General features: G+C 58.1%; 53 protein-coding genes and 1 pseudogene (1 of these 54 cut by a window edge). 16 read left to right on the plus strand and 38 right to left on the minus strand.

The genetic code is table 11. The features are described 5' to 3' along the window. The 9 genes from AC1DIH_RS15710 to AC1DIH_RS15750 form a co-directional block, all read right to left on the minus strand. Window positions 1-31 carry the 5' portion of a WecB/TagA/CpsF family glycosyltransferase gene (locus tag AC1DIH_RS15710; protein ID WP_477772369.1) on the minus strand. Its footprint begins 722 nt before the window's first position, so only the first 31 of its 753 coding nucleotides appear in the window; its start codon is at window positions 29-31; its stop codon lies beyond the left edge, outside the window. Continuing rightward, window positions 31-1218: a glycosyltransferase family 2 protein gene (locus AC1DIH_RS15715; RefSeq protein ID WP_477772370.1), complete on the minus strand. Its 1188-nt coding sequence runs from the start codon at window positions 1216-1218 to the stop codon at window positions 31-33. Before AC1DIH_RS15715 ends, AC1DIH_RS15710 begins: the two co-directional genes overlap by 1 nt. Next, complete coding sequence (locus AC1DIH_RS15720; protein ID WP_477772371.1) at window positions 1215-2417, minus strand: glycosyltransferase family 4 protein; 1203 nt, start codon at window positions 2415-2417, stop codon at window positions 1215-1217. The genes AC1DIH_RS15715 and AC1DIH_RS15720 overlap by 4 nt, the downstream gene beginning before the upstream one ends. A gap of 246 nt (window positions 2418-2663) precedes the next feature. After that, window positions 2664-3611 (minus strand): DUF535 family protein, encoded by a 948-nt coding sequence (locus AC1DIH_RS15725; protein ID WP_477772372.1) that lies wholly within the window; start codon window positions 3609-3611, stop codon window positions 2664-2666. A gap of 7 nt (window positions 3612-3618) precedes the next feature. After that, the gene (locus tag AC1DIH_RS15730; protein WP_477772373.1) at window positions 3619-4596 is read right to left on the minus strand and encodes a glycosyltransferase family 2 protein; all 978 of its coding nucleotides are present in this window, start codon (window positions 4594-4596) and stop codon (window positions 3619-3621) included. A 49-nt stretch (window positions 4597-4645) separates the two neighbouring features. Then, the gene (locus tag AC1DIH_RS15735) at window positions 4646-5170 is read right to left on the minus strand and encodes a serine O-acetyltransferase (protein WP_477772374.1); all 525 of its coding nucleotides are present in this window, start codon (window positions 5168-5170) and stop codon (window positions 4646-4648) included. A gap of 8 nt (window positions 5171-5178) precedes the next feature. Beyond that, on the minus strand, window positions 5179-6135 hold the full coding sequence (locus tag AC1DIH_RS15740) for a glycosyltransferase family 2 protein (RefSeq protein ID WP_477772375.1): 957 nt from the start codon (window positions 6133-6135) through the stop codon (window positions 5179-5181). A gap of 82 nt (window positions 6136-6217) precedes the next feature. Then, window positions 6218-7324, minus strand: coding sequence for a glycosyltransferase family 4 protein (locus tag AC1DIH_RS15745; RefSeq protein WP_477772376.1), 1107 nt, complete (start codon window positions 7322-7324; stop codon window positions 6218-6220). Window positions 7325-7452: 128 nt separating this feature from the next. Then, a complete protein-coding gene (locus AC1DIH_RS15750; RefSeq protein ID WP_477772377.1) occupies window positions 7453-8829 on the minus strand; it encodes an oligosaccharide flippase family protein in 1377 nt (458 codons plus the stop codon). Window positions 8830-8925: 96 nt separating this feature from the next. Here AC1DIH_RS15750 and AC1DIH_RS15755 point away from each other — a divergent pair, with 96 nt between their 5' ends. The 3 genes from AC1DIH_RS15755 to galE all read left to right on the plus strand — a co-directional run bounded on the left by AC1DIH_RS15755 (window position 8926) and on the right by galE (window position 14291). Then, window positions 8926-10542, plus strand: a complete 1617-nt coding sequence (locus AC1DIH_RS15755) for an O-antigen ligase family protein (protein WP_477772378.1) — start codon at window positions 8926-8928, stop codon at window positions 10540-10542. Between the two features lie 5 nt (window positions 10543-10547). Continuing rightward, complete coding sequence (locus AC1DIH_RS15760) at window positions 10548-13226, plus strand: glycoside hydrolase 5 family protein (RefSeq protein WP_477772379.1); 2679 nt, start codon at window positions 10548-10550, stop codon at window positions 13224-13226. 87 nt (window positions 13227-13313) lie between these two features. After that, window positions 13314-14291 carry a UDP-glucose 4-epimerase GalE gene (gene galE, locus AC1DIH_RS15765; RefSeq protein ID WP_477772380.1) on the plus strand — a complete coding sequence of 326 codons (978 nt, stop codon included), beginning with the start codon at window positions 13314-13316 and terminating at the stop codon, window positions 14289-14291. A gap of 44 nt (window positions 14292-14335) precedes the next feature. On the opposite strand, the gene AC1DIH_RS15770 is transcribed toward galE, so the two are convergent. From AC1DIH_RS15770 to AC1DIH_RS15785, 4 genes are all read right to left on the minus strand, one after another. After that, window positions 14336-15079, minus strand: coding sequence for a CpsD/CapB family tyrosine-protein kinase (locus AC1DIH_RS15770; RefSeq protein WP_477772420.1), 744 nt, complete (start codon window positions 15077-15079; stop codon window positions 14336-14338). A gap of 74 nt (window positions 15080-15153) precedes the next feature. Continuing rightward, window positions 15154-16704 (minus strand): GumC family protein, encoded by a 1551-nt coding sequence (locus AC1DIH_RS15775; RefSeq protein WP_477772381.1) that lies wholly within the window; start codon window positions 16702-16704, stop codon window positions 15154-15156. 20 nt (window positions 16705-16724) lie between these two features. After that, entirely contained in the window at window positions 16725-17843 is a 1119-nt protein-coding gene (locus AC1DIH_RS15780) for a hypothetical protein (protein WP_477772382.1), read from the minus strand. Between the two features lie 26 nt (window positions 17844-17869). Further along, a complete protein-coding gene (locus tag AC1DIH_RS15785; RefSeq protein WP_477772383.1) occupies window positions 17870-18427 on the minus strand; it encodes a polysaccharide biosynthesis/export family protein in 558 nt (185 codons plus the stop codon). 220 nt (window positions 18428-18647) lie between these two features. On the opposite strand from AC1DIH_RS15785, the pseudogene AC1DIH_RS15790 reads away from it, so the two are divergent. Then, window positions 18648-18995: pseudogene (locus AC1DIH_RS15790) on the plus strand (GNAT family N-acetyltransferase); the annotation flags it as partial. Next, a complete protein-coding gene (locus AC1DIH_RS15795; RefSeq protein ID WP_477772384.1) occupies window positions 18967-19761 on the plus strand; it encodes a carbohydrate deacetylase in 795 nt (264 codons plus the stop codon). The pseudogene AC1DIH_RS15790 and the gene AC1DIH_RS15795, both read left to right, overlap by 29 nt. 61 nt (window positions 19762-19822) lie before the next feature. Here AC1DIH_RS15795 and AC1DIH_RS15800 read toward each other — a convergent pair whose 3' ends face one another. Both AC1DIH_RS15800 and AC1DIH_RS15805 read right to left on the minus strand, forming a co-directional pair. Next, window positions 19823-19981, minus strand: a complete 159-nt coding sequence (locus AC1DIH_RS15800; protein ID WP_477772385.1) for a hypothetical protein — start codon at window positions 19979-19981, stop codon at window positions 19823-19825. A gap of 58 nt (window positions 19982-20039) precedes the next feature. Then, window positions 20040-20225: a hypothetical protein gene (locus AC1DIH_RS15805; RefSeq protein ID WP_477772421.1), complete on the minus strand. Its 186-nt coding sequence runs from the start codon at window positions 20223-20225 to the stop codon at window positions 20040-20042. A 106-nt stretch (window positions 20226-20331) separates the two neighbouring features. Between AC1DIH_RS15805 and AC1DIH_RS15810 the strand changes: the two genes are divergently transcribed. The 5 genes from AC1DIH_RS15810 to AC1DIH_RS15830 all read left to right on the plus strand — a co-directional run bounded on the left by AC1DIH_RS15810 (window position 20332) and on the right by AC1DIH_RS15830 (window position 25061). Continuing rightward, a complete protein-coding gene (locus tag AC1DIH_RS15810) occupies window positions 20332-21072 on the plus strand; it encodes a response regulator (RefSeq protein WP_477772386.1) in 741 nt (246 codons plus the stop codon). Beyond that, entirely contained in the window at window positions 21069-22394 is a 1326-nt protein-coding gene (locus tag AC1DIH_RS15815) for a sensor histidine kinase (RefSeq protein WP_477772387.1), read from the plus strand. The genes AC1DIH_RS15810 and AC1DIH_RS15815 overlap by 4 nt, the downstream gene beginning before the upstream one ends. A gap of 196 nt (window positions 22395-22590) precedes the next feature. Beyond that, complete coding sequence (locus tag AC1DIH_RS15820; protein ID WP_477772388.1) at window positions 22591-23811, plus strand: helix-turn-helix domain-containing protein; 1221 nt, start codon at window positions 22591-22593, stop codon at window positions 23809-23811. A gap of 35 nt (window positions 23812-23846) precedes the next feature. Further along, complete coding sequence (locus AC1DIH_RS15825; RefSeq protein WP_477772389.1) at window positions 23847-24476, plus strand: Vgb family protein; 630 nt, start codon at window positions 23847-23849, stop codon at window positions 24474-24476. 99 nt (window positions 24477-24575) lie between these two features. Next, window positions 24576-25061 (plus strand): adenosine-specific kinase, encoded by a 486-nt coding sequence (locus AC1DIH_RS15830; RefSeq protein ID WP_477772390.1) that lies wholly within the window; start codon window positions 24576-24578, stop codon window positions 25059-25061. A gap of 86 nt (window positions 25062-25147) precedes the next feature. Here the strand turns inward: AC1DIH_RS15830 and AC1DIH_RS15835 are convergent, their stop codons facing one another. From AC1DIH_RS15835 to AC1DIH_RS15870, 8 genes are all read right to left on the minus strand, one after another. Beyond that, a complete protein-coding gene (locus AC1DIH_RS15835) occupies window positions 25148-25768 on the minus strand; it encodes a LysE family translocator (protein WP_477772391.1) in 621 nt (206 codons plus the stop codon). A 74-nt stretch (window positions 25769-25842) separates the two neighbouring features. Then, the gene (locus AC1DIH_RS15840; RefSeq protein WP_477772392.1) at window positions 25843-26796 is read right to left on the minus strand and encodes an ornithine cyclodeaminase family protein; all 954 of its coding nucleotides are present in this window, start codon (window positions 26794-26796) and stop codon (window positions 25843-25845) included. Between the two features lie 3 nt (window positions 26797-26799). After that, the gene (locus tag AC1DIH_RS15845; RefSeq protein ID WP_427534507.1) at window positions 26800-27369 is read right to left on the minus strand and encodes a carboxymuconolactone decarboxylase family protein; all 570 of its coding nucleotides are present in this window, start codon (window positions 27367-27369) and stop codon (window positions 26800-26802) included. A gap of 74 nt (window positions 27370-27443) precedes the next feature. Continuing rightward, window positions 27444-28064 carry a bacilysin biosynthesis protein BacA gene (locus AC1DIH_RS15850; protein WP_477772393.1) on the minus strand — a complete coding sequence of 207 codons (621 nt, stop codon included), beginning with the start codon at window positions 28062-28064 and terminating at the stop codon, window positions 27444-27446. Between the two features lie 21 nt (window positions 28065-28085). Continuing rightward, complete coding sequence (locus tag AC1DIH_RS15855; RefSeq protein WP_477772394.1) at window positions 28086-29051, minus strand: branched-chain amino acid transaminase; 966 nt, start codon at window positions 29049-29051, stop codon at window positions 28086-28088. A gap of 2 nt (window positions 29052-29053) precedes the next feature. After that, window positions 29054-30280: a phenylacetate--CoA ligase family protein gene (locus AC1DIH_RS15860; RefSeq protein WP_477772395.1), complete on the minus strand. Its 1227-nt coding sequence runs from the start codon at window positions 30278-30280 to the stop codon at window positions 29054-29056. A 187-nt stretch (window positions 30281-30467) separates the two neighbouring features. Continuing rightward, window positions 30468-30890 carry a DUF2000 domain-containing protein gene (locus AC1DIH_RS15865; RefSeq protein ID WP_477772396.1) on the minus strand — a complete coding sequence of 141 codons (423 nt, stop codon included), beginning with the start codon at window positions 30888-30890 and terminating at the stop codon, window positions 30468-30470. A gap of 17 nt (window positions 30891-30907) precedes the next feature. Continuing rightward, complete coding sequence (locus AC1DIH_RS15870) at window positions 30908-31285, minus strand: Dabb family protein (RefSeq protein ID WP_477772397.1); 378 nt, start codon at window positions 31283-31285, stop codon at window positions 30908-30910. Window positions 31286-31514: 229 nt separating this feature from the next. Between AC1DIH_RS15870 and AC1DIH_RS15875 the strand changes: the two genes are divergently transcribed. After that, complete coding sequence (locus AC1DIH_RS15875) at window positions 31515-32000, plus strand: Lrp/AsnC family transcriptional regulator (protein WP_477772398.1); 486 nt, start codon at window positions 31515-31517, stop codon at window positions 31998-32000. Between the two features lie 272 nt (window positions 32001-32272). Here AC1DIH_RS15875 and AC1DIH_RS15880 read toward each other — a convergent pair whose 3' ends face one another. The 7 genes from AC1DIH_RS15880 to AC1DIH_RS15910 form a co-directional block, all read right to left on the minus strand. Then, a complete protein-coding gene (locus AC1DIH_RS15880; protein WP_477772399.1) occupies window positions 32273-33916 on the minus strand; it encodes a fatty acid--CoA ligase in 1644 nt (547 codons plus the stop codon). Between the two features lie 24 nt (window positions 33917-33940). After that, the gene (locus AC1DIH_RS15885; protein ID WP_477772400.1) at window positions 33941-35719 is read right to left on the minus strand and encodes an acyl-CoA dehydrogenase C-terminal domain-containing protein; all 1779 of its coding nucleotides are present in this window, start codon (window positions 35717-35719) and stop codon (window positions 33941-33943) included. Between the two features lie 7 nt (window positions 35720-35726). Further along, entirely contained in the window at window positions 35727-38261 is a 2535-nt protein-coding gene (locus AC1DIH_RS15890; protein ID WP_477772401.1) for an efflux RND transporter permease subunit, read from the minus strand. Window positions 38262-38292: 31 nt separating this feature from the next. Beyond that, window positions 38293-39366 (minus strand): WD40/YVTN/BNR-like repeat-containing protein, encoded by a 1074-nt coding sequence (locus tag AC1DIH_RS15895; RefSeq protein ID WP_477772402.1) that lies wholly within the window; start codon window positions 39364-39366, stop codon window positions 38293-38295. Window positions 39367-39437: 71 nt separating this feature from the next. Continuing rightward, entirely contained in the window at window positions 39438-40796 is a 1359-nt protein-coding gene (locus AC1DIH_RS15900; protein WP_477766289.1) for a DUF1329 domain-containing protein, read from the minus strand. Between the two features lie 40 nt (window positions 40797-40836). After that, a complete protein-coding gene (locus AC1DIH_RS15905) occupies window positions 40837-42852 on the minus strand; it encodes a DUF1302 domain-containing protein (RefSeq protein ID WP_477772403.1) in 2016 nt (671 codons plus the stop codon). A gap of 128 nt (window positions 42853-42980) precedes the next feature. Then, entirely contained in the window at window positions 42981-43547 is a 567-nt protein-coding gene (locus tag AC1DIH_RS15910; RefSeq protein ID WP_477772404.1) for an RBBP9/YdeN family alpha/beta hydrolase, read from the minus strand. A 353-nt stretch (window positions 43548-43900) separates the two neighbouring features. Here AC1DIH_RS15910 and AC1DIH_RS15915 point away from each other — a divergent pair, with 353 nt between their 5' ends. Then, on the plus strand, window positions 43901-44953 hold the full coding sequence (locus AC1DIH_RS15915; protein ID WP_477772405.1) for an AraC family transcriptional regulator: 1053 nt from the start codon (window positions 43901-43903) through the stop codon (window positions 44951-44953). 162 nt (window positions 44954-45115) lie between these two features. Here AC1DIH_RS15915 and AC1DIH_RS15920 read toward each other — a convergent pair whose 3' ends face one another. The 7 genes from AC1DIH_RS15920 to AC1DIH_RS15950 all read right to left on the minus strand — a co-directional run bounded on the left by AC1DIH_RS15920 (window position 45116) and on the right by AC1DIH_RS15950 (window position 51514). Beyond that, a complete protein-coding gene (locus AC1DIH_RS15920; protein WP_477772406.1) occupies window positions 45116-46126 on the minus strand; it encodes a YeiH family protein in 1011 nt (336 codons plus the stop codon). Then, window positions 46123-46449 carry a Rieske (2Fe-2S) protein gene (locus tag AC1DIH_RS15925; RefSeq protein ID WP_477772407.1) on the minus strand — a complete coding sequence of 109 codons (327 nt, stop codon included), beginning with the start codon at window positions 46447-46449 and terminating at the stop codon, window positions 46123-46125. The genes AC1DIH_RS15920 and AC1DIH_RS15925 overlap by 4 nt, the downstream gene beginning before the upstream one ends. After that, window positions 46446-47111, minus strand: a complete 666-nt coding sequence (locus AC1DIH_RS15930) for a DsbA family oxidoreductase (RefSeq protein WP_477772408.1) — start codon at window positions 47109-47111, stop codon at window positions 46446-46448. Before AC1DIH_RS15930 ends, AC1DIH_RS15925 begins: the two co-directional genes overlap by 4 nt. Beyond that, the gene (locus AC1DIH_RS15935; RefSeq protein WP_477772409.1) at window positions 47108-48439 is read right to left on the minus strand and encodes an MFS transporter; all 1332 of its coding nucleotides are present in this window, start codon (window positions 48437-48439) and stop codon (window positions 47108-47110) included. The genes AC1DIH_RS15930 and AC1DIH_RS15935 overlap by 4 nt, the downstream gene beginning before the upstream one ends. Before the next feature lie 92 nt (window positions 48440-48531). Beyond that, window positions 48532-49584 (minus strand): beta-keto acid cleavage family enzyme, encoded by a 1053-nt coding sequence (locus AC1DIH_RS15940; protein WP_477772410.1) that lies wholly within the window; start codon window positions 49582-49584, stop codon window positions 48532-48534. 86 nt (window positions 49585-49670) lie between these two features. Then, a complete protein-coding gene (locus AC1DIH_RS15945) occupies window positions 49671-50519 on the minus strand; it encodes a TauD/TfdA dioxygenase family protein (RefSeq protein ID WP_477772411.1) in 849 nt (282 codons plus the stop codon). 14 nt (window positions 50520-50533) lie between these two features. After that, window positions 50534-51514, minus strand: coding sequence for a quinone oxidoreductase family protein (locus AC1DIH_RS15950; protein ID WP_477772412.1), 981 nt, complete (start codon window positions 51512-51514; stop codon window positions 50534-50536). 246 nt (window positions 51515-51760) lie between these two features. On the opposite strand from AC1DIH_RS15950, the gene pdxR reads away from it, so the two are divergent. The 3 genes from pdxR (at window position 51761) to AC1DIH_RS15965 (ending at window position 55756) form a co-directional block, all read left to right on the plus strand. Beyond that, window positions 51761-53269 carry a MocR-like pyridoxine biosynthesis transcription factor PdxR gene (pdxR, locus tag AC1DIH_RS15955; protein ID WP_477772413.1) on the plus strand — a complete coding sequence of 503 codons (1509 nt, stop codon included), beginning with the start codon at window positions 51761-51763 and terminating at the stop codon, window positions 53267-53269. A gap of 112 nt (window positions 53270-53381) precedes the next feature. Then, window positions 53382-54452: a sugar phosphate isomerase/epimerase family protein gene (locus tag AC1DIH_RS15960; RefSeq protein ID WP_477772414.1), complete on the plus strand. Its 1071-nt coding sequence runs from the start codon at window positions 53382-53384 to the stop codon at window positions 54450-54452. A gap of 38 nt (window positions 54453-54490) precedes the next feature. Continuing rightward, window positions 54491-55756, plus strand: a complete 1266-nt coding sequence (locus tag AC1DIH_RS15965; RefSeq protein WP_477772415.1) for an MFS transporter — start codon at window positions 54491-54493, stop codon at window positions 55754-55756. 212 nt (window positions 55757-55968) lie between these two features. Here AC1DIH_RS15965 and AC1DIH_RS15970 read toward each other — a convergent pair whose 3' ends face one another. After that, entirely contained in the window at window positions 55969-56196 is a 228-nt protein-coding gene (locus AC1DIH_RS15970) for a hypothetical protein (RefSeq protein WP_103315127.1), read from the minus strand. 521 nt (window positions 56197-56717) lie between these two features. On the opposite strand from AC1DIH_RS15970, the gene AC1DIH_RS15975 reads away from it, so the two are divergent. Next, window positions 56718-57329 carry a hypothetical protein gene (locus AC1DIH_RS15975; protein WP_477772416.1) on the plus strand — a complete coding sequence of 204 codons (612 nt, stop codon included), beginning with the start codon at window positions 56718-56720 and terminating at the stop codon, window positions 57327-57329. Window positions 57330-57671: the final 342 nt, after the last annotated feature.

Raw genomic sequence — 57671 nt, forward strand, 5'->3', positions numbered from 1 at the left:
GCCAGTTGTGCTGCCAGGCAAAAGCGCACATTAATTGTCATCTCGCTTCGAACGCACCCACTCAACYTGGCGCTTAAGCAAAAAGCCTAGATACAGGGGTATTTTTTTCACCACGTAGAACGGCGCATACAACAAGGCTGAAAAAGATATGATCTCGCGACCAAATTGACTCCATGCCAGCAAGACAGTCACATTCAATAGTGCCACCCCGGCAGAAGCGATTAATGCTGGAGCCAAAGCTCCACACAGCATAAACACCAACCATGAAAGACTAAAAACAGCCCCCAACACTAACGTCAATAAGGCCAATGGAGGGACCAATAAATCCAGCGTCATCGCCAGGAGGTTCCAGTTACGCCGGCTGATCGACTCTACAAACAACTTTGGCGCATCACCAAGGATTACCCCGAGATGACCATGCTCCCAGCGCGTACGCTGGATACTTAAGCCTTCATCACTGCGCGGAAAATAACTGGTCACCAGGGCATCGGGGCAAAACAGAGGCGGCTTGCCGCTGCGGCAGAAATCGAAGCCCATCTTCAAATCTTCGACGATGTGGCTACTGGCTAAATCAATCAACGCCAGATCCCGCCAGACGAAAGCCATTCCCGCACCCATTAACTGACAGGGCAAGCCAAGCCAAGCCCAACCTTGCGGCCGCACCAGATTCTTCACACGCCAGGCAAACTCGACAAACCGCACTTTTAGCCCGGAACCTGCTGGAGCACGCATTAAATAAAGTGCCTGCGTTGGCCGCCCTGAGTCGATGCAACACATTGCCAAACGCTCAATAGAGCCCTCACCCACCTGGCAATCGGCATCGACAACGATCATGACGTCCGGCGCATCGCTCGCCAAATGACGCACCCCAAAGTCCAGCGCATACCCCTTGCCACACTGCTGATCATTGCTGCGCTCCACCACCTCGGCTCCCGCCGTGCGGGCCAACGCGGCCGTGTCGTCAGAACAGTTGTCCGCCACCACCAATAAGCGATCGCCCTCTAGCAACTGCGGTCGAATGGTATTTAACGTCGCGACGATCATCGAGGATTCGTTGTATGCCGGTACCAACACCGCCACCCGCAGCCGCGATCTTTGCGCCGACGAGCGCAACCGCACAGGCAGGCAGGCCAACAGCACCTGCAAAAACAGCACCAACACCGGCAGGACCATGAGCACCAGCAGTGTGCTGAACAGCCAATCAAGTAAGGTGATCATGCTTGCGCCCTAAACAAATTAGCCAACTTGGCCGCTTCGGTATCGATATCGTGTCGCTCCAGCACTCTCTGATAAGCCGCCTCGCCCATCCGCTGCAACACCTCGACGGGTTGCGCCAGGCAGTCCGCCAGCACCGCCACCAACTCATCCACAGCTCCAGCGGGAAACAACCAACCGTTCTCACCTTGGCGCACTAACTCGGGAATGCCCGCCACATAGGTCGTCAGTACTGGCCGGCGCAAGGCCATGGCCTCCATGATTACCACCGGCAAGCCCTCGGCGAAGCTCGGCAACACCAAGGCCCGCGCCGCAAGAATTTCCGCCCGCACCTGCTCACTGCTAATCCAGCCAGTGATTCGCACCTGCGCTTGCAAGCCATGCAGTGCAATAAGGGCTTCGATTTGCGCACGTATTTCCCCATCGCCGGCCAGTACTATCTCGAACACTACGTCTTGCGCTGCCAGGATACGGGCGGCCTCAAGCAACAACAGTTGGCCCTTCTGCTCACACAAGCGACCCACGCAGACCAACCGCGGTACGGACGGCACGGCGACTGCAGGTACATCGTGAAACGCTCGCTCCAGACCACAATGCACCACCTTTACCCTTGCCCAGTGCGCATGAGCTACCCAGCGAAACAGCTGGCTGCGCCCATAAGAGCTGATAGCCGCGACAAAAGCCGCACGCCGGACTTTCTCGCCCAAATGAATAAACTGCGGTTTGTCGAACTCTTCCGGGCCGTGCACCGTAAAACTGTACGCTGGCCCGCCGAGAGCATTGGCCAGCATCACCACCTCGGTTGAGTTAGTGCCGAAATGCGCATGCACATGCTCGGCGCCGAACGCCTGCAACCACAACAGCAGGCGGCATGCCTCGGACAAATAGACCAAATGGTACGGCCAGGGCCGATCGGCATGCCGGCCCATACGTAGCGCCAGCCACAACGCCGAAAAAAAGCGTCGCGGCTGGGCGCGCAGTACCTGCAGCACAGGCACTAACAGCTCTTTGACTCCGCCCTGCAGCACATAGGAAGTTTTACTGCGCTCGGACACGTCCTCGGCATCCACCAACTCGGCATCCCAACCACGCAGAGCAATGCGCTGCACCACAAAGCCCTGGCGCTCTAACGCCAAAATCTCGCGACGAATGAAGCTATGGCTGACCTTGGGGTATTGATTAATCAAATAAGCGATACGCATAGGAACCAGCTTAGATGTCGTTGCAGTGAACTATTACTACAGGTACTTTTACAGTAGTACAATTATCAAGGACGTCAACAAGCACCACGGCGTTTATTCCGTTCCCTGCATTTTCCCGGAGCAATACCCCACTTGGAATTTTCGCTCCGGCACCTTATATACACGTCGAAACCAATAGTTGAAACAGTGCCGCCCGCCAACTGACCAAGAGTGACTACTGCCGTTTCTTGCCGCCAGGCCCGACAGTCAAATATCGACCTGATGAGCGCTTGTGCTAGTTGCACAGCCGCCTATTAACACACTATCTATCCTTGTAAAAATATCATCTAGAAGCTCATAACGCCTGCGGTACATGGCACGTTTTTTTGAAGGAATACAATCAAGCGGTTTTTTGGACAACACCATGGGAATTTCAAAAAAGTCTTCGCGCTCGGACGGAATCGCTCCGTGTTCCAACCATATGACATCATAATCAGCTGCCAGGTCTTGAGCTTTTTCAACCCCAAAATACGGATGACGATGATGACGATATCCATCCCCTATCGCATAAATCTTATCAACACCAACACTGCTTGCAATATGCTTAATGGCTTCGATCAGAAGACTTCTTGGGCGAAGGCCTTCAAAATCTTTTGTCAATGTTCTATAAATCTCCAAAGACCTATCACTCTCTACGCCTTTGTGGATCCCTTGAACGGCACCGATAAAAATACATAACTCAACTTCCGTGCGACACAAGGTGAATGCTATTGATGCAATACGCAAATCACCCTGAAACAAATTCAGCACCAACTCCCCTTCGCGCATAAACCATACCGGGCGGTCTAGAACCAGGGAACAACCCACAGAGCACTCCGACAAGTCACTCAACATCAAGCTGTCATTTCGCCCCAGAAGTAATAGCTGCGGACAGCGTTTTGTGACAACTTCGTAATGCGAGGCCAACACACCAAGTCTGTCCTGAGATCTCCAGCAATTACTGATGTACGGCCAATGAACAACCCCCACACAATCACCGCCCAACTTCTCAACACCGGCCTTGCCCAAGGCATTCGACATGCGCCACAAAAACAACTTTAGCTCGGACCAGTTTTTTCCAACTAAAATCAGTAATACAAGCTTATTTTTCAATGCCCTGAAGGAATACCCTGCATGTAAAGAAAACACGCTTTTTAGTATCAGCCAATCATTCATAGCCGTCTCACTTGTATTCGATCAACGCCGTCTTGCCGGCACCCAATCTGTGCAACAGAAACTTGACTTGCCCGAGCATCTCGGGAAATTTGCCCAGCACCAGAAAGAAGGCCTGCAACCAGTTTTCGCGCGCTGATCTATCGCCCTGGCGAGCCAAGCGCACCACCTGCAGTGGATAGACCAGCAGCACAAGCAGCCCAAACCATCCCAGCATCAAACTCGCGATCATAGTCGCCAGCGGGACACCCAAGCCCCAGAGCCAGGCCCGGCGCGACTCACGCTGCCAATGTTGCTCCGGTGCGGCCCCATGCAAAAATGCGCCCTCGGCAAAGGCATAGCCACCGCGCAGGGTACGCCGCCACCATTGGCCGAAACGGGTCATGGCCGCATCGTGCAAGGTCATTTCGTCAGCCAGGCGCCAGACCTTCCATCCATTCGCACGCAGGCGCACACACAACTCAGGCTCTTCCCCGGCAATAAGATCCGCTCGAAAACCAGACACTGCGGCGAACGCGTCAGCCCGTATCAGCGCATCGCCACCGCACGCCTTGGCCTCACCTATCGGGGTATCCCATTCAAGATCACACAATAGGTTGTAAATCGAACGCTGTGGAAAACGTTCACGGCGCCGTCCACAGACCACCGCTACCTCAGGCTGTGCATCAAGAAAGGCCTGCGCCCGGGGCAGCCAGCCACCGACAACCTCGCAATCACCATCGACAAACTGCACATAACGCATCGCCGGCAATAGACGTTGCACGCAGGCAAATCCTTCATTGCGCGCGCGCGCAGCCGTAAAGGGAATCGACATATCCAACTCAACCACCTCGACCCCAAGCCGTCGTGCCATCTGGACTGAACCATCCGTTGATCCAGAGTCGACATAAATAACCTTCTGCGCCGCACCGCCCAGCGAAGCCAGGCAACGCTCAAGCCGCAGGCCTTCATTGCGACCGATAACAACGACACCAATACCAGTAGCCATTGAGTTCACTCAGCAATGTAAAACTGCTCGATATCGTCCACCGGAGGGCTCATAAGCATTCCCTTGCTTCTGCGCGCTGCCTTTTCCTGATAGTCGCAGGCACGCCCACTGCCACCGAGTCGTCCGGTACATCTGTCAGCACCACGGCATTGGCACCAATCACGACGTTGTTACCAATGCGGATATTGCCCAGCACCTTGGCCCCGGCACCGATATCAACGTTGTTACCCATCACCGGAGCAATCGGCTCATCCACATTCTTGAGCCCCACGACCACGCCATTGCGGATGCGGCAATCATCGCCGAACCGAGCATAACCACTGATCACGATTCCGCCGAAATGATCGATGACGAAGTTGCGCCCGATCACCACCTCACACGGCAGCTCGACACCCGTCACGATCTGCACCAATTTGAAGAGCACTTTGTATATAAAGGAGAACAACTTTCGCAAGAATGCTGGGCGCACTCCGTAGCGCCAGCGCCCAAAGCGATAAACCAGCATCACCCAGAACCCCTGAGCAGCCCAATCACCAGCGTATGCACGCAAGTCCGCACGTATATTTTCGAACATAAGTTGACCTACCGTGTTGGTCGGCTAGCAAATTGGGTATCGCGCAGCAACGCCCACGTATCACGAGCATGCTGCCAACACGCCCCTATGGCAGCCCGGCCGCGGCCTTTCAATAGAGCCTTGAGCGCCAGAATCAGATCCCCCAGGCTCACCAGCAACATATGTGAGGCCAAACCCGGTAGACCGTGGTGTTTGCGAAAGTACAAAAGCTCGCTTTCGATTTGTAACCTGGGTATCTGTCGACTGACCACATTGAGTTTGACCACCGATTTGGCACTTTCACCGCCGATATGCACCACCGTGGTATGCGGGTAATAAACCACCTTCCAACCGGCCTGTTTAACGCGTTTGCAGTGATCGATCTCTTCGTAGTAAAGAAAGTAGCGCGGGTCGAACAAGCCAACCTGATCGATGACTTCACGGCGGATCAAGTAATAACAGCCGGGCACCCAGTCGCACTCACGGACCGAGGCATGATCCCAGCCCATGTCGTCGACCCTCTTCACCACAGGGAAAAAGCGTTGAAGCCCTGTACGCGAGAGGAAGACATTCAACGGCGTCGGAAAATAGCGACAGGAGGGCTGCAAATCACCCTCTCGCCCAACCAACCGAACGCCGAGGACTCCGCAATCAGGATGAGCCTCCATGTAATCGAGGGTCTTGCTCAGGGTATCAGCAGCAACGAAGGCATCGGTATTGAGGAGCAACGCGTACTTGCCCTGCAGGGGCTCAACCAATTGATTGTTGGCACGACCAAAGCCAACATTATTTTCATTGGCCAGCAGCAATGCCTCTGGGCAAATAGTTGCCAGGCACTCCAGTGAATTATCGGCAGAGGCATTATCCACCACTAAATAGCGCGTTCGATCCGCACTGTTTGACTCGCGCAACGCATTGAACATGGGCTGCAGCAGCGTCGCTGTATTGTAGTTAACCACTAACACATCAAGAGGGGCACTACTCATTAGACTGCCTCCCCAAAAAAGTGCTGAACTCTCATCGTCGGATTACAAAACTTTTTATACATCGACATCATTCAAGCTCCGCTTAAAACAACTGCGACTCAGGTGAATACCTCATACACGCATTAACAAGCGCAGCTTCAAATAATGTTGCAGAGTTCTCCCAAGAACTTGAAGCCACCGTTTGACATGCCATTTCTGAAACCGCACGCCACCCCTGCTCGTCTAAAGTCAATAACCATTCAACACCACGAGTCAAGGCAACAGTATCATCAATATCGGCCAGTACGCCGTTTTCGAAACAAGCTATTGCCTCTAACGGCCAGCCCGTACGCGTTGAAACTACCGGAGTCCTACACGCCATCGCTTCCATCGCCGTCAGATTAAAGCCTTCTTCACTCCGGCTTGCTGCGAGCCAGACATCACATTGTGCATATAAATCACGAATACGATGTTGATCGGGAGAACGATAAAACTCAAGACTCTCTGGAAGCTTAAAAAGACCACTAGGAGGAGCACTTCCAAAGGCTATAACTCGGAGTTTTGAAAATTTTTTCTCGAGCAAAGAAACTACCTGAAGCGCAACATCAACCCCCTTAAACGGCGCTTCATGATACAAAAACCCGATTGTTGGGCAACGTTGTTTTCCCCTCGGCGCGGAAAAAAATTGCTGATGGTCGACACTATTCCCAACCAGGCTAACATCAGAGTCGCCATACTTCATGCTCATGACATCAGCCAACCACTTCGAAATGGTTATCTTATGCAAAGGCATCTTATATGTCGCCACAACCCTATCCACCGGGCAATAAGGAAACACCTCATGCGCCTGCACAAAATACACTTTTACACCCTTGGCCTGACCTAGAGAGTTCACCCACTCAGCCGTTTCCCACCACGTTGCAATTACAACATCCGCATCTGGAACATCCGAATCCACAATAGGCCTGTATTTTTCTATCACCCGGTGATCGAGACCAAGACCGTCCAGATGAGATGGACTTCTTTCGCTTATCGGCCACCCCTCACCCATGATGAAACTTTTCATCTTCTTATCCAGCGGAACAGGAGGTGCAGGCGGGGAAACGAGCGTTACATCATGCCCCCTTTCAAACAATGCCTTAGCGTAAATTGCAACGACGCGAATTCCACCCGACATGTTCACCACCGGCAACACAAAAGTCACTTTCATTAGATCACCTCCAAAACCGCTGAAAGCCTATTCAAATTCAGTGCACTTCCAGCCAAGCAATTTTCCATCAATCAACACGTCGTGACGGTCTGTCACAGCATTGGAAACAGCCAGAGACATAGATCGAATCAAAGCCATTTAGCAACGCCCAACACTAACTCGCCACACAAAGCCCCCACCGCCAGCATTGGCAGCACCACCAGTTCGCGCTTGAGATCGAACAGCCCCACCTGACGATTGACATAAACAATCAGGACAAGTGTAGGGAACGTATGCAGGGCAACGCCCCAAATCGCATACTTTACCCCGCCAATCGCCAGCAGCAGCGGCAGTAGCACCCATAACGAGACAATGCGAATAATGTTATCCATGGCTTGGTACTTTGTGAGTCCCAAAGCAAGCCAAACTTGATGCGCCACCGTGTAGCGCAATGTGAAAAAAGAAAGTGAAAGAATGGCCATCATGGTGCCGGCAGCGGCATAACGCTCATCGTATAACCCACCAACGATGAGCGGGCTGACGGTCAAGAACAGTCCACAGACAAACAGCAAAGCAAGATCGAAAATCAATCTGAAGCGGTAATACAAAACGCGCAGCCGCGCGGTGTCATTACTTCTTGAGGCTTCACTGAAGGCCGGCAGGGCCACGGCGCCGGCCAACCTGAGCACTGCAGTTTGAAGAGTGCCCAAAATCAGTACCGCAATGGAGTAAACGCCCAGTTCAGCGGCCGACATGCTGCCGCCGAACCAGAGGCGATCACCAAACATGGCCAATACTCCCACTGCCGAAGACAACAGTATCCAACGGCCGAAGACGACTAACTCATTAAGCGCAGAGCGGTCCCACTGTAGGCGGTTAGGCGGGCCCTGAAACCATAGATGACCAATAACAGTACCGACCATGGCCGAGACCAGACCTGCAATCACCAGCGACCAGACAGACCTGGTGAAGTAACCGATGCCCAGCATCACCAGCAGGCCCGCAAGCTGGGACGCAAAGTCGAGGAGCACCACTTTCTTTTGCTGGAAATCGCGAACGGCCACGTCGAGTTTCGTCGACTGGAACCCAAAGATGATCGCGGTAAAACCGGTAAAGGCCAACACCAGCGGCAACTCCGGTGCGGCATAGGTGGAATTGGCCGACCACAGATTGATGACTTGCGCAAACCAGGTGAAGCCCGCGATTAGAAGTGTCGAAGCGAAAAGGACAACGCCACGCAGGATCTGCACTGTCCAGGCGGTATTGAGAAACACTGGATCGTCGCCACGCGGGCTCTGGATAATGTTCTGGCGCAAACCGACATCGGAAAGCAAGTGCAGAACCACCGAAACGGTGGTGGCGATGATCATTACGCCGAAAATTTCCGGCATCAGCAGACGGGCCATTACCAGGTTGCCGCCCAAGCGAATGGCTTGAGAGGCAACAAGCGCACCCAGATTCCATACCCCAGCAGATATCGCTCGCCTGCGAAGGCTCAACGATTGCGATAAATCAATTGGAGGCATGACATCAACCCCGAACTCAAATGGTACGCACGTTACTATAGCTACAATTGGTCATCTCACTAGCCGTTGCTCACCAACCCATGAGTTCAAGAATCCATGCCTGAGCACTTTCGCGCGTTGATCGTCATTCTAGTTTTAGCTGGCATCGTTTTTGCGCTGGCGCGTCGACCAGCAGTAGACCTGATCCCACACCAAGACTTCACTCGTCGCCGCAATCTGTGGTTCGCATTGACGCTACTGGCCTTTGTCTCGCACAGTTTCTGGGTGTACGCGGGTATTGCCGCTATCATTTTGACCGTCGCACGACAACGCGAACGCAATCCTCTGGCACTGTTTTTCCTTCTGCTGTTTCTCATCCCGCCGGCCCCGGCACAGATTCCCGGCTTCGGCCTGATCAACTATTTTTTTGCACTTAACCATATTCGTCTGCTCGCATTGTGTCTGTTGTTGCCGGCTTTTTTCATGCTACGCGGGCAAGCAAGCACACTGAGCCTCGGACGCACCTGGCCTGACAAACTGCTCGCATTGTGTCTGTTGCTGCCGGCTTTTTTCATGCTACGCAGGCCAGCAAGCACACTGAGGTTCGGACGCAACTGGCCTGACAAACTGCTAGCGGCCTACCTCTTGCTGACGAGCCTGCTTTACCTGCGTGAGACCACGCTGACCGACACCTTGCGTCAGACGCTCTACCTGTTCATAGACGTTTTTTTGCCTTACTACGTTGCCAGCAGGGCACTGAAGGAACTCAGCGACTTCAAGGATGCCCTGTTGGGATTTGTACTCGCCGCCATGGTGCTGGCGCTTATTGGTCTCTTCGAATTTGCCCGCCATTGGCTGCTGTACAACGCGCTGATTGTTGCCCTGGACATACACTGGGAATTGTCCAGCTACTTGAGTCGTGGTGATTCATTACGCGCCAGCGCCACCACCGGCCAGGCAATCGCACTGGGTTACGTCATTAGCGTGGCCATCGGCTTTTACCTGTTCTTGCGCGAGAGCGTACGCAGCCGATTGCAGCAATGCCTCGGCGCGCTCTTGCTGGCTGGCGGTCTGTTTGCATCGCTGTCGCGTGGCCCCTGGATCGGTGCTGCCGTCATGATCACCGTGTTCATCGCCACCGGCCGTAAAGCTGTCAAACGCCTGATGCTTCTGGCAATCGCCGGAGTGCTCGCCCTTCTGCTGCTGGCCATCGTGCCTGGCGGGCAGAAATTCCTCGATCTACTACCGTTCATCGGTACGGTAGACGTAGAGAACATCACATACCGGCAGCGCTTGATTGATAACTCAGTGATCGTCATCCAGCACAACCCCTGGCTGGGCTCTTTCGATTACCGCAACACGCCTGAGATGCAGTCCATGATTCAGGGCGATGGCATCATTGATATTGTGAATACCTACATCGCCCTGGCGCTGGACATCGGCCTGATCGGATTGACGCTATTCGTGGTTTTTTTCGCCACTGTGCTGCTCAGCATCCGCAGAGCAATGCGTTCGGTCCCCAATAAAGACGACGAGGCGCGCCGACTCGGACGTGCACTGTTGGCGGTACTGGCCGGGATACTGGTGACCATCTTTACCGTTAGCAGTATCACGGTGATCCCCGTCGTGTATTGGTCGGTGGCCGGGCTGGGTGTGGCCTATGCTGAGATGGTGCGCAGGCTCAAGCGCACTGAGACTGCAAGCACTGCGAGCGCCAACCTTCAACCCTGGTAACGCTCATGACCTCTTTTGTTCACCGCGCCCATAGGCTGCTGGTGGTTTTCCTTGCTGTTTGGCCGTTTAGCACCTGGGCGTCGGACTGGGTCTCCAGCGTGGATGAGCGCAGCGGTCTGCCAATGCTGGCGCGCGGTGGCAACCCTGTAGTTTCGTCTTCATTCGCCTTCTGGGGGAGCAACTGGGAATGGACGGATCTGCCGACCGCGTTCAAGGTGAACACCCCTTATAGCTACTCCCTTGCAGGCAAGAACAAAAAACTGGATTTCGACGTGACTGCGCAGATTCAGAAAGAAGACGAGCGGAAGTTGACCTGGAACATTGCCCTGGATGCGCACAGCATGATGCCGGACGTGATGGGCGGGGGCATCGTCTTCAAGTTCGATCCTGCCCTTTACGATGGAGAAATGGGTGAGCCGGCTTTGCTACCCGACAACCGCGGCTGGTCCTGGGGGAATACACAAAGCCGACGCATCGAGATGCGTTTTGAGCCTGCACTGGCAAGTGTGTACTTTGAACCGGGTGATAAATCTCAGGTGCGTGCTTTTTTTTACAAGAACACGATCAGACCCGGCCGCCAAAATTTCAAAGCCACCTTGAGCCTATCTGGCGATGTGGCACTCGGTCCGACCACAAACGAGCGCTTCGGGCTGGCGGACACAAGGAGCTGGCCGAGTGACACGCTCGACTGGAAAACCTCGCCGGTCGATCTGTCCTTTCTCAACGCTCACGAAAAACCTGCAGGCAAGCGTGGCTTCGTCAAAGTATCCGGCGAGCAACTGTTATTCGCAGACAACACCCCAGCGCGCTTCTGGGGCACTAACCTGACGGCCTATGCGCTGTTTCGTACGCCAGACGATGCAATCAAGCTGCAGGCCAAACGTCTGTCGGCACTCGGCTTCAATCTCGTACGACTGCACCACCATGACTCCCCATGGGTCAGCCCAAACATCTTTCGCGACAGCAACCTCACGCATGACACTCAGCAACTAAGCCCGGACTCACTGAAAAAAATCGACTGGTGGATCAAGTGCCTCAAAGACGAGGGCATTTATGTATGGCTCGATATGCACGTCGAGCGAGCCTTGACTGCAAACGACAACATCTATGGCTTCGATGAAATGCCAAAGAATGGCCAGAACAACGCCGATCTGAAGGGCTATGCCTATGTAAACATCACCATTCAGCAGGCAATGAAGCGCTTTGCCCAGGCCTATTTGACCCATGTAAACACCTACACCGGACTCGCCTACAAAGACGATCCGGCGATCGCCGCCGTACTGATTACCAACGAAAACGATGTCACCCAGCACTTTGGCAACGCCCTGTTACCAGACAAACGAGTGCCAAAGCACAACCAGATCTACATGGCCGAGGCCAAGGCCTTTGCGAACCAGCACAATCTATCTGCAAGCCAGACCTGGCGCTCCTGGGAGCCAGGCCCCGGCAAGCTGTTTCTTAACGATTTGGAGCGACGTTTCGACGTAGACATGATTCAGCACCTACGTGAATCAGGAGTGAAGGTACCCATCGCCACGACCAGTAGCTGGGGCGGCGACAGCCTAAGCTCCCTACCGGCCCTTACCGCCGGCGACCTGATCGACGTCCATAGCTACGGTGGCCCCGGGCAGCTAGAGAAGAACCCGCTCACCAGTGACGGTTTACTGAACTGGATTGCCGCCGGCCAAGTCATAGGCAAACCCCTGACCGTCACCGAGTGGAACACTGAACCTTTCCCGGCACCTGACCGCCACTCGCTGCCACTCTATATGGCCGGCACCGCCAGCCACCAAGGCTGGGATGCGCTGATGCAATATGCCTACAGCCAGGAGCCGCTAACCGGCGAATGGATAACTGCCGACAACTGGCACGCCTATAACGACCCTGCAATGCTGGCCACCCTGCCCGCCGCCGCCTTGCTTTATCGCCGTGCAGACGTTCGCGAAGCGACAACGACCTATGTCTTCGCGCCGACGCCAAGCACCCTGTTCAACCAACGCATCACACCCGCCAACGCGGCTCTACTGCGCACAGCCATGGAGAAAGGCAAGCTGGAAATCGCCATGCCACAGACGCCGCAATTGCCCTGGTTGCAACAGAGTGCTATCCCGAGCAATGCACAGGTGTTTCATGACCCCAACCAGTCGCTGCTGGACGCCAATGCCAGCGAGTCGACGACAGACACTGGCGAGTTAAAGCGCAACTGGAAACAAGGCATCTACACCATCAATACGCCACGCACCCAAGCAGCAACCGGCTGGATCGGCGGCGAGTCGATCAGCCTTGGCAACATCCAGGTTCAAGTGAAGACCGCTAATGCCAGTGTGGTGGTGCAAAGCCTGGACGACGCGCCTGTCGGCCGATCGCAGGATTTACTGATTTCGCTGGGTACCCGCGCCATCCCCAAAGACGACAGCAAAACACCTTTTTATGTCGAGCCCCTCGAAGGCACCCTGACAATCCAGGCGCCGCAAGGCTTGACACTGTTCACCCACGGCATCCCTGGACAAATGAAGAAGCTACCCGCCACCTACCTTGATGGGCGCTATACGATCAAGTTTGACGGCTTGCAGGCGTCGAACTGGTTGTTTTTGAAAAAAGCCGTCACGCCAGCTACAACCTCAGGCAACGCACAGCCAGGCCCTGTCAATGCCGCATCATCCAGCGCGCCGACGAATCAATAGCTAACCTGTCTTTTAACGTAATGATCAGGCGGATCGAACTGGCGTTCCAATCTGTGCTTGCACAGCAACAGTTTCCAGGAGATCAGGATGAAATTTTTGGTTGTTGGTGGCGCAGGCTATATCGGCTCGCATATGGTCAAGCAACTACTGCGTGCAGGTCACGAACCGGTGGTGGCAGACAACTTTTCAACAGGCCATCGCGGCGCATTGATGGGCGGGAGATCGGTCGAACTGGACATCGCCGATGCGCAAGCCCTGAACGTCTTGTTTGCGGGACAGCACTTTGACGCCGTGTTCCACTTCGCCTCATTTACACAGGTGGGCGAATCCGTCACTGAACCTGCCAAGTATTACCAAAACAACCTGGCTGGAACCCTTACGCTGCTACAAGCCGTGGTTCGTGCCGGGGTTAAAAACTTCATTTTTTCTTCGAGCGCAGCCATCTATGGCGACCCGGTGTATGTACCTATCGACGAAGAGCATCCCAAGGCCGCGATCAACCCTTATGGTCGCAGCAAGTGGATGGTGGAGCAGATGCTTGAAGATTTCGACCGTGCATACGGGCTCAAATCGGTCTGCCTGCGCTACTTCAATGCCGCCGGAGCAGACCCTGAAGGACAGTTAGGTGAACGCCGTGAACCGGAAACCCACCTGCTGCCACTGATACTGCAAGCGGCCTCCGGTCGGCGCACAACCATCACCGTCTATGGCCGTGACTACGACACACCTGACGGCACTTGCATACGCGACTACATCCACGTTGTCGACCTCGTTGCAGCTCATGCACTTGCCGTGAAATATTTACTGGCAGGTGGTGCAAGCACGGCCTTCAACCTCGGAAACGGTCAAGGTTTCTCAGTACAACAAGTCATAGACACTGCACGCGCCGTGACCGGCCAGGATATCTGCGTGAGCGAAGCGCCACGCCGCGCCGGCGATCCGCCACGCCTTGTGGCCGATCCCCGCATGGCCAACACATTACTTGGCTGGCAGCCGCAATTTGCCTCACTTGAACAGATAGTGGCGCACGCCTGGAGCTGGGAGCAGAAGTACCCTTGGCACTGAAAGTTGGTGCTGGCGCATAACACCGAACACCTGAGGGTGACGCTCTAGTAATAAGAGCGGCTTGGGCGCTCGGCTTTGTTCAGTACCGTGCCAATCAGATTGGCTGTCCCAAGATGATAAAGGCTTTCCTCGATCTCTTTCTTGCTGTTCATGCCGTTGGCGACCACCAGCAATACGCAGTCGAATTTAGGCAAGACGGTAATAACATCGTCCGAACTCAACAACGGCGGCAAGTCGAAAATCACGATACGCGAGTCGTAGCGCTCGCGCAGATCAGTAATCAAATCGCTCACTGTAGGCGATGACAGCACCTCGGTGGAGAGAGGGATCGGCTTCCGCGTCGGCAGGACTACAAAGCGCGGCAAGGTCGGGTTGACCAGAACCTCTTGCAGTTCCGCTTCATTGTCCAGCAATTCATTGAGCGATTTCTCCATCGGCAGACCCAGGCAGGCACCCACCATCGGACGACGCAAGTCGAAATCCACCAGTAGCGCCGTCTTGGTGGTGTGATGGGCGATGCTCATTGCCAGATTGATAGCCAATACAGTCTTGCCTGCCTCCGGAGTTGGCGAGGTGATAGCAAGCGTGCGCCAGCCATTTTCTTCCATGACTTTCAGAACTTGCGTACGCAGCAGATCGAAAGCCCCCCCCATATTCGAATTCTTGTTGTACGCCACAATGCGATTGCGCTCGAGATGATCTGGCCGCAGCGGTACAACTTTGGTTTGCACATAACTCAGCGCATTCAGACTTGCAGACTGCCCGGTCACTGTCATGGCTTTTGGCATTGTCACGAGACTTGACGAAGGCTGTTGCTCGGAATTCTCGGTATCGGGCTTGATGATTTCCATGGCTATATTCCTTATGCAAACCGGCCCAGAGTTTTAAACATCAAAAGGTCCAGAGGCATGTAGAAGAAATGCAAGAGCACCAGAAAGAGCACGATGATCACGACTCCACTGACGATCAATCGCGTTCGCCACTGCTTACGGCGTGCCAGTTCCGCTCTGGTGTATATGTAGGGAATCGCAACCAATATGCGTCTACCCAGCACACTGGCCAAGGCTTCAGCTCCGCGCACGCGCTGGTTCAGCATCTCAAGGAGCATCACCAATGCGCCTGCGCCCACCGGAGCGAGAACAAAGCCCATGGCGACCACTTTTTTACGGTTCGGCCGTATCGGCTTTTCAGGCATCAATGGCGATTCCAGAAGAACAAAACGCTCGGCTTTGTTTTCCTGCTCCAGGCTTTCGGATATTTTCGCACTCATTTCCTTGGTGCGAATTTCCTCGTATTTTTTACGAGCGTTTTCATAGTCACGCATCAGTGTGACCAAGCCGCGCTCGACTTGCGGCGTCTCAAGAATTTGCGCCTCGTAGTCGGCTATTTTCTTGAGTATTTCCTGCTTTTGATCGGCCAGCGACTTGATACGTGTTTCTGTGGCAGCGATCCGGGCCTGAGCCTTGGCAAGGTCCAGATTGACTGGAGTCGCTGCGCCACCCGCACCTTTGGTAGCCTCAAGTGCAGCAATTTTGCGTTTGACGGCACGCACATCGGGGTGGGCTTCGGTATACAGCGACAGTAACCGGGTGTACTCCGCCTTCAGGCTTCCCAGATCTTGCTGTTTATCAACCGCCGCGCCGGGCGATACATGCTTGGTCGCTGCTGCGGAAAGCTCCAACTCATTGAAGCGCAACTCCTCACGGGCAGTTTTGTAGTCACGGTCGACCTCTTTGAGCTCGGTTTCGGCGCGTGACAACATATTCATGCGCAACTCCTGATGCTCGGGAAGCGCGTTGCTGTGCGCTTGCTTGAAGTCTGCCAAGCGGTTTTCCAGGGCTTCCAGTTCGACCCTGAGCTTGTCCGCCTCCTGCGTCAGAAACTCTGTTGTTTCACTGGCGCGCTCGGTGCGCTGCTTGATGTTTTCATCCAGAAACAGCGTCACCAGCTCGTTGGCCACTTTGTTGGCAATCTCTGGTTGCCGGTGCTCAAAGGAAAGACGGAAAGCAATCGTCACTTCTCCGCGCCCCTTAACGGTAGCGCTGACCAAGGAGACTGTAATCGCATTGCGCATTTCATCGATTTTCTCGGAAACGCTCAACTGCCTGCTTTGCGAAGCAAAAAGATTGTACTTGTCGATGATCCCTTCCAGATGCTCACGGGTCATCACGCGCTGGCGAATGACTTCGATGCGCTCATCGGCAAAGGTATTGCTGTTCGCCGCCACCAGGTCTGGCGAAATCTGCTGAGACTCGACCAGAATAGTGCCAGATGACTCGTAGATGGGCGGGATAAAGATCGCGACCACGACGCTCAGGCCAAGTATTACCGCGAAACTCAGGATCAACAGCAAGGCATGGTGCTTGATGACAGCAATGTAGTCGTTGACCGACATTTCGTATTCAGAGGTCATATTCATCACCCAGCTGAATTTCAGAAGTTGGGGTGACTATAGGTCAAGGTCAACCCGACGACGTTTGCGGTGGCATCCGGCAAGCCATTTTGCTGGCGTTCTTTGTACATGAAGGATAGGCGCGCCACCCAAAAAGGCGAGAGTTCCCGGCTAAACCAGACACCGACATTGCGCAGGGTATTAGGCGCTAGCCCTTTGGTTTTTTGCCATGAGGCATCAAAACCGGTACGGCTGGTGTCGTCGAGGGCATAACTCCATGTACCGTTCAGGTTATCAACCTCGACAAAACCGCCGTCGCCGCTGGCGACGGTACTACGACTGGCGTCGATACTTGTATCAACACACTCACCGGTATAGTGCAACGAAAAACCGCCTTGGCCACGGGGGCGGCTGTTCGAGCCAGAGACTTGATTGACACCCGCGTAAACCGCCCCCTTGAGCCGCTCGGAGATCTCAAAGTTCAAGCCGGCAGTGGGGGTGTAACTGTTTGAGGAAGACACCGCAGATCCCTGCTGCGGCTCATAACGCTTCACGCCAAAACGCGTGAATAGCTCCACACGCTCGCTCCATGCGTAGTTAAAGCCCAGGCGGTTCGAAAGCTCGTCATAGTTGGTCAGTGTATTAATGTCGTAAGTGACATGTGTGTAGTCGGTTTCGTTAACCAAGGTAGTTCGCTCACTGAGAGCGGTACTCCAGTTGCCGCCGAACGAGGTTAGCTTTTGCGTACCATCGGTGGTGGCAATCACGCCGGTCGCTTGAACCGCAGTGGAAAGCGTTGAACTCTCAATATACTTCGCCGTGAGTCCAAAACCACCCGTCTCGGTCTCGCGCTGCCACCCTAACTGCACGTTGGGGTCTTCGCGGTCCGAAACGATGGACGTATCAGACGAACGCACCAGATTCATACCCAGACCGAACCGCCACTGATCCCGGTCTGAAGTACCGACAAGCGTGTAATCGGGGGCGATGATCGTACGAGTCACACCCTTCTTGTTTTCTGTAACAAGCACCGGGTTGCTGTCGTACTCGACAGTCGAAGGCACAACGATTGCTGAATGCCAAGTGGCAGCATAGGCCACACCGGAGCACGGCAAGATCAGGATGGCCGTCGCAACTCCAGCCGTTCGCAGCACGGGCAAGATAATCCTTAGTGCTTCGCGCAAGGCTAAGGCACGACCAGCGTATCGCCGGCCTGGAGTTGAATATTGGTGGACATGTCACGCCCGGACATCAAATCGCTGTAATGGACGGGCAGGATCTCTTGTTTAGCCCCATTGCGGCGCACGACCTTGATGTCCTCCTTGTCGGCGAATTTGTCGAGCCCGCCCGACATGCTCAATACTTGCAGCACTGCAGTTGGACCTGACATCTGTACGGTGCCGGGCTTCAGCACTTTACCCTGCACATAGACGAGATTGCCTGCGGTGCTCGTGATGACAACGCTCACGTTCGGATCGGGTATGAACTCCTTAAGCCTGGCAGCGACTTTCTTTGCGACTGCAGTGGCATCAAGCCCCGCAACATTGATTTGTCCTGCCAGCGGGAAGGTAATGCTGCCATCAGGAAGTACGTGCACCTCCTGTTTCAGCTTCTCTTCGCCCCAAACGGAAACCGAAAGGACGTCACCCGGACTTAGCAGATAAGCCGCGGCTTTTTCGTCGGCACTGGTAATGCTGGGCCAGACCACCAGCGCGCAGAGCACAGGCAATAACAAACGCAACATAAGGATCCCTCCGACCAAGTAGCATGCACAGAGATTCACATAAAAACGGGGCGAAAACACTCCCCTCCTTTAACGCCAAAGAAACGATCAAACAGCAATCGCCTCGAGCTTCCTGGCGCCAATTTCCGCCGAAACCAAACATCAGACCGAAGCTCCCCCGGCAATCATCCCGAGGTCGCCCGGTACTTGTTCTTGAGCGTAGACCACGATGGCCGAGAACGCCGAAGGGCGGGTACGCGTGGTCGTGCTGGAACTTGACGGGCGTTGCATCAGCGATCGTCTAGGCTTGCTGGAACAGGGTCGGCTCTACGACTACAACCTGGCGTTCCTGGCGCAATATGCCGGTCTGGGCGCCGGCCGAGTGCGGCTTGATGAGTGGATTCGCCGGGGGCTGGACGAGCGCTGGCAGCACATCAAACCGAGGCTGCAACAGTGGCGAGCCAAACGTGCGGCCGCTGTCGCACGTTTGGCCCGCACTCCCGTCGTGACCGGCGTCGATAAAAAAATCGCGCCCACCGCACACCCCATGGAGGATGAACATGCCTCGCCAAGTCATAGTCAACGCTGACGATTTCGGTCTCAGCCTGAACGAAAACGCAGTCATCCTGCGGGCCTTCCAGGCCGGGGTGATCAGCTCCGCTACCGTCATGGCCAACATGCCGGCCTTCGCCGCGGCCTGTGAGCTGGCGCAACAGCCACTGCTCAAGGGCCGCGTTGGCCTGCACTTCAACCTCACGTACGGCCGGCCCCTCAGCCGGGCGATTCTCGAGCTGCCAACCTTTTGCGACACGGCTGGCGAGTTCGACCTGAACCTGCCCCGCCACCGCCTGTGGCTCAGCCGCCAGCAACACGATGCAGTGCTGAAAGAGCTCGAAGCGCAATGGCAGCACTGCCTGGACAATGGCCTGCAGCCCAGCCATCTCGATTCCCACCAACATGTTCACACTATCTGGCCGATCGGTGAGATCGTCGCGCGTTTTGCTGCCCGCCAAGGAGTCCCCGTTCGCCTGGCGCGCAATCCGGGGCACAACCTCAGCCTGGCCAAGCGAGTCTTCAAGAGTTTGCTCAACCGGCGTTTACACCGTCTCGCCGGTGCCACGGCGGACTACGTCTGTACCCCGGTGGACTTGCGCAACGCCAGGCCACCGGCAGACGGACTGCTGGAAATCGTTGCCCATCCGACGATGCTCGGCAGCGACTTTGGAGACGCCTATCTGTATCAGGGTGAGTCCTTGAGCAAGTTGCTCGACAACCGCCTGCCGGGCATTCCACGGGTTTGCTATAACGTGCTGGCACGCAAACGACCCGCAGCGGCCACGACGGCATTGGAGTAGCACAACGCTGACAGCACAATGCCCGGGACTGGCCACGGGCATTGTGCAAAAGGCAGATGACTCAGGGTTTAAGCGGCCATTCCTGGTCAAGATCCGAAAGGCTTTTACCGTCGTCCGGATGCTTCCAGGTTGGATCTGGCGGATTCTCATCCGGGGTCGCTTCTTCTGGCTTTTCCTCTTCAGAATCTTCGTACTGTTCACGTTTCTTTTCGGTTGCCATAAGGCCCTCCTCCTGAGGTTTGCGTTCAATTTCAGGATAGAACAAAGCCACTGCTTCGCTACCGACCGACCGTCTGTATTGCGCTGTGTACAGCAACCCTGGCGTTTTTCGCCTCTTCCAGCAGCCCCTGAATCACCTGCTCTTGTTCGGCGTAATCACCTTCCCCGAAATGGCTGTAGCGTACCTGCCCCTTTGCGTCCAGCACCAAAGCCAGCGGCCAAATCGGTGCTTTTTTTGCGTCCATGTGTATCCAGCCCGCGCCAGATACACTGCAATACAAAGGCCTTCGGGCAAGCTCATCCAGACTCGATAGACTGCGCGAAAACCGCATACACACAGAGGTTGAGGCAATGGATCATGTCGATCACATTCTGATTGTCGATGACGATCGCGAGATCAGAGAGCTGGTAGGCAACTACTTGAAGAAGAATGGTTTGCGCACGACTGTGGTCGCCGATGGGCGCCAGATGCGTGCCTTCCTCGAGACCACACCGGTCGACCTGATTGTGCTCGACATCATGATGCCCGGCGACGACGGCTTGCTGCTGTGCCGCGAACTGCGTGCCGGCAAACACAAAGCCACACCGGTACTGATGCTCACCGCCCGAAATGACGAAACCGACCGCATCATCGGCCTTGAAATGGGCGCCGACGATTACCTGGTCAAACCGTTCGCCGCCCGCGAACTGCTGGCCCGCATCAATGCCGTACTGCGACGCACGCGGATGCTGCCGCCGAACCTGATGGTCACCGAAAGTGGTCGGCTACTGGGTTTCGGTCGTTGGCGCCTGGATACCTCGGCCCGCCACTTGCTCACTGAGGACGGCACCATGGTCGCCTTGAGTGGCGCCGAATACCGCCTGCTGAGGGTCTTCCTCGACCATCCGCAGCGCGTGCTCAACCGCGACCAGTTGCTCAACCTGACCCAGGGCCGCGATGCCGACCTGTTCGATCGCTCCATCGATTTGCTGGTGAGCCGCCTGCGCCAACGCCTGCTGGATGATGCCCGCGAACCGGCCTACATCAAGACCGTGCGCAGCGAAGGCTACGTGTTCTCCCTGCCGGTGGAAATCCTCGGTGCACCGTCATGAGTTTCTCGCTGCACTGGCCGCGCACGCTGGCGTCACGGCTCTCGCTGATTTTTCTGATCGGCCTGATTCTGGCTCAGGGGCTGTCCTTCGGCGCCCAGTACTACGAACGCTACCAGAGCGCAAAATCGACGATGCTTGGCAACCTGGTCAACGACGTGGCCACCTCGGTTGCGATCCTTGACCGCTTGCCGGCCGAGGAACGCGCCAGTTGGTTGCAACGTCTGGAACGGCGCAACTATGGCTACGTGCTGAGCGAGGGTGAGCCCGGTGTACCGATGCAACAGGACGACGTTCCGGTCTCCGTGCGCTCCATCGAAGAAGCCGTCGGCCATGACTTTTCGCTGACATTCAATGACATCCCAGGCCCGCAGAAACATTATCAGGCGCACCTGCAGCTGTCCGATGGCAACCCAATGACAATCGACGTCCGGCCCTCGATCATGCCGCTCTCGCCGTGGCTGCCGGTGGTCCTGCTCGGCCAGTTGCTGCTGTTGATCGGCTGCACCTGGCTGGCCGTGAGAATTGCCATTCGCCCTTTGACGCGCTTGTCCCGCGCAGTGGAAACCCTCGATCCCAACACCCACCAAATTCACCTGGATGAAACCGGCCCGACCGAGGTCGCCTACGCGGCCGTGGCCTTCAATGCCATGCAGGAGCGCATCGCGGCCTATCTCAAGGAACGAATGCAACTGCTCGCCGCCATTTCCCATGACCTGCAGACGCCCATCACCCGGATGAAACTTCGGGCGGAATTCATGGACGATTCAGCCGAAAAGGACAAACTCTGGCAAGACCTGGAAGAAATCGAGCACCTGGTGCGCGAAGGCGTGGCCTATGCGCGCAGCGTGCATGGCGCCACCGAAGCCAGTTGTCGCATTGACCTGGACTCCTTTCTCGTCAGCCTGGTCTTTGACTATCAGGACATGGGCAAACAGGTACAACTGACCGACAGAAATGCCGCCGTGATCGATACCCGTCCCCATGCCCTGCGGCGGGTGCTGGTCAACCTGCTGGACAACGCCTTGAAGTTCGCCGGCGCAGCAGAGTTGGTAGTGCAATCGAGCGCTGGCAACCTGTCGATCAAGGTGCTGGATCGCGGACCGGGGATCGCCGAGGACGAGTTGGCCGAGGTCATGAAGCCGTTCTATCGGGTGGAAAGCTCGCGCAACCGCACCACCGGTGGCACCGGACTGGGGCTGGCCATCGCCCAGCAACTGGCGCTGGCTATCGGCGGTTCGCTGACCTTGAGCAACCGCGAAGGTGGTGGCCTTTGCGCGGAGCTCAAGCTGGCCCCGGGAGCACCACCTGGGCGGCGCCAATAACCCCTTCGGCCAGCCTATACCGCAGCAGTTCCAGGGTGCTGCACCTGTGAACCGCGATTCAGCCGGCCTCTGGCAGGCGTCAGCAAGCTCTGAATGTCTTCCTGCGAAGGCATACCCTCCAGGCTGTTTGGTCGTCGTGAGATAGACTAAGCAGCGGGTATCGGAGAGCAGGAGTGACAGCTGTGGCGCGATTCTGATGGATTCGCTGATAACGGCCGCGGCGCGTGCGCTCGCGGCGGGTGATCCCCTCGGCGCACTGAACCGGGTGGCCTTGCGCGACGATGCGCCGGCGCTCGCGTTACGCGGCATCGCCATGGCGCAGCTCGGCGAACTGGTTCGCGCGAAGACTCTGTTGCGCAGTGCGGCACGGGACTTCGGTCCGAAAGAGGCCTTGGCCCGTGCGCGATGCATGGTCGCCGAGGCCGAGATTGCGCTCGCTTCGCGCGACCTTGGCTGGCCTGCCAAGGCACTCGATGCAGCACGGGCGACACTCGAAGCACACGGTGACCGGGTGAACGCCGCGCATGCCCGGTATCTCGAGATCCGTCGCTTGCTGCTGATCGGTCATCTCGACGAAGCCGAGCACAGGCTCGCCGAACTCGATCCCACACCTTTACCACCTGCATCGAAGGCTGTTCACGAATTGGTCGTGGCGGGGATCGCGATGCGCCGCCTCCAGGCGAAGACGGCACGAACGGCGCTCACTCGGGCCGAGCATGCCGCACGCCACGCCGGTATCCCTGCGCTGACAGCCGAGGTCGACAGCGCACGCCTGCTCCTCGATACGCCTGCCGCGCGCCTGATAACCAACGATGAGGAACGACTCCTGCTGCTTGAGGACGTTGAAGCGCTACTGGCGTCAAAGGCGCTCGTCGTGGACGCCTGCCGTCATCTCGTGCGTGACGCACGCGCGCAGGTCTCGCTCGCAAGGCGCCCGGTACTGTTCGCGCTCGTCCGGGCGTTGGGCGAAGCGTGGCCCGCCGACGTATCGAGGGAAATGCTTATCGCCCGAGCCTTCCGATTGAAGCTTGACGATGAGTCGCATCGCGCGCGATTGCGCGTCGAGGTCGGGCGACTTCGCGCGGCGCTGCGGACAGTGGCAGGCGTGACCGCAACAAAGCGCGGGTTTGCACTGGTGCCGCGCAGCGCACTGGAAGTCGTCGTGCTGGCATGGCCCATCGAAGAGAAGCAGGCGGCGGTGCTCGCCCTCCTCGCCGACGGTGAGTCGTGGTCGAGTTCGGCCCTGGCGCTGGCACTTGGCGCCAGCCAACGCACCGTACAGCGGGCACTCGACTCGCTGGCGGCGGCCGGCAAGGTCCAGTGGTTTGGTCGCGGGCGAGCGCGTCGCTGGATGACCCCGTCGGTGCCGGGTTTCGCGACGTCATTGTTACTCCCCGCTCCACTTCCAAGTGACTAGGATCACTCCACGACCAAACCACCAGGGTGGAAGACATGAAACACTCAGCAGCCGAAATTATCCGCGAATATGGACCCTTTCCGGGTGTCGACCATGTGCATGGGGTCACCTATGACGGTCAGCAGGTCTGGTTTGCTTGCGGAGACAAACTGAACGCCCTCGATCCGGCGAGCGGGAATACCCTGCGCTCGATCGATGTCGCCGCGCATGCCGGCACGGCCTTCGACGGTCAGCATCTGTTTCAGATCGCCGAGGATCGCATCCAGAAGATCGACCCGAAAACCGGTCGCGTGCTCGCCACGATTCCCGCGCCTGGTGGCAGCGACTCAGGGCTCACATGGGCCGAAGGGACGCTCTGGGTGGGCGAGTATCGGGACCGGAAAATTCATCAGATCGATCCCCAGACCGGGGCGATTCTGCGCACCATCGAGTCCAACCGCTTCGTCACTGGCGTCACCTGGGTCGACGGAGAACTCTGGCACGGCACTTGGGAGGGTGAAGAAAGCGAATTGAGGCAAGTCGACCCGCGAACGGGAGAGGTTCTGGAGAGCCTCAAAATGCCGTCTGGAGTCGGCGTATCGGGGCTCGAGTCGGATGGCGCCAATCAGTTCTTCTGCGGAGGCGGAAACAGCGGCAAGGTAAGAGTGGTTCGCCGGCCTGAATGAGACGCTGCGATCGACAGCAGACGGCGCCGCTGCAAATCAGTAACTATGCTTGGTCTGTAGTCAGGCTCTGGTAACGCATCGTGGAAGGAGGCGCTTGAGATGCAACTCATCACGTTGAAAATCGATAAGCCGGAAGCGACGAACTTCATTTTTGGGCAGACGCACTTCATCAAGTCCGTCGAGGACATTCATGAAGCATTAGTCAGTTGCGTGCCGGGCATCACGTTTGGCCTGGCCTTTTGCGAAGCCTCCGGCAAATGCCTGGTGCGCTGGTCCGGCACCGACAGCGCCATGATCGAACTGGCGCAAAAAAACGCGAAAGCCATCGCCGCAGGCCATAGCTTCATCGTGTTCCTCGGCGACGGCTTCTATCCGCTCAACGTGTTGAACAGCCTCAAAATGGTTCCAGAGGTGTGCCATATCTTTTGTGCGACGGCCAACCCAACGGAAGTCATTCTCGCTGAAACCGAACAAGGCCGAGCGATCCTCGGTGTAGTGGATGGTTTTTGCGCCAAGGACGTTGAAGGAGACGAAGACATCCTGTGGCGCAAAAACCTGTTGCGACAGATCGGTTACAAGCTCTGAGCTGAAGCGCCGACAATGAGTGGCACCGTGACCGCGCTGCAAGCGAAACACTTCCATGCAGGGTGCAGCCACGGTCACTCAGCGCCTCAACGAATCAGCATCGCTGCGGCAGCCGCCACCATGATCGCTGCCGCACCGCGAAACAGCCGCTGTTGCGCTCGCAGGCTCGACAGCAGGTGCCGGATGCGCACCGCGCCAACGATGAACAGCGCGCCAACGCCCAGCAGGACCAGAATGGTCAGCGGCACCAGCATCAGCCCCCAGGTCTGCAACGTGACCGTCTCAAGGTTGATCACCAGCGGCAACAGCGCCAGGTAGAAGGCAATGGTCTTCGGGTTACCCAGGGTAATGGTCAGGCCGGATATCGCCGCCGACAGCAGCTCCTTCTTCTTCACCGGCTTGCCGACTTCGATAGCCTGATGGTCGGCGAACCAGAACTGCCAGGCCAGATAGCACAGGTACAGCGCCGCCGCCCAACGTACCAGCTGGAACAAGGCATTGAAGTGCTCGGCAATCATCGCCAGGCCAAAGACGGCAAATGACAGGTAAGTCAGATCGCCGAGGATCAGCCCAAACAGCAGGCAAAAACCCGACAACGCGCCACCGCTGACGCTCCGCGCCACCAGCGCCGCCATGCCGGGGCCGGGAATGGCAGCCGCGATGCCCAGCGCTGCCGAATAGGTAAGTACTTGTGTCATATCGAGCATGTCGCGTTCCTCAGGTCATTTATTATTGTTTTGCTCAACGGTTCCGCTTCCGGCAAGCAAGGTTATCAACGGTTTCAACGGGACCCGGCAACCCACTGCCTGACAGCTTCCCGGGAAAAGACCAGATCCTGCACGGCCAATCCGACCGACTTGAAAATCGTCACACCCTCCTTATGAACCAACACGCGATCGGCGCTGACAGTGCCGATCTCTGTTCCCACCTCCTGGTCCGGCAACAGGCCTTTGATCACAGCCTTCATCACGCACTCGGACGCGGCAAAAACCGATCGGTTGCAGTCCGTGAATAACGCGGCGCCCTGATACACATCTTCATGCAACTCCTGGAAACCCGGAGCCGAAGAGCCGATTGCGTTGATATGGCAGCGTTCCGGCAAGTCGGCACGGGCCAGAATGGGCGCACGTGCTGCCGTGGTGGTGCAGATGATGTCGCTGTCGCGCACCGCCTCGGCAACCGTGGCGCAAATCGAGACCGGCAAATCGCAGCAGTGCTCGCTCCAGGACGCAAACTCGCGACACGCCGTCTCGCTACGCCCCCATACAGAAACATGCCTGACCGGCCTGACGGCCCGCATTGCCAGCAGGTGAGCCCGGGCTTGCAAGCCAGTGCCCAGAATAGCCACACGGCTGGCGTCAGGCGCCGCAAGAATGCGGGTCGCGTGTGCCGAAGCCGCAGCCGTGCGGATTTCAGTGATCGCCCCGGCATCGACCGCGACGACCGGGGAGACGCCGGCTTCGTCATAGATCAACACGCTCCCCCTATGCGAAGGGCCGCGAATTTCAGCACCCAACCGGACCACCACCGACTTCAAGCCGAACCCCTGATAGGGCCCGGACTTGATGTAAGCCGGCATGACCCCCATCAACTCGTTCTCGCCACCCTTGACGATCGTACGCAACGGCTGCTCCACCTGGCCTGAAGAGTGCAATCTGAAGGCTTCCTCGCTGAGCCGCAGGCACAACTCGAAACTCAACAGTCCTTTGATCGAATCGCTGTCCAGATGAAGCATCGTTCACGCCTCGGCCGTTTGCTTGAACCCTTGAAAGGCATCCCATTTGAAGCGCTCGTCGATTTCGGTGCCAGCAATAGCGTTCAAGATGGTCGACATGTTTTTCTGTGAAACACCGAGAACCACATCCAGCATGTTTTGCTTGCTGAAGCCCGCCTGCAAGACAGCATCAATGGCCTGTTTGCTCAGGCAACCGCGGCAATGAATCACTTCCAGGGTAAAACTGCGCAACGCCATCAGTCGCGCATTGAGGCGGGTTGGCTCATGGGCGATGGCGTCGACCACGTGCTCATCCACGCCCTTGGAAAGGGCAATGAAGGCGTGGGCCTGGACCGTATAGTCACAGCGGTTTTCCACACCGGTGGTGATCCATACCACGGCTTTTTCTTCTTCGTTCAACGAACTGTCGATAAACAGATCATGCGCACGCTGATAGGCGGCCAGTAACGAAGGTGACTCCGACATGTAGGCACTCTGATTGGGGATCCAGCCAAAGTTGTCGATGGAACTCTGAAGCAGTGCTTTGCTTTTTTCCGGGGTCGAATCAATTGTGTGAAGCTTCAAGACAGTCATCATGACCTCAACGTGTATTCGAAATAGTCCAAGGGTCACCCTGCCTTCGAACGGAGTCAGGCAGGGTGTTGCGATCAGCTGCCGTACAAATTGGCTTCCGTCGGCAGCGCGCTCCAGCGGGTCAGCGCGAAGACAGACCAGAGCATCCGGATCGGACGGGTGCTCGAGATAAAATTCAACCCGTGGATGTTGGCCGCCACTTCCGTGGTCAGTGCTACGTCAACCTCGCCCCTGGCTGCTGCCGCCGCGGCAGCGCTAGTGGAAAGTGCAAGGATCACGGAGTCGACCTCCAGGCCCTGAGGCAAGAGTTCCTTGATCAGGAGAAGCGGCGCGGGATGGGTGGCGACCGTCAGCTTTGCAGTCGTCAGCGGCCCCTTGCTCGCCAATCCGTACAGCGGCGTATCGAACACGAAAGTCGCTACCAGGCTTAACCGCGGGTCCATGTAGAAGTTATGAATCTGCGGGTAGGCATTGGCCACGATCATCACCCTTGGAACGTTCTCGTCCATGCTGGAGCGGGCATGCTCGTAAGAGTCGCTGAGATTGACCTGTACGCGTGAGCCTGGATATCGACGCCCAAACCAGTCACTGAAGCAGCCGGCCGCCGCTTCACTGCTGGTCCCGCGGGGCCCCAGGGTATGAATCATCACATCGCGCCAATCACCAACACCCAAATTCAAGAATTTACTGTCCATAGTCATGACTCTCCAGAGCGATCAATTGGATACCGGGCTCAACCAATGGGCGTATTTGCTAATCCGACCTCTTACCGTTTCCTGGTAGAGGCTCCTGATCGCAGCGCTTATTTCACCCACCCCGCTCTCTTGCAGCACGTAGTGATCGATTTGCGTCACGGGTACGATCTCGACGCCGGTACCGGCCAGGAAACACTCGTCGACCGAAAACAGTTCGGAAAACGAAATATCCCGCTCGACGACTTTCAATCCCAATTCTTCCCTGGCCAGGGTCATCACCGAATCGCGGGTAATGCCCTCAAGAATATGGGCACTCAACGGTGGCGTGATAAGACAACCGTCTTTCACGACGAAGACATTGGAAGTCGTCGACTCGGCCAGATTGCCGTGCACGTTCAACATCAACGCATCGTCAAAACCATTGCGTTGCGCCGACTCCATGGCCAACGCCGAGTTGGCATAGCTGCCGGTGATTTTGGCCCGCGCGGGAAGCGAAACATCGGGAATACGCCGCCAACTCGAGATGGCGCAGCGAATACCGCCGGCAGGCATGTAGGCGCCCATGGCCAGGGTATTGATCACCAGGCCCGTGCTGACCCCGGAGAGCTTCACACCAAAACCGACCCCAGGCAGCAGCGCTTTCTTGTAGGCCAAGGGCCGGATATAGCTCTCGGTCGAGGCCTCGTTACGTCGCAGTAAATCGAGGATGATTGCCTTCATCTCGGCGCGACGCGGCAGGTTTTCCAACTGCAGCAACCGGGCTGAATTCTCCAGCCGCTTCAGGTGATCATCCAGCCTGAAGACATTCAACTCACCGTTACTGGCGACATAGGCACGAATGCCCTCGAAGACAGCAGTGCCGTAATTGAATGCCTGGGTCGTTACCGGAATCAGCGCTTCGGCAGCGGCGACCACCTGACCGTCAAAGTACACCCAAGGATGAGGCTTGCGCTGGGTAACCGGGGTATTGCCGGACACATCGGTCATGATCAGGCCCTCCGCGCGGCAATGGTCAATGCGGTTTCGCGCTCGTTGTTGTCGCTACCGCTGCGCTTGTCGTGGAGCCTGGCGGCCTTCCAGCTGACCATCGCCGCAGTGCCGGTAACGGCATCGGTGGGGCCAACGGTGATGTGGACACGGGCGCCGAGCCTGGCTGCCATGGAGCTGGCAACGGCCTCGAGGTCGTTGTCGAACACGGTGTTCTGCTGCAACTCCAACGTCACGCTCAGCTGATCGTCGCCGCCCACGGTTTCCACCTGGATGTGGTAATCCAGGCAGCCTTTGAGGTGCTCGAATAGTGCAGCCTCAACGTCGTAGGCGCAGTGATTGTGGCCGTTGATGACCAACGTATCCCTGACCCGACCGATAGGAATGATCTGCCAATGCCCCTTGCCCATCACCTGAGCCCTGACCATATCCCCGGTGCGATAGCGAATCAGTGGTTTTTGCCCTTGGTAAAGATGGGTAATGACCAATTCGCCGGTCATTCTCGAACTTTCGGGCTCCAGCACTTTCCCCGTCAGCGGGTTGACCACCTCATAGACCACGTTCAAGGGAACGGTGCAGAGATTGCCATCCTTGTCGCAGGCGGCCAGGATCGACGACTCTTGCGAGGCATACATGCAGTTGTACACCGCACTGCCCCACACATCGCCAATATTGCGCAGCAATGCAGGAGTGGTCAGTTCACCCAGGGTGAAAATCAACTTTACGCCCAGGTCCGAGGGGCTCTGGCCCTTTTTGATCAAATGCCTGGCCAGACTGATGGCGACTGCCGGTGTGCAGACCAGGGCCGTGATCTTCAGCTCCCTGATCAGCGTGACCGCACGATCCAGCCCGACAACGGGCGATCGCGGCCACATTTTCACGACGGTGTGGCCAAGGCTGCGACAAACGTCTTCAAACGTATCGCCGGTCGAGTGCAACTCCGTAGGCCCCATCACGCCGACAATATGTTGCTGACCGTGTGCACGAAACAGCTCGCTGTAACGAAGGATCAGCGGCGTGTTATTGAATATCGAGTCATGCTCGTTGCGCGGACAAGGTGTCGCCGCTCCGGTAGTACCGGTGGTTTCGTAGTAGATCCAGGCGTCCGTCAATGGCGCTGCCGCCATGCCATGACCGGCCTCGCGCAAATCGTTCTTGGTGGTGAACGGCAGTTTCCGGAACGCATTCCAGTCGAGTTCATCTATGGCACTACTGGATAAACCAGACAATCTATCCTGATAAAAAGGCGAATACGCCTTGACATAGCGGAGTATGTTTTTAATACGCCCAAGCTGAATATCATTCAATTCCCCGACGGAGATACCATCCTTCTCAAACACTGCATGTTGCTGATGAACTGTACGTGCCAACTCCAGAAGCTCAGGCTTGAATAAAGCGTACACTACAACCTCCTTGTCATTTGAACAGCGAAAGATTACCGGTCAACTTGCTGATTTTTTTCTTCGGCCCGATCAAGCCGATGGCAACCAACTCTATGGCTGAACTGTCGGCCTCGGAGATACGCGTCTCATACTCCTGATACGTCTTGCAGGATTGCGCCAAGGCGCTGAATGGCATGATGTGGATTTCATCATCCGCCAGCGCTTTCTCTTGAAGTTCCTGCAAATACTCATTGGTGGACAGCAGAATCGGCAACGGTGCGTAGATGACGCCGGGGTAATTGATATTGTCACGGCTTTGCATGTCCGGTCCGACCAGACCTTCTACCGAACGCCCCAGGCTAACGCCGATAACGCTGACGGCATTGGCCGCATGCCCCAGCCCCAATGCTTTGTCGACGACAATCACGCATTTGTGAACGGCAGCATCGAAATTCATTGAATCCTCCACAACTGTCAATAAGCCTTCAGTTCTTCGAGTGTTGTCACACCGAAATCAGCCCAACCATCGAGCAACCCGACAAACTTCGTAGTGTCACTACCAATATCAACATCAACCACCTGCCAACTGGCAATTCTTTGCCACTTCATTACACCCTGCAGATGATTGGGATGCGTCAGAAACGCGGAGAGCGTCTCTTGCGTTTCAAATAACCCCATCACGACAAAGTCCATGGCCTGTTTGCGCAGACTTATATTCCTGCCGCACGCCCAGCCGACGATTTCATTGATATGAAGTGGGTGCTGACGTGTCGATGCTTCTGCATCGATGACTTCGTCGTCGCACCATTGAAAGGGTTCATCAAACTTGAAAAAAACCAGATGAAGAATCATTTATCACCCTGGGATCGCGCCCTCCGGAAAAGGAAGCGATCAACTGTGGTTTATTTATTCAACGACGCGTCCGGCATCGGTTTTTACGTAGAGGCTAAAGCGTGGCAACTCCAACATCAGAAGTTGAAAAAATCTTATCCCCTTTAGCAGGAGAAAAATTTTCTATTTTAATTGCTGGAAAGATGACTTCTGGTAGGATCTACCTCTTTCTCACAGGGACGCGGAATTTATGACCGATCAGACGCTAAATCTGACAGATGTCAAAATCCTTACAGCCTTGCAACAGGACGGCARGATCACCAACCAGACCTTGGCCGACCAGATCGGCATGTCTGCCTCGCCCTGCTGGCGCAGGGTCCGGCAGCTGGAAGAACATCGCTTTATTCAGGGTTACAGGGCGGTGCTCGACCGACGCAGGATCGGGTTGGGAGTGATGGTGTTCATCCGGGTCAGCATCGACCATCACAGTGCAGCCGAGGCCCGGAAGTTCGAGCAGGAAGTGATGCAGCTGGAGGATGTGGTGGCGTGCTACAGCATCGGTGGCGACGCTGACTTCCTGTTGCAGGTAGTGGCACGCGATCTCGACTCGTTTGCCGACTTCGCGATGTCGGTCATCCGACAGTTGCCCGGCATCAAGGAGATGCAGAGCATGTTCGTGCTCAAGGAGATCAAGCCTTTCGTGTCGTTCCCGGTCAAGCGCTCCCAAGAAGCCTGAGTAGACCTCCCACCAGGGTAGAGGCCTGCCCTGTGTTTCCGGAATGCAATCTGTAGCAGCTGCCGAAGGCTGCGTTCGGCTCGGTCCGCGTTCGGGCGCAGCAGTCGTGAGTCCGGCTGCCGCAGTGTACCTGACACACCGCAATTGCTGATTTTACGACTGCTTCGCAGCCGAACGCAGCCTTCGGCAGCTGCTACAAAGAATGCGTCGCGGCTGAAATTGCTTAAGTGAACAGCATTACAGCGCTGGACGTAGCATCCGCCGCACCTTTTTCACCTCAATTCGCTTTCCCGGATCAGTTTCTTATTGATCTTCCCGACACTGGTTTTAGGAATTTCGGCGACGAACTTGAACTGCTTGGGGATCGCCCATTTGTTGATGCGGCCACGCTCGACAAACCCTTGCAGATGCACCTCCAGGATCTTGCGGTCGAGATATTGCCCAGGCGCGCACACCACCAGCGCCATCGGTCGTTCACCCCATTGCTCATCGGTAATGCCCACGACCGCGACTGACATGACGGCCGAGTGTTCGCTGATCAGGCTCTCCAGCTCCAGAGAGCTGATCCACTCCCCTCCCGTCTTGATGACGTCCTTGATTCGATCCTTGATTTCCACCCCGCCCAAGGCGTCGATAGAAGCGATGTCACCGGTGTGCATCCAACCGTCGCGCCACAACTCGGCGCCCTTTTCGGGCGCCTTCCAATAACCTTGAGTCAGCCAGGGTGCACGGACCACAATCTCGCCCAGGGACTCTCCGTCGTGAGGCACATCATTGCCGCCGGCATCGACGATTTTAAGATCGACCATCGGCACGGGTGTCCCGGTCTTGATGCGAATGGCCAATTGGGTTTGGGTGGGCAGTTCCAGCTCCTCATCGCGCAGGTACGTTGTGCAAAGCAACGGGCAGGTTTCCGACATGCCGTAGCCGCTGTGTACGCGCATGCCTTTGGCGCTCGCCTCGCTGGCAATGCCCAGCGTCAGGGCGCTGCCGCCCAGGAGCATTTTCCAGCCATCGAAACGGGTTTGAGCCGCTTCCTCGCAGCCCAGGATCATTTGCAATAGGGTCGGCACACAATGGGAAAACGTGACGCTCTCTTCTCGGTACAGCCTGACCAAACGGTTGGGCTCATAACGACCGGGGTACACCTGCTTGAGTCCCATCAGGGTGGCAACATAGGGCACCCCCCAGGCATGCACGTGAAACATCGGGGTGATTGGCATGTAGACATCATCGGAACGCAGCAGCGGCAGACCTTGATAGACACCCAGCGTGCCCACCGCATTCAAGGTGTGCAGCACCAACTGGCGATGAGTGAAATACACGCCTTTAGGGTCTCCGGTGGTGCCCGTGGTGTAGAACAGGGTCGCCACCGAGTTTTCATCGAAGTCAGGGAATTGGTACTGGTCTGCCGCTTGAGACAACAGCTGCTCATACTCCCCCAGCATGGGTAGAGACGTGTCGATTGCCGTGTCGTCAGTCAGCTGGACGTAGCCTTTGACGGTACTGAGCTGTCCCTGAATCTGCTCGACCAGGGGCAGGAAATCATCATGCACCAGCACCAGATCATCCTCGGCGTGGTTCATGGTGAAGAGCACCTGATCCGCAGAAAGACGAATATTCACGGTGTGCAGCACCGCGCCGATCATCGGCACGGCAAAGAAACATTCCAGGTAGCGATGGCTGTCCCAGTCAAGCAGGGCCACCGTATCCCCGGCCTTGACGCCGGCAGCGGTCAAGGCGTTCGCCAACCTGCGAATCCGTTGGTTGAGGGTCTGGTAGCTGTAGCGCAGCTTGTCGGCGTATACGATTTCCCGACCCGGTTCGTAGCGCACGCCGGACAGCAACAATTGCTTGATCAGCAAGGGATAGGCATAGGCGCCGTCAGCGGGCGGAATTATTTTTGTCGCCATCATGGTTGGGGTTCCTTGTCCTTTCGATCAGAACTGCACGGCGTCCAGCGCGTAGAGGCATTCGCTGCCGGCCTTGACCGAAGCGCTCAACGAGTGGATGCGCGGCAGCAGACGGGCAAAGTAGAAACGTGCGGTGCCGAGCTTGCTGGCGTAAAAATCATCCTCGGCCTGTTTGCCCATAGCCGCCTTGGCCATCAGGGCCCACATGTAGGCATAGGCGGTGTAGCCAAACACCTGCAGGTACTCGACCGAGGCGGCACCGATTTCGTTCGGATTGTTCTGTGCCCGATCCAGCAACCACGCGGTCAACTCGTCGAGTGTGTCCACGGCAGCGCTCAACGGCTTGCAGAACTCGCCGAGGTCAGTGCTGGCGTTGGCGATGAAGTGGCGAATCTCGGCGGCGAACAAACGGTAAAGCGCCCCGCCACTGCCAACAATCTTGCGCCCGGCGAGGTCCAGTGACTGGATGCCGTTGGTGCCTTCGTAGATCTGAGTGATCCGCACATCGCGAACCAATTGCTCCTGTCCCCACTCGCGGATGTAGCCGTGACCACCGAAGATCTGCTGGCCATGCACCGTGGTTTCCAGCCCCATGTCGGTGAGAAACGCCTTGGCCACCGGGGTCAGCAACGACACCAGTTCTTGGGCACGGGTGCGGGTTGACGCATCGTCGCTGTACTTGGCGGTATCCAGTTGCAGGGCCACGTAACTGGAAAACGCCCGCCCGCCTTCGTTCAAGGCCTTCATGGTCAACAGCATGCGCCGTACATCCGGGTGCACGATGATCGGATCGGCAGCCTTGTCCTGGTTCTGTGCGCCCGTCGGCGAACGGCTTTGCAGACGGTCACGGGCGTATTCGACCGCGTTCTGGTACGAACGCTCACCCAACGCCAACCCCTGGATACCCACGCCCAGACGTTCGTAATTCATCATGGTGAACATTGCGGCCAGGCCTTTGTTCGGCGCATCGACGATCCAGCCGGTCGCCCCGTCAAAATTCATCACGCAGGTGGCGGATGCCTTGATGCCCATCTTGTGCTCGATTGAACCGCAGGACAGCGCGTTGTGCTCGCCCAGCGAGCCATCGGCATTGACCAGTACCTTGGGCACCAGAAACAGCGAAATACCTTTAGGGCCCGCAGGCGCATCCGGCAATCTGGCCAGCACCAGGTGAATGATGTTTTCGCTCAGGTCGTGTTCGCCACCGGTAATGAAAATCTTGCTGCCGCTGACCTTGAAACTGCCGTCGGCCTGAGGTTCGGCCCGGGTGCGAATCAGGCCAAGATCGGTACCGGCATGGGCCTCGGTCAGGCACATCGAACCGGTCCAGGTGCCGGCGTACAGGTTCGGCAGGTAACGCTCCTTGAGTTCCTGACTGGCGTGGGCATTGATCGACAGGCACGCCCCGGCGGTCAGCATCGGGTACAGGCCAAACGACAGGCTGGCGCAATTGACCATCTCCTCGACCTGGGCCGAAATGGCCTTGGGCATGCCCATGCCACCAAATTGTGGGTCGCCGCCGACACCCACCCAGCCGCCCTCGGCGAACGCCTGGTACGCCGCGACAAAACCGTCCGGTGCAGTCACCGTGCCGTTGTTCCAGGTGCAGCCTTGTTCGTCGCTGCTGCGGTTCAGCGGTGCGATCACTTCGGCGCTGATCTTGCCGGCCTCTTCGAGGATCGCGGCGGCTGTCTCTTCATCGATCACCTCGGCCAGGCCGGGCAGTCGGGCCCATAGCCTGGACACTTCGAAGACCTCGTTGAGGACGAAATGCATGTCGCGCAAGGGGGCTTTGTAATCAGACATCGTTGGCTTACTCCGCAATAGCCCGGGCGTGATGCATGCCCGAAGGTTGGGTTGGCGCGGTTGCACCGGCATGCCCCTGAGGGGCCTCCGGGACAGGACGACGATTAAGCGACGCCCCCCGCAGCAGGAAATACGACAGGGCAGGAATCAGAATCAGCGCGCCGAGCATGTTCCACAGGAACATGAAGGTCAGCAGGATGCCCATGTCCGCCTGGAACTTGATCGGCGACCAGACCCAGCACACCACGCCGGCCGCCAGGGTGATGCCCACCAGGCCCACGACCCGACCGGTAAACGACACGGCATTTCGATAGGCCTGGGCCAGCGGCAGGCCTTGACGCTGGTAATGCAATTGCACACTGAGCAGGTACAAGGCGTAGTCGACACCGATCCCCACGCCCAGTGCGATCACCGGCAGGGTCGCGACCTTCACGCCAATGCCCATGACCACCATCAACGCCTCGCAGAGGATCGAGGTCAGCACCAGCGGCAACAGCGCAACCAGCGTGGCGCGCCAGCTGCGGAAGGTCATCAGGCAAAACAGCGTCACCGCCGCATAGACGTAAAGCAGCATGGTGCGATTGGCCTCGCGCACCACGATGTTGGTCGCGGCCTCAATACCGGCGGTGCCGGCGGCCAGCAGGAACTGGCGGTCATCGCTGCTGTTTTCCCGGGCAAAGGTCTCGGCGATCCCGACCACTGCATCCAGGGTCTCGGCCTTGTGGTCCTTGAGAAAGGCAATCACCGGCATCAGCGAGCAGTCGGTATTGAACAACTCTGGGGAGTTGACCGAGGCTTGCTGCGCGGCGTAGTTCAAGACGTCCTGGTTGCGCTGGATACTGTTGAGCTTGGGGTTGCCCTCATAGGTCCCGGCCGTGATCTGGCGCACGGCATTGACCAGCGAGGACGTCGCCTGCACGCCCGGATACTGCTGCAGTTCCCAGGCCAGACGGTCGGCGAGGACCAGCGTCTTATAGTTCAGGCAGCCTTCCGCAGGCGTCTTGATCATCACCGCGAACAGGTCGCTGGATAACGCGTAGTGACGGGTGATGTAGGCGTTGTCACGGTTATAACGCGAATCGGCACGCAACTCCGGTGCGCCACTTTCCAGGTCGCCGATCTTCAGGTGCTGGCTGATGACGAAGCCGCCGATGCCCATCAGCAATGCGATCAGTACGGCGCCCGTGGCCCACTTGCCCGTGGTGAAGCGATCGAGCCAGTCCCACAGTTTGCCAAAGCCCTTGTGTCCGTCCGCCCGGGTGTCGATGGTCAAGGCGCGCTCTGCAGCCTTGGCGCCGACGCCGACATAGGAAAGCGCCACGGGCATCAGCAACAACGAGGTAAAGATCAGCACCGCAACACCGATGCTGGCGGTGATGGCCAGGTCCTTGATCACCGGTATGTCGATCAGCATCAGCACGGCGAAACCCACCGCGTCGGCCAATAGCGCGGTGACGCCGGCGATGAACAGACGGCGAAAGGTGTAGCGGGCGGCGATCAGTTTGTGGGTGCCCCGGGCGATGTCCTGCATGATCCCGTTCATCTTCTGCGCCGCGTGGGACACACCGATGGCGAAGACTAAAAAAGGCACCAGCACCGAGTACGGGTCGATGGCATAGCCCAGCCAGGCAACGATGCCCAGTTGCCAGATCACTGCGACCAGCGAGCAACCGACCACCAGCAAAGTGCTGCGAACGCAGCGGGTGTAGAGAAAAATAATCACCAGCGAGGTGATCACGGCCAGGCCGAAGAACATCATCACTTGAATCAGGCCGTCGATCAGGTCGCCCATCAGTTTGGCGAAACCGATCACCCGGACCTTGTACTGGCCCTTGCCCTCCTCCCCGGCTTTGCGCGCGGCACTGTCGCCGGCGAACTCGATCCTGTCGCGCAACTGCTCTTCAAGCATCTGCGAGAACCCGTGGTAGTTGATGCGCTGACCGCCGGCCGCGGCCTTGTCCAGCAACGGGACGATCAGCATGCTCGACTTGAAGTCACTGGCCACCAGGTTGCCGACGAGTCCGGCGCGGGAAATGTTCTGGCGCAACTGTTCTATTTGCTCAGGCTTGCCCTCATAGGTATCGGGCATCACCGGGCCACCCTGGAAGCCTTGTTCGGTGACTTCGGTCCAGCGCACCGCCGGGCTCCACAACGACTTCATCCAGGCGCGATCGACGCCTTCGGTGAGGAACAGCTGATCGTTGACCTGTTTGAGCACGTCCAGATAAGCGGGGTCGAAGATATCGCCGCGGGTGTTCTCGACCACCACGCGCACCGAGTTACCCAAACCGCGCAGTGACTGACGGTTCTCCAGGAAATTCTGGATATACGGCTGGCTCTGCGGAATCATTTTCTCGAAGCTGGGGCGCAGTTCCAGGCGCGTTGCGGCCATGTAGCCCAGCACCACAGTGGCTAGCGCCATCAGCAGCATGAACAGCGGGCGATAGTTGAACACCATCCGCTCCAGCCGGTTACCGGAGTGGTGGTCGAAGTCACGCACGTCGCGGATCACCGGCATGGTGTCTTGTTTGATATTGCCCATGACTGGGTTCTCGCTCTAAGGGTTCGAGGTCTTATTCTTTGGGCAGTGCCTGTGCACCACGACTGCCAACCACCACCAGCGCGCCATCGGCGGCCTGAGCAGCGCCGGCTACCGGTGACGGTTCGGGTTGCCGCACCAGGCGCATGTCTGCGCCAGTCCCCTGACTGACCAGCCTCTGCCCGCCCTGGGTGAACAAGCGGTAATGACCGTTGCCGTCGACGATGCCGGCGGTGATGCTGACGTGCAGGCCACTGTCGAGCGCAGTCCAGCTGAGGCCGCCGTCCGAGCTGCGCAACACGTTGCCGCGCAAGCCATAGGCAATCACTTCGCCGGGCTTGCCAACCACGCCGAAAAAACTGCCTTGATAGGGTGTTTGCACGGCGGCGAAGCGTTGATGAGCCTCATCCCATTTGAGCAACAGGCCCTGCTCACCGGCGATGTACACCCCATCGCCGGTAGAGGCGATGGCGTTGAGGTGGAAGCCCTGCGGGTTGTCGGTGCGATCCTGAAACGGTGCCCAGTTCTGGCCACCGTCCTCGGTACGCAGGATCAGGTTGAACACACCGACCACATAGCCGAGGCGGTCGTTGGCGAACCAGACGTCGAGCAAGGGTTTATCAGCGCCCTGCTCGACCAGTCGCTGGCCTTCGGCAGCCAGCAGTGGCCATTGTTCGTTGCCGGGTTCTGCACTGGCCAACGTCCCATAATGCTGGACCAGCAAGGCACCGATCTGGCGGCCGTCCAGTTGCTTGCGCCAGGTTGCCCCGGCGTCGCTGCTGTGCAACACCACGCCGTCGTTGCCGACCGCCCAGCCCTGCAGGGCAGAAGGGAAATTCACCGCCGTGAGATCGGCACTCACCGGCACCACAGCTTGCTGCCAGTGTTTGCCAGAATCATCGGAATAGAGAATGTGGCCACGTTGCCCGACCGCAACCAATCGCTCACCCGCCCGCGCCATGCCTGACAACGGGCTGCTGACCGCCAGGGCGCTGGCCCTGGCCGGCAGATCCAGCACATCGACATAACCGGCCGCCTGGGTCAGGCCCTGCAACATTGCAAACAAGATGCCCAGCGCCCACTGCAGGTACCTTTTGTACGAACACATACCGCGTCCTCTTCGGATAGCCGCGCCGGGACACACAACCGTGCAGCCCGACGTTCAAACCAGGTGTTCGCTTAGCGAATGCCGGACCCCGCCAGGGACTCCGGCGACCACTGCGCCTTGGAGAGCGGATCGATGTACTTGATGCCGCCGTAAGGCCCCACCACACCGTTGATGTTGTAGGAGCCACCGACCAGGTCGTAGATCATGAAGGGCGTGGAATCCGGGATCTGCTTGTCATAGCTTTGGCTGAGGAACGCGAAGGAGCCTCGGTACAGCTGACCACGGGCGTCGTACTGATCGGAGGCCAGAGCGGTCCAGCTGTCTTCATCCAGGTAGAAACGACGCTTCTGATAGATGTGCCGCGCACCCGCCTTGAGGTTGCCCTCCACCACCCAGACCCGGTGTTTTTCCCAACGCACGTAGTCGGGTGCCAGGTGATTGGCGGTGGTCAGTAACTTGGGGTCCTGGGCGTAGGTCAGCTTGTAGGTGTTGTAGGGCACGATCATTTCTTGCTTGCCCACCAGCTTCCAGTCATAGCGGTCGAGTGCACCGTTGAACACAAAGACATCGTCGTAAGTGCCCGCACCGGCAGTGCCGGGGTTAGGCGTGTCGTAGGCCAGGTTCGGTGCCAGTTTTACCCGACGCTGGCCAGGCAAGTACTGCCAGCCACGACGTGGCTGCTGCAACGGGTTGGCGGCATCCTTGAGCATCACCGCTTCGCCGGCCCGGCGCGCAGGGCCGGTGTAGGACAGCTTCATCTGGTAGTACACGTCGGCGCTGCTGATCGGCTGCGCCAGGTTTTCGTAGATCGGATAGGAAATGAACGCCTGCCCGGTGGTTGCCAGGCTCGGCACTCCCGCGGAGTCGACGTTCCACGAGTCGTACTTGGAGTTGATGCTGACGCCCTGATAGCGCAGCAGGAAGTTCCACATCGCCTCATTGCCCGACTGCGGGATCGGAAACGGCACACCCGGCAGCACGTTGTCGATCGCCAGTCCGCCCTCGAGGGACTTGGCGCCGGTGGCATTTTTCACGCCATTGTCCAGCACGGCCTTGGGCAGTGCGACGGTACGGTGGGTTGGATAGACATTGACGTGGAAAGTGGGGAAACGCTTGGCCAGTTCCACGGTGGTCGCCGTGAGTTGGCCCTTGTACTGATCGACGTTTTTGCCGTCGATCACCAGCAGTGGTTTTTCGTCGGCAAAAGGGTCCGGGCGCATGCTGTCACCGGTTTTGAAACTGGCCGGCGGCGTGGTCAAGCCACCCGAGTAGGCAGGAATGGAACCCTCGGCATTCCCGGCTTTTTCAGCCCCGACCAGGGTCAGGCTGCTGCCCAGCCTGGCGGCTTCCTGAGTCGATACAGCGGCCTGTGCCTGAGCGGCAACCGCCATGGCCAGGGAAACGCCCAGCAAAGTACGCACGAATTTCATGTTGTTATTCTCCTGCTCAGGTGACTAAGCCATTCGTGAATCAAAAGGTGGTTTTCATCGTCAGGTAAACCGCGCCACGGTCTGCGGTGGTTGCGCCACCGCCGGAAAAGGCCGAGTAGCCACCGCCAAAACACGCGTAGTTTTCGTTGCCGCTGAAGGCGTTCGGTGTGGAGCCGTCACCGCTGCCGGTATTGGCCGCGCCGGTACTGACGCCGCTGACGTCACACTTGTCGGTCTTGCCGAAGGAATCCACGTACTTCAGGTCGACAAAGTATTTGTTGTACACAACGGCCCCGACGCCGACCGCATAGTTGCCGGTGTCTTTGGCACCGCCACCGGACACCGGTGAAACGCCGGCAAGCCCTACGTTGATGGACATCGGCATGTTGAAGTCGACACCCGGGAAGACCTGGTACCAGGTCGGCGTGAAGTTGGCTGCAATGCCCCAGTTGTCCCGGGTCGGCGCATCGACGCCGCGGTAACTGCTGTTGCCCTTGTAGAGCGCCTGATTCTTGCTATCGAGTTTGAGCAGGTTGCTGTAATACAGCTCGGTGAGCAGGGTTGCCGAATCGAACACCGGCGTCTTGGGCAGGGTCATCAGGCCGTTGAGTGTCCAGTGCAACGTGTCACCGGTGGCACTCATGCTGTCGCCCTTGTCCGGTACGTCATAGACGATACCGGTCTGCGCCGTACGAGCCGGCAACAGGCCCAGGCCGGCCCCCAGTCCCAGCGGTCCGGTGGAACTGAGAATCGCCGGGATGCTGGCCAGCGGCATGTTGTGACGGATGTTCAGGTCGGAGCCGACACTGACGCCGCCTATCTCTTTCGACAGGCTCAGACCGAAGATGTGGATGTTGTCGGCATAGGCCAATTGATAGGTGCTGGTACTCAACGAATTAAGCGTGTTGACGACAGCCGGCACCATGCCTGCAGGCCGGGTTCCATTGGGATTGGCCGATGTCACCCCGGTAGCGTTCAACCAGGCTTGAGGCAAAATGTCCGAGGTCTTGCGGTAATAGAAGCCGAGCGTACCGTCCAGCCAGGCAGGCGACCACTTGGCCATCACGCCCCAGTCTCCGCTTTTATCCGGCGTCAGGTCGTGGCCACGACGCACGTTGGTCAGCCCGTTGCACGGCGCCAGGCCACAACCCAGAGGGCTGCCGGGTACCACGGCATTGGTGTTGCCCAGCAGGAACGACTGCGCACCGAAACCGACCAGATCGGAACCGCCGTAGTAGGTACCGGCCTCCGGCAGGCGGGCGGCATTCCAATCCAGGAAGTACTGGGCACCCACCGTCAACTCGGGATTGACGGTGAACGACATCGACAGCTGGTTACGCGGAACGAACAGTTCCTTGGCTTCGGTACCGGGCGATGCCGCCAGTTTGGCCAGGTCCAGGCCGGACTGGCCATAGCTGATCGAATGCACCGGGTTGAGGATGGTTTCACCCCAGAACACGTTGTGCTGACCGGCCTTGACGCTCAACAGCGACTCCTCGCCCACTTCGGTGCTGTAGAACACGAAGGCATCGAGGATTTCGCCGGAAGGACCGGTGTAGTAACGCTGGGCGTAGTTGCTCAGGTGGGGGCTGCCATTGCCGACATTGTCACCGGTGACCGCGGCAAGGCGTGGGTCGTTGGCGACCAGACCCGACTTGGCGTCGTTGCCGTTGACGAACGGATTGGCGTTCGAACCGGTGTTCTCATATGCCTTGTCGTACCAACTGGCAGCACTGAGGCGAAAACCCATGCTGTTCTTGTAGACCACGTCCATCTCGGTCAACAGGTCAATGCGGTTAGTGATGTTGGTTCCGGCCTTGCGGAAGTTGTAGTCGCCATCGTTGTTGTTCGGCGTCCCCAACATGCGCTTGTCGGCGTTTTCGGTGCGCACGCCGTAGTTGTATTTGACGGTGTTATCAAAACGCGCGGTCCAGTCCGGGTTACCCGTATCGAGTTCGACTGCATGCGCCGCCGGCATGGCGGCGGCCAGGATGGTCGAGGCCAACACGCTGTAACGCGAGGGTGTGAACCCGAGACGCTTTTTATTGTTGTGCATTGCGTTGTCTCCGCTTTTTTGTAGTTGTTTTAAGCGCAGCCGCCCTCACGCAACCGCTTGTTCCAGTGGTTTGCGTTTTTCAGGAATGAGGGCAATTGCCGAAGGCCTTCGGCCAACCGGCGCCTGAACTAGCGGTCCAACTCCAGGATGAGTGCTTCGGCTTGCGGCCAGCGGCCATAGCCCGCCGCCGGATTGAGATGGCCCACGTCACCCAGGTTGAGCAGTTCGCTGCCCCAGCCCTCAGCCAGACGAGTGACGGCTTCCAGACTGGCGAGGTGGTCGTTGGTACTGGCGGCCATCAGGCTGCGGAACGGCAGAGGCTCTTTGGGTAGAGGATTCCAACCCTGGGTACGCAGGGTTTCAGCGGATGGGTAGCCTGGCGGCCAATCGGCATCGAGATCCGGAGGTGCGGCCAGCAGCGCGCCCTTGATCGGCCGGCTGTGCTGCGCAGCCCAGTGCGCGACCATCAACACACCGGCACTGTGGGCCACCAGAATCAACGGCCCTTCGATCTGCGTAAGTTCCTGCTGGATCGCCTGGACCCGCTTGCCGCAGTCGAGCTTGTCGGTTTCAAGTGGCGGCACACTGCGCACCTTGCTCAATCTGGCCTCAAGCAGCGTTTGCCAATGTTCGGCAACGTGCTCGCGCAGGCCCGGTACGATCAGAACGGTTGCGGCAGTCTGCAGTTTGTCCACATCAACACCTTCGCTTTCTCGATGACTCGACTGGCTCTATCGCCAGGGGCTTTTTGTAGGACTGACATTAAAGAGCGCCCACCCGAGGCGCTTTTCATTGGACGTCAGTCACTTTTCTTTTGATGACAGATTTCCAGGCGTTGGCGTGGCGCGACCGCTGGTAAAAAAACCGACAGGTCCGATCAAGACCGCGGTAATCAACGGGTCAGCGTCGATTGCCGCATAAGTCGGTGCTCAATCCCGACAGATCCGGAGGAGCGCCATCGATGACGTCATAACTGTTCAATTGATGATGTGCTGGATATAGTCGCCACGCTCATTTCCATCGGAATCTGCCCAGGAAAGACCTTCGCATGACCAAGCTTGTTCGCGCCGCCGTCTTGACCAACTACCTGGAGGTCAGTCAGTACCTGGGGTTCAATCCGCGCGACTTACTGGCTGTCGTCGGCCTGAGCAAGGCCCAATTGCAAGCCCCTGAACACCGGATTCCCATCGATGCCGCCGTGCGTCTGCTGGAGGAGTCGGCCGCCGCCAGCGGCTGTCAGAGCTTCGGCCTGAGCATGGCCGAATCGCGCCAGCTCTCGGACTTCGGTGTGGTCAGCCTGCTGCTCAGCCACCAGCGGACGCTGCGTGATGCTTTTCAAGTCGTGGTGCACTACCGTCATCTGCTGAACGACTCGCTGGCCATCTTCATCGAAGAGGCCGGCAAGATGGTGATCATTCGCGAAGAGGTGGTCACCGAATCACCGATGCCCAGCCGACAAGCCACTGAGTTGGCAATCGGCGTGATGTTCCGCCTGTGCGCCGCTCTGCTCGGTACGCACTGGCATCCCTACAGCGTCAACTTCACGCACCAGCCCCCCGACAACCTGCAACTGCATCGTCGTCTGTTCGGCTGCAATCTGGAGTTCGGCAGCGAGTTCAATGGCATTGTCTGTTCCGACGCCAGCCTCGACATGACCAACCCCCATGCCGATCCAGCCATGGCTCGCTACGCCCAGAGTTACCTCGACTCACTGTTGAGCCACGAAGGACCGTCGATGCTGTTCGAGGTGCGCAAAGCCATCTACCTGCTGTTGCCGATGGGACGCGCCACCATCGAGCAAATTGCCCAGACCCAGGGCATGAATGTTCGGACCTTGCAGCGACGCCTCAAAGACGACGGCTGCGCCTTCAACGACCTGATCAACGACGTACGCCGCGACCTGGTGCTGCGCTACCTGGAAAACCCGAATTATTCGCTGGGCCGCATCGCCGACATGCTCGGCTACTCCATGGCGAGCTCCTTCACACGCTGGTTCATCACCCAGTTCGGCATGCCACCCGCCGCGTGGCGCAGCGCACAAAAACAGGCGGCCAAAGCACCAATGAACCCGACCATACTGCCCGGTTCCATCAAACCCTGAACCCATTGAATTGGACGCTGGGATTGCAAAAAAAAAGGCGACTGCTGGTACAGTCGCCGCGAAAGAACCGATGTTCATGACACCGCCCAAAAGCCCTGTGGCGAGGGAGCTTGCTCCCTCGCCACAGGGTATCAACTGGACAGCATTGAGGCTTGGCCGGGCTTAGAGCCCCCAGTCCAGCAACAGCAACACCAGGACCGCAAGAAACACCGTCTCCCCCACCATCAGCAGGATCGGCTTGATGCCGACGGCGGCCAGCTCCTTGAGCTGGGTCTTCATGCCCAGCGCGCTGATGGAAACCACCAGGCTCCAGCGCGACAGTTCGTTGACCGATCCCTGCACCGCCGGCGCCACCCATCCCGTGCTGTTGATACAGGCCAGCAGCAGAAAACCGACGGCAAACCACGGCAGCAGCGGCGGCCGTTTGCCGGACGTGTCGGCGCCTTGCATACGCGTGATCAGGGTGGCGCAGAGGATCACCGGCAGCAGCATGGCGACCCGCATCAGCTTGACCACAGTGGCTATGTCGCCGGTCTCGGTCGACAGGCTGTAACCGGCACCGACTACCTGGGCAACATCGTGGATGGTACCGCCCAGGAACATCCCTGCAACTTGTGGCGACAACGACAGCCAGTTGGCAATCATCGGGTAAAGGATCATCGCCGTGGTGGACAGCGCCGACACCCCAATGACGGTGAACAGCGTGGCGCGTTCTTTCTGCGGATGATTGGGCAGCGCCGCCGCCAGCGCCATCGCAGCCGAGGCGCCACAGATTGCGGTAGCCCCACCGGTGAGCATGCCGAACAAGCGCTGAAAGCCCAGCGCCTTGGCCGCCACCACCGAGACACTGATCGTCACCACCACCAGAATCACCACCAGAGCAAAAGGCTTCCAGCCCAACGCGGCGATCTGTTCGAGGGTAATGCGCATGCCTAACAGGGCCACACCAATGCGCAACACGGTACGCGCCGTGAACTCGATGCCGGCCTTGCACGCGCCGTCACTGGCCAGGAAGTTGAGCGCCATGCCCAGCAACAATGCGAACAGCATCACCGGCGCACCGTAATGCTCGGATAAAAAGGAGGCTGCCGCCGCAACGATCAGACTGACGATGAACCCCGGTGCCAATTCGCGCGTTCGGCTATGGATATGGGTGAGAGCGATAGTGCTCATGGCGCGGATTCCTCAGAAACTATGACGATAAATGCCTGGCCGTCGACGACCTCGACCGGATAGCTGGTGACTTTGAGTTGGGTTGAATTGAGCAGGTAACCGCTGCGCAGATCGAAGCGCAGGCCATGGGCGCCGCATTGAATCACCCTCCCCTCAAGGCGTCCGCCGCACAGCGAGGCGCCCTGATGCGGGCAGCTGTCGTCGATGGCGAACAAGTCGCCCTCGATGTTGAACAACGCCAGGCTTTTACTCTCGAATTCAATTAGCGCACGGCCACCCGCCTGCGGGAGTTTTCCGGCGGGCACGGGTACACGCCGACTCATGCTGGCAGCCGTGAGCGATGGCTATCGAGCAAGGCTTCGCCCATGGCGCCAAACAGTACGTCGGCAGGCTGCGCGCCGACCACCGTCAGACGGCGGTCGAATTGAAAACACGGCACACCGCTGCCAGCGCCTGCCTCGTTGCCGACGTAAGGATCGCCGTCACCTTGCAGACAGTCAGCCACGGCACCCGCGTCGAAGCCACACGCCCGGGCGATGGCGATCAAGGTCTCATGACAACCCAGGTCCTCGCCGTACTGGAAGTACGCAGCGAACAGACGCTCAAGCAAGACATCACGTTGTGCCGTACTGCCCAGCACAGTGGCACGCTCCAGCAAGCGATGGGCATCAGCAGTATTGGGCATGGTGGCGATGCGGTTCAGGTCGATGGGCACTCCCACCGCCATCGCGGCCTGCTGCACCTGGGCCTGACGCATGCGTACGGCTTCAGCACTGCCCAGACGCTTGAGATAGAACTCGGTGAAGGGCTCACCCTGTACCGGCAGTTGTGGCAACAACTGCACCCCGTGCCACACCGTGGTGATTTCCACCCCCGCTTGCTGGATGCGCAGCAGGTCCTGCGCGTGCTCCAGTTGGCGCTTACCGATCAGGCACCACGGGCAGATAAAATCGAAGAACACGTCAATCCGTAAACGACCACTCACACCTTCACCTCTGACACAGCTTCACTAATCGAATCGTTGACCCGCTCACCCGCTAGCCGGGCGATATCCTTGTGGTAATGACACTTGGCATAAAAGAACACCGCCGCTGCCGCGATGCTGACCAGCGGCACCCATTGAAAAGCAGCCTGCAAGCCGATGACGTCCGACACCCTGCCGGTGATGAATGGCCCCGGGGCCAGGCCGAGCATATTGTTGGCCAGGGTCAGCGTGGCGAAGGCCGTGCCGTGGACCGAATGGTGGGTCAGGTTGGCAACCATCGCCCCGGCAGGTCCGGTGGTGCCGGCGGCRATCAGCATGCCCAGGCATATCAGCGCCAATTGCACAGGCCCCGCCGGCAAGGCGAACGCCGCCGACAGCAGCAGGCAGCTACCCAGGCAAAAAGCGATGGCCAGGGCGACCTTGCGCTCCGGCGAGTGCCGACACAGCCGGTCGCTGAGCATGCCGCACAGAATCATCCCCGCCCCGCTGCACAGCACAATGATCGCCGCGACACCGCCGGCCTTGTCCGTTGCCATGTCGTAATAACGATTGAGGTAGCTGGGCATCCACACAATCACGGTGCCGCCGACGAACAGTTGCAAGCCACTGCCGATATAGGCCGCGATCACTGAAGGGCTGGAACACAGCGTACTCAGCGGGCGCTTGACGGCTGCAGCCACCTTGTTCGCCGCTTGAGCCGCGCGTTGCGGGGCGATGCGCGCTTCCTTGACGATGATCGGGTAAAGCACCGCCAGCAACAGGCCGAACAGCGCCATGCCGGCGAACGACCAGCGCCAGCCCAGTTTGGCCGCGATAACACCGCCCAGCGCCATGCCCAGCACCGAGCCGAACATCCCACCTGCCATGAAGGCACTGGCCAGCGTTGCGCGCATGTGTTTGGGAAACACCGAAATCACTACCGCGATGCCAACGCTGCCGTAAGCCGCTTCGCCGACGCCCACCATGAAGCGGGCAATGAACATCTGCTGGTAGTCCTGCGCGAGCGCGCAGCCCAAAGTGGCCAGACTCCACAGCAGAGCCATCAACGCCAGGCTCTTGACCCGACCGAAGCGATCCGCCAGCAACGACAGGGGAAATGTCAGCAACCCCACCATCAAGGCGACAATGCCACTGAGCAGGCCGAGCTGACCGTCGCTCAGGGCCCACTCGCCCTTGAGCATCGGGAACACCGCGTTCAGCACCTGACGCGACATGTAATCGGAAATCAACAGGCCGAACGTCAATGCAAAGACAATCCAGGCATATGTGCGCGCAATACCGACACCACTGGCGTCGTCATCGTCCGCGGCGATTGGGTGAAAGGCCATGCAGCCTCCTCGAAACCTTGTTTTATTGTTGTTATCGAGCGTGTTGCAATGCAGCGAACGGAAGGCCATCGACCTCCCGCCTTTGTTGCCGGTCAGCCGCGTTGCGGCACACCTTTCTGGCCAGCCTTGCGGTTGGGGGCCATGCCGTTGGCCAACAGGGTTTCTTCGATACTCTGGTACTGCACACCGATGCGGTAGATCTCGCGGGCTTCTTTACCGCTGGCGATTTCGCGCCCCAGCTCATGGGCGACACGCACGGTTTGCTCGATCTGCTGCACGGAGCTGAAACGCTTGCCCTTCTGATCAATGATCGTGTCTTCAATACCCACGCGTGGGTGCAGCCCCATGGACAGCGCCATGACATTGAACGGCAGCACGTTCTTGAGCAGCGATTCGGCGGTCAGGGTGCAGCCGTCCGGCGCGCGGTGAACAAAGTTGAAGAAGTTGAACGGATTGGGGCCATCGAAACCGCCGCCGATGCCGATCCAGGTCAGGTTCAACGGCCCCATGTACACGCCCTTGCGCACCAGGCGCTCCAGGGTTTCCATGGCATGCATGCCGGTTAGCTGGAAATGCGGCTGCACGCCCGCCGCCATCAGCCGCCGCAAATGCTCCGCGACCCAGGCCGGGCCTGCTGGCACGGTCATCTCGCTGTAGGCTGCCTGATAGGCCGGATTCGCCAGGGACGTGCCTTCCAGGTATTCCGGATACAGCAGCTCCATGATGTTCATCTGGGTAGTGTTGATGGCCACCGTGACCTGATCCGGTTTTGGCGTCAGCTCCGCCAGCATGTGGCGCGTATCGTCAGACAGCCACTTGGCGGCTTCACCATCGCTTTCGGGCGCGAAGGAAATCGAACCACCGACCTGGATGATCATGTCCGGCACGGCTTCGCGCACACCGGCGATCAACTCGTTGAATTTGGACAGGCGCTTGGAACCCTTGCCGTCCAGTTCGCGCACATGCAAGTGCAACACCGTGGCACCCGCCTCATAGCAATCGACCGCCTTCTGCACTTGCTCATCCATGGTCAGCGGGATGTCTTCGGGAAAGTCTTCCGGCATCCACTCAGGGCCATACGGGGCCACGGTGATGACCACTTTTTCCATGTTTTCCGGGTGCAGGGAATCGTCGAAGAATTGCATGAGTTACTCCTTTTATTATGGTTGTACGCCCACGCCGGGGACGTGCCGGGCGAGCCTGTAGCAAGTACGAATGCAGAGACGGTCGATCAGAAAGTCTTGTCGCCGATGATCCCGGCACGCTCCATCTTGCGGTGGCACGGCGGGTAATCCATGACGGCGTAGTGCTGGGTGCTGCGGTTGTCCCAGATGGCGATGCTGTTGGGTTTCCAGCGCCAGCGCACCTGATACTCGGGGATGTACGCCTGGCTGATCAGGTAGCGCAGCAACTCGCTCGCGCCGGGGTTGGCGTCCTGGCCAAAACGTACCCGCTCAGGGGTGTGGTAGTTACTCAAGTGGGTGGTAAAGGCATTGACGAACAGCACCTTTTCCCCGGTTTCCGGGTGGGTACGCACCACCGGATGCTCGGCATCCGGGTACATCGCCTTGAGCGCCAGGCGTTTTTCGATCGGCATGGCGGCACCAAAGCTCGCTTCGATACTGTGGCGGGCGCGCAGATCGGCAATCTTCACCTTGATGTCATCCGGCAAGCGCCCGTAGGCCTCCACCATGTTGGCCCACATGGTGTCGCCGCCCACGGGCGGGCACTCTACACAGCGCAATACACAGCCCATCGGCGGCGCCTCGCGCCAGGTCGCATCGGTGTGCCAGGCATTCTCGTAGCGGTCCACCGGCTGGTCCGGACTTTTGTAGATGCGCACCAGGCCTGGATGATCCGGGTCACTGCCAGCCACCGGATGATCCTCCAGCTCGCCGAAGCGACGGGCGAAGGCCACGTGCTCGGCGCGGCTGATGTCCTGATCACGCAGGAACACCACTCGATGCTTGAGCAACTGAACCCGAATCTCGGCAAAAAGACCGTCGTCATGGAGGGCGTCGGCGAGGTTCACACCCATCAGTTCCGCGCCAATGCTGCAGGTCAACTGTTCGACTTTCATGGAGGGCGACTCCCTTAAATGACGAAGATGGATGAACCCGTGGTCTTGCGTGACTCCAGGTCGCGATGAGCCTGCACGGCATCCTGCAAGGCATAGTGCTGGTTAATCTCGATCTTGATTCGACCGCTGCCGACGAGGTCGAACAGTTCACCTGCCAGGGCGGCTTTTTCCGCCGGGTCGGCGATGTAGTCCGCCAGAGCCGGGCGGGTCATGAACAGCGAGCCTTTCATCGCCAGCAGCACCGGATCGAACGCCGGGATCGGGCCGGACGCCGTGCCGACACACACCATCAGGCCGCGGCGCTTGAGCGAATCCAGGGAGCCCATGAAAGTATTCTTGCCGACACTGTCGAACACCACGTTGACCCCAACGCCATCAGTCAATTCGCGAACGCGCTGGGCGACGTCTTCATGGCTGTAATTGATGACATGGTCGCAGCCATGAGCCCGAGCGATTTCACCCTTGACCTCGGTGGATACGGTACCGATGACCGTCAGGCCGAGCAGCTTGGCCCACTGCGAAACGATCAGGCCCACACCACCGGCAGCAGCGTGTAGCAGAATGCTGTCGCCGGCCTTGAAATCGTAAATGCGTCGCATCAGGTACGACGATGTCAGGCCGCGCATGGTCATGGCCGCGGCCGTCTCGAAACTGATGGTTTCCGGCAGCTTGATCAGCGGCGCGGCGGGGATCAGCCGCTCGGTGCTGTAGGCACCCAATGTATYGAGAAACCCGGTATAGGTGACGCGGTCGCCGACCTGTACGTTGGTAACCCCCTCGCCGATGGCCTGGACCACACCGGACGCTTCAACCCCCATGCCACTGGGCATCGGGATCGGGTAGGTGCCATTGCGAAAGTAGGTGTCGGCATAGTTCAGGCCAACCGCTACATGACGAAGACGGACCTGGCCTGGACCGGGTTCACCAACTTCGACCTCTTCATAACGAAGAACGTCGGGACCACCGGTTTCGTAGAAGCGTACGGCTTTGGCCATGTTGTCTTATTCTCCAGTCTGCAAGGTTGGCATGCTGCGTCGATTTGCGCTGACTGGACTCTAGGACGCAGCCTGGCGGGCCGCTTCTCATCAGACGACAATGGCTTTTCATTTCGTGACAGCTGCCCGGGGCGCGGCATCAACGCCTGCGATGGATGACTTATCCAGTGCCTCTCGATACCCTTGCGCACCTCGGGGCCTGACGGTGTTCCAGGTCAAACCACTCCCCATCCAGACGAGCAAGTCATGAAATCCCCTGCAGGTTTGCTGCTGTCGGGTATTGAGCTGGACCGTGCCAGCTCCATCCCCCTGTACCGCCAACTCTATTTGCAGATTCGCCAACAGGTTCTCAGTGGAAGAATTCAAGGGGGCGTGCGCCTGCCGTCAACCCGGACCTTGAGCAAAGAGCTCGCACTGTCGCGGATCACCATCCTCAATGCCTTCGATCAACTGATTGCCGAAGGTTTTCTGGCGTCACGGACCGGGGCCGGTACCTATGTCGGCAATGAGTGGGAAAACCGCGGAGTGGCCGACGATGAACGGCAGCGCCAGCCCCCCCGCCTGTCCGATCTGAGCCAGTCCATGCTGTCGTTGCGCAGCGATCATTTTCGAGGAGTTAGCTATGCCGACTGGGATCCGGCAAGCCCTACCTCGTTTCTGCCCAGCCACAGCACTTACGACGCGTTCCCGCAACACATCTGGAAGCGCCTGATGAACCGCCACCTGCACAAGCCGACCAAGGCCATGCTCGGCTATGGCGAACTGCAAGGCTTGCTGGCTCTGCGCAAGGCGATTGCCGAATACGTCTTTGATGCCCGAGGCATCGACTGCAGTGCTGAGCAGGTGGTCATCATTTCCGGCGCCCAGCAAGCCTTTAACCTGCTGGGCATGCTGTTGCTCAATCCACAGGACAGCGTGTGGATGGAGGATCCGGGGCATATCGCGGCGCGAATCGCGCTCCAGGCCCAGGGTGGTCTGGTGGTCCCGTTGCGTATCGACGAACAGGGGATCGACATCCAGCAAGGCCTGGCTCAGTGCCCAGACGCCCGCCTGGTGTTTACCACGCCGTCTCGCCAGCATCCCCTGGGCGTCACCATGAGTTATGCGCGGCGCCAGGAACTCATCGACTGGGCTGCGCACAACCAAAGCTGGATCATCGAGGACGACTGCGACAGTGAGTTTCACTACAACGGCCGCCCCCTGCCTGCGCTCTATGCGATGGATCAATGGGCTCGGGTGATCTATGTCGGAACGTTCAGCAAAGTGCTCTTCCCCTCGCTACGACTGGGTTACGTGATACTGCCGCAGGCCTTGATCGAACCCTTCTGTACCTTGCGGGCGGTCATGGATCGCAGCCCGCCCACGCTGCTCCAGGCCGTGACGGCAGACTTCATGCGCGAAGGCCACTTCCTTGGGCATATCCGCCGTATGCGTGCGCTGTACCAGGCTCGCCAGAAAGCACTGGTCGAGCAGCTGCAGCAACGGCTGGGCGGTTTCTTCAAGATCACCCCGGTGGAAGCCGGCATGCACCTGATCGCCTGGCTGCCGGCAGAGCTGGATGACGATGCCATCGCCAAGGAACTGGCCCGGCACAACATCCACACGTATGCCCTGAGCGACTACTGCCTTGAACATGTCCTGCCACCGGCCCTGTTGATCGGCTTTGCCGGCACGCCTGAAAGCCAGGCCGAGGAGCGCGTCGAAGCACTGGCCCAGGCCTTGTCCGACATGGGCTACCTGCAGCAGGCCACTTGAGGCAAGGCAAGTGGTCTTATGATTTAACTGATAATGGATCTATCGAGAGTTCCTGACTGGCGCGATAAAGGCTGCGCCGGCAGACCCGGCGTCTGAACCAGGAATGACTCGAATGAACAATAAGATCCAGGAACGATTCCATGCCTTGCTCAGCCACAAGGCTGTCGAGGCCGGGGCACCTCCCGCACTGACTGAAGCACTGGCCCGCCAGTTGCTCGACCGACTTGGACAGGTGCGCCTGTTTGCCCATGCCTACCCCTTGCTGACCAACCTCACCCATGGCCGTGTCACGCCTGCCGACCTGCTGGACTTCGCCTATCGCCACGAGTTGCAGGGGCTAAGCCTGCACTTGCTCGACGGTGAGGAAAACAGCCTGAGTCAAATGACACCCGCGCAACTTCGAGCGTTTGCCGAAAAGGCCCATGCGCTCGGGCTGGATGTGCACCTGGAAATCAGCAGCACCCTGAAAAAAGATGTCGATCAGGTTATCGGCATCGCCAAGGCCCTCGGGGTGCGCAACATTCGTGTTTACTCGCGCTACGAGGGAGCGCTGTCACGGGTCATGGACGTGATCGAATCAGACCTGCATTACCTCGCGCAGCAAGCTGACGAGCACGATCTGTTCTTCGACTTCGAGCAGCATGAAGAACTCAAGAGTGCCGAAATCGCGCACCTGCTGAACCGCCTCGACCATCCTCGACTGCATGCCTTGTTCGACTTCGGCAACATGATCAACGCCTGCGAACAGCCCCTGCCGGCGCTCCGTACCCTGGCGCCGCACATACGCCAGACCCACCTCAAGGGCGTGCGCATCGTCCCCGAGCAAAACGGCTTCGGCCATTACGGCGTGCTGCAGGGCTGTGACGAAGATGACCTGCCCAGCGCACGCATGTTGTTCGAATTGCTGATGCTCGGCGAATCAACCCCGCAAGTGATTGCATTCATCCTCGAGCAGGAAAACCACTACGTCGCCCCGGCATTCCGCCAGACCTTCGAGGCCGCCGACCCGTTCATTGCCTATCGGGAAATGAGTGAAACGCCGCTGCCAGTCGGCTACTCGCTGGAGCGAATGCTGGCCGATGAACACCGCTGGGCGAACAACCAGGTTGCCTATGTTCGAGGTCTGCTGGCCGAGTTCCGGACCCTGGCCGAACTGACCCTGGATAACCGCGCAAACGCCTGAACCTGACGTTACTACCCGATTACGCCTGGAGAACAATAATGACAACTCGTGACAAGGCCAAATGGCTCAGATTCCTGATTCTCATCCTCGGTGGCGGCACCATCTACAAGCTGGCGAACCTCAAGGACGCCTTCTATGTGCCGATGCAAACGTTCATGGGATTGACCCATACTGAAATCGGCTTGCTACTGAGCGCCAACGCCATTATCGCCACCGCGCTGTTTGTCGTCGGCGGCCTGCTGGCGGACCGATACGACACACGCAAGCTGATTCCCATTGGCCTGCTCGGCACCGGCAGCCTGGGGCTCTACCTTGCGACCTTCCCACCCTTCAGCAATCTGCTGATCGTGTTCAGCCTGTTGGCCGTCTGCGCCGATTGCATCTTTTGGCCTTCACTGCTCAAGGCCATCCGCAACCTGGGTGACGATCAGGAACAGGGTCGGTTGTTCGGTCTTCTGGAAGGCGGGCGTGGCGTCATTGATACCCTGGTCGCCTTTTCTGCGCTGGGCGTCTTCGTCGCCATGGGTTCCGGTGAGGCCGGTCTGAAATCGGCAATCCTGTTTTACTCGGTCATCGACATTCTTGCCGGCACCCTGACCTGGTTCCTGCTCAAGGGCGGCACCGCGCAGTCGACCGCCAAGCCGAAGAACGGTCTGTCGAACCTGCTCGAGGCCATCAAGGTCCCAGGTATCTGGCTGGTCAGCCTCAACGTGTTCATGGTCTACATCGTCTACTGCGGCCTGACCTATTTCATTCCCTACCTCAAGGACATGTACGAACTGCCCGTGGCACTGGTGGGCGCTTACGGCATCATCAATCAGTACTTTCTCAAGATCCTCGGCGGGCCTGCCGGAGGCTTCATTGCCGACAAACAATTCAAGAGCACCAGCCGCTATCTGAAATGGGCGTTCCTGGCTTTGCTGCCGCTGATGGCCGTGATCATGCTCATCCCGAAAAGCCCGAGTTTCATCTACGCAGGCATGGCGGCCACCCTCTCCTTCGCGCTGATAGTTTTCTCCATGCGCGGCGTGTTCTGGGCACCCATGGGTGAAATCGGCATTCCCCAGCACATCACAGGCTCAGCCTTCGGTATTGGTTGTCTGATCGGCTATGCGCCAGGCATGTTCGCCTACGTCATCTATGGTGCAATCCTCGACCATTTCCCCGGCCAGCAAGGCTACAACTATGTCTTCAGTTTGATGAGCGTATTGGCCATTCTTGGGTTCATGGTGTCCAGCCTGCTGTATCAGGCTGTCCGCAATAACGCCACGACCACCGGCGAAGTCAGCGCAGCGCGAACCTGAACATCGGCGCGGTTAGCGGAAACCGGGCCGTAGTGCCTCGTCCTGAAACAGGTGCTGCATGGGCAGCGGATCGCCCCTGCAGCAACCTCGTTATCCACGTGAGTATTCACGTCGCGGCCGGAAGCTATCCGGACGGTCACGCTGACGCCACGCGGTCTACCGACCACGATGATCGATCAACTCAAACGAGCTTCTGCCCGATCCACACCCGCTTATTTCGCCGAGGGTAGAGACAGATGCGCAATGGCAGCTTGAGCCATTTCAATCTCGGCGATGGCATCTTCAGCATGGTCGGGCTTGACCCAATTAAACTCGGGGTCACTAATGATTGCGCGAATTGACTTCCTGCACAGCTCGTCGGCTGCCACGCCTTGTCGCCCAGCGACGGCCATTACCGTTTTAAGCGCTATCTCAAGCGCAACCACTCGATCTTCGCTCATGACGCAACCCTCTCTGTAGAGCATTAAGCGTAGATCAATCCCAACTTAAATGACTCATGCTCCCTGGGGCCGAAAACGAGAAAAGCCCTGCAAGCGTAAGCCTGCAGGGCTTTTCGGTCGTGCTGACCTCGCATTAAGCGGGAAAGGACTTCACTGTGAGTCAGCAGCGGATTTGGCACCGACCAGGACCTTGGACGATGAACTCGGCAGAGGACAGGAAACAGGCGTGTAGGGCTCGGTGAGCATGATAATGCGCCATGGCACTTCAGTTCGACAAAGGGCTGTGAAGGCCGCATGTCCTCTCGCCTGAAAGTACGCTCAAGCGTTCAACCCTCACCGGATCAACATGCATATATAATGCGCAAGAGCACACTACAAACTGGTGCCCAAAACACAAAAAGGAAGATGTGTGATATTCCGAATCTGAACGCCACACGTTCAGCGATAGTGCTGATGCCTGGCACCCTCTCTCATTCATGCACATCTCTGACACGTTCTCGTCCCCCAGCATGAGTAAGACAATGCTTCGCTCCAACACCCGATGGTTATGGCTTTACTTCCCGATGAGCTGGATTGCCGTAGGGGTTGTGCTACTGCACATCGTTTTCTACGACTGGACCCTTCTGACGCCCAAGGATGTTGGCGGTACCCTGTTCGGCGGTGCCATGTCCACCCAACTGTTTCTCAGCGGCTGGGCCGTTGCCACCCTCGGCCTGATAGTGGCCATCCTGCTACGGCTGCCGGGGTCGATCCTCGCCTGGATCACCGCCGGGCTTGTGCCGCTGTGCATCGGTGGCTGGTGGCAATTGAACTACCCGGACGATGCCAACGGCAATCTGATTTACAGCCCCGTACAGGCCGATATCACGATTGCCATGCTGATCCGCGCAGCGATCCTGGCCAGCGGTTTGTATGCCCGTTCCAGGGCAAAAACGGCGTCCAGAAACGCGTCACTCTCCGGGCTGAAAATATTCGGGAAAACCGTGGCTGCAGCAGCGTTGAGCGCATTTTTTATAGCCGTGCCACTGGCCTTCCTGAAGCAGCAGGCATTGCCCCATTGCGCCTTCAGCAAGGAAGGTCAGCAGTTGTCGGTCTGTTTGAGCGAGGAGGATGTACATACGATTGTGGAATAAGCACGCTGATGCCTACTGGCTAGACGTTTACGTGACCAGAGTAAAACATGCCCCCGAGTCCCATGTTCAACGCCCGGCGTCAATCAGTAGATCGGATGGCATGTACCTGATGGCTTTCGCAATGCGCAAACAATTTGGCGAACGTGACACAGCTCGATCAGTCGCTTCATGGCGAAGAAACTTACGTCTGCGGCGATACGGGTGACACCGAAGTGGGTAAGCGTCCGTAGCGTGGACCAATCCCCCTGAAACAGTACGACTAGAGGAAAAATCCATGAGTTAAGGACAGGAAAGATCTGTTTTTCGACCAACTCATGATTTTTTGAACCTCAAGTAGCGAGG

This window comes from Pseudomonas sp. 05N36, assembly GCF_056397385.1.

Excerpts from the sequence above, each read along its gene's own strand:
- AC1DIH_RS15720 (WP_477772371.1), bottom strand. The coding sequence starts at position 2,417 with ATGCGTATCGCTTATTTGATTAATCAATACCCCAAGGTCAGCCATAGC.
- AC1DIH_RS15725 (WP_477772372.1), bottom strand. The coding sequence starts at position 3,611 with ATGAATGATTGGCTGATACTAAAAAGCGTGTTTTCTTTACATGCAGGG.
- AC1DIH_RS15730 (WP_477772373.1), bottom strand. The coding sequence starts at position 4,596 with ATGGCTACTGGTATTGGTGTCGTTGTTATCGGTCGCAATGAAGGCCTG.
- AC1DIH_RS15735 (WP_477772374.1), bottom strand. The coding sequence starts at position 5,170 with ATGTTCGAAAATATACGTGCGGACTTGCGTGCATACGCTGGTGATTGG.
- AC1DIH_RS15740 (WP_477772375.1), bottom strand. The coding sequence starts at position 6,135 with ATGAGTAGTGCCCCTCTTGATGTGTTAGTGGTTAACTACAATACAGCG.
- AC1DIH_RS15745 (WP_477772376.1), bottom strand. The coding sequence starts at position 7,324 with ATGAAAGTGACTTTTGTGTTGCCGGTGGTGAACATGTCGGGTGGAATT.
- AC1DIH_RS15750 (WP_477772377.1), bottom strand. The coding sequence starts at position 8,829 with ATGCCTCCAATTGATTTATCGCAATCGTTGAGCCTTCGCAGGCGAGCG.
- AC1DIH_RS15755 (WP_477772378.1), top strand. The coding sequence starts at position 8,926 with ATGCCTGAGCACTTTCGCGCGTTGATCGTCATTCTAGTTTTAGCTGGC.
- AC1DIH_RS15760 (WP_477772379.1), top strand. The coding sequence starts at position 10,548 with ATGACCTCTTTTGTTCACCGCGCCCATAGGCTGCTGGTGGTTTTCCTT.
- galE (WP_477772380.1), top strand. The coding sequence starts at position 13,314 with ATGAAATTTTTGGTTGTTGGTGGCGCAGGCTATATCGGCTCGCATATG.
- AC1DIH_RS15770 (WP_477772420.1), bottom strand. The coding sequence starts at position 15,079 with ATGCCAAAAGCCATGACAGTGACCGGGCAGTCTGCAAGTCTGAATGCG.
- AC1DIH_RS15775 (WP_477772381.1), bottom strand. The coding sequence starts at position 16,704 with ATGACCTCTGAATACGAAATGTCGGTCAACGACTACATTGCTGTCATC.
- AC1DIH_RS15785 (WP_477772383.1), bottom strand. The coding sequence starts at position 18,427 with ATGTTGCGTTTGTTATTGCCTGTGCTCTGCGCGCTGGTGGTCTGGCCC.
- AC1DIH_RS15795 (WP_477772384.1), top strand. The coding sequence starts at position 18,967 with ATGCCTCGCCAAGTCATAGTCAACGCTGACGATTTCGGTCTCAGCCTG.
- AC1DIH_RS15800 (WP_477772385.1), bottom strand. The coding sequence starts at position 19,981 with ATGGCAACCGAAAAGAAACGTGAACAGTACGAAGATTCTGAAGAGGAA.
- AC1DIH_RS15805 (WP_477772421.1), bottom strand. The coding sequence starts at position 20,225 with ATGGACGCAAAAAAAGCACCGATTTGGCCGCTGGCTTTGGTGCTGGAC.
- AC1DIH_RS15810 (WP_477772386.1), top strand. The coding sequence starts at position 20,332 with ATGGATCATGTCGATCACATTCTGATTGTCGATGACGATCGCGAGATC.
- AC1DIH_RS15815 (WP_477772387.1), top strand. The coding sequence starts at position 21,069 with ATGAGTTTCTCGCTGCACTGGCCGCGCACGCTGGCGTCACGGCTCTCG.
- AC1DIH_RS15820 (WP_477772388.1), top strand. The coding sequence starts at position 22,591 with ATGGATTCGCTGATAACGGCCGCGGCGCGTGCGCTCGCGGCGGGTGAT.
- AC1DIH_RS15825 (WP_477772389.1), top strand. The coding sequence starts at position 23,847 with ATGAAACACTCAGCAGCCGAAATTATCCGCGAATATGGACCCTTTCCG.
- AC1DIH_RS15830 (WP_477772390.1), top strand. The coding sequence starts at position 24,576 with ATGCAACTCATCACGTTGAAAATCGATAAGCCGGAAGCGACGAACTTC.
- AC1DIH_RS15835 (WP_477772391.1), bottom strand. The coding sequence starts at position 25,768 with ATGCTCGATATGACACAAGTACTTACCTATTCGGCAGCGCTGGGCATC.
- AC1DIH_RS15840 (WP_477772392.1), bottom strand. The coding sequence starts at position 26,796 with ATGCTTCATCTGGACAGCGATTCGATCAAAGGACTGTTGAGTTTCGAG.
- AC1DIH_RS15845 (WP_427534507.1), bottom strand. The coding sequence starts at position 27,369 with ATGACTGTCTTGAAGCTTCACACAATTGATTCGACCCCGGAAAAAAGC.
- AC1DIH_RS15850 (WP_477772393.1), bottom strand. The coding sequence starts at position 28,064 with ATGGACAGTAAATTCTTGAATTTGGGTGTTGGTGATTGGCGCGATGTG.
- AC1DIH_RS15855 (WP_477772394.1), bottom strand. The coding sequence starts at position 29,051 with ATGACCGATGTGTCCGGCAATACCCCGGTTACCCAGCGCAAGCCTCAT.
- AC1DIH_RS15865 (WP_477772396.1), bottom strand. The coding sequence starts at position 30,890 with ATGAATTTCGATGCTGCCGTTCACAAATGCGTGATTGTCGTCGACAAA.
- AC1DIH_RS15870 (WP_477772397.1), bottom strand. The coding sequence starts at position 31,285 with ATGATTCTTCATCTGGTTTTTTTCAAGTTTGATGAACCCTTTCAATGG.
- AC1DIH_RS15880 (WP_477772399.1), bottom strand. The coding sequence starts at position 33,916 with ATGATGGCGACAAAAATAATTCCGCCCGCTGACGGCGCCTATGCCTAT.
- AC1DIH_RS15885 (WP_477772400.1), bottom strand. The coding sequence starts at position 35,719 with ATGTCTGATTACAAAGCCCCCTTGCGCGACATGCATTTCGTCCTCAAC.
- AC1DIH_RS15890 (WP_477772401.1), bottom strand. The coding sequence starts at position 38,261 with ATGGGCAATATCAAACAAGACACCATGCCGGTGATCCGCGACGTGCGT.
- AC1DIH_RS15895 (WP_477772402.1), bottom strand. The coding sequence starts at position 39,366 with ATGTGTTCGTACAAAAGGTACCTGCAGTGGGCGCTGGGCATCTTGTTT.
- AC1DIH_RS15900 (WP_477766289.1), bottom strand. The coding sequence starts at position 40,796 with ATGAAATTCGTGCGTACTTTGCTGGGCGTTTCCCTGGCCATGGCGGTT.
- AC1DIH_RS15905 (WP_477772403.1), bottom strand. The coding sequence starts at position 42,852 with ATGCACAACAATAAAAAGCGTCTCGGGTTCACACCCTCGCGTTACAGC.
- AC1DIH_RS15915 (WP_477772405.1), top strand. The coding sequence starts at position 43,901 with ATGACCAAGCTTGTTCGCGCCGCCGTCTTGACCAACTACCTGGAGGTC.
- AC1DIH_RS15920 (WP_477772406.1), bottom strand. The coding sequence starts at position 46,126 with ATGAGCACTATCGCTCTCACCCATATCCATAGCCGAACGCGCGAATTG.
- AC1DIH_RS15925 (WP_477772407.1), bottom strand. The coding sequence starts at position 46,449 with ATGAGTCGGCGTGTACCCGTGCCCGCCGGAAAACTCCCGCAGGCGGGT.
- AC1DIH_RS15940 (WP_477772410.1), bottom strand. The coding sequence starts at position 49,584 with ATGCAATTCTTCGACGATTCCCTGCACCCGGAAAACATGGAAAAAGTG.
- AC1DIH_RS15945 (WP_477772411.1), bottom strand. The coding sequence starts at position 50,519 with ATGAAAGTCGAACAGTTGACCTGCAGCATTGGCGCGGAACTGATGGGT.
- pdxR (WP_477772413.1), top strand. The coding sequence starts at position 51,761 with ATGAAATCCCCTGCAGGTTTGCTGCTGTCGGGTATTGAGCTGGACCGT.
- AC1DIH_RS15960 (WP_477772414.1), top strand. The coding sequence starts at position 53,382 with ATGAACAATAAGATCCAGGAACGATTCCATGCCTTGCTCAGCCACAAG.
- AC1DIH_RS15965 (WP_477772415.1), top strand. The coding sequence starts at position 54,491 with ATGACAACTCGTGACAAGGCCAAATGGCTCAGATTCCTGATTCTCATC.
- AC1DIH_RS15970 (WP_103315127.1), bottom strand. The coding sequence starts at position 56,196 with ATGAGCGAAGATCGAGTGGTTGCGCTTGAGATAGCGCTTAAAACGGTA.
- AC1DIH_RS15975 (WP_477772416.1), top strand. The coding sequence starts at position 56,718 with ATGCTTCGCTCCAACACCCGATGGTTATGGCTTTACTTCCCGATGAGC.